Source organism: Oligoflexus sp. (assembly GCF_035712445.1).
Lineage (GTDB): Bacteria > Bdellovibrionota_B > Oligoflexia > Oligoflexales > Oligoflexaceae > Oligoflexus.
In genome coordinates, this window is the sequence record NZ_DASTAT010000132.1 from 1 (window position 1) to 42,776 (window position 42,776).

Consider the following 42,776-nt stretch of genomic DNA (forward strand, 5'->3'; position numbering starts at 1 on the left):
GAAAAAATCAGGCGTTTTGGGGCGTCATGACTGGCAATGAACTTACTGATGTCAAGCTTTCCAAGCTGACCTTTAGCAAATTTGCTCGTGCCACAATCAAGAGTTCACAGAAGCAGGGAGACTATTTTCATTCAATTTGGGAGGACGAAGAGGATCGGCTCAACGTCGTATACATGGATGATGGCCTCTTTCAATTTATAGATGGCACGTGGCAGAGTACGAGACTGTTATCTCCTACTGAAGCCCTGGGTGATATTAAGACATACCGGGATCAATTCGGACATCTGTACACTTTAACCGTTGACGAAGTTTGGTTCCAAAAAAAGCCCGGCGATAGGGCCCGTGTTATCACAAAGACTGTGCCGAGCAATACTTTCAAGGGATTTTTCGAGTCTCTACCTGGTCACGTCTGGTTCTATAAATTCAACACCCAGGAAATTTTCGTGTCTACCTTTGGCCAGGTAACACGCTTCGAACTCGATAGCGATCATCTCGACCCAATTGTTGCCATGTTTTCTGTTCGCGGAGTACCCCATGTTGCGACTGCCAACAAGTTCTTTGGGCTTGTGGATGCCGACTTGGCGACTAAGCGATTTAGACCACAAAGCCCTGAAAATATCGGCCTAAAGGGTTTGGGAGATTCGAACATCATCGCATTTCAACAAGTTACGCCGGAACTTTTCTTAATCGACACGATTTTGGATGGCAAGAGAACGTACTGGTTATGGAACTCTGAAACCCTTGAAATAAGGGATATGGGATTGGGCTCCTTATGGATGCCTACCGCAGTCTATAAGACTGTTTTTTCAGTTTCGAATGAGGAATTTTATGTTGGAGATGACAATGAAATTTATCTGTCGAATAGGCTAAATCTGACGAAGGTGGTAGATGTCAGGGATCTGCGTGAATTTTTCAATTCACTTGAAACAACAATAGTATTCTATTATCGGGACAGAAAAGATCGACTTTGGATTGCTACACGCTACCCGAATGCTCTTTTGCGCTATGACCCTTAAAGAATGGCGGTTGGAACTTGCCAAAATTTTGGAGCTTCCGACCGCCAATTACTACCGGAAGGGACCCCGAAGGTCCCCTTTCGTTCCACTTTACGTCGATCCAAATCCCCGCAATAACTAAGCTAAAAAAATAATCTCAAGTTCAGACTCTATTCTGCCGATCTTGTGTGACGGGACCAGGGATCCACTTTCAATACTTATTCGAAGGTACAAACCATGATCAAGGCCGGATTGATTGCGATAAGCCTTATGCTGATGACGACGGCGTGTGGTGATTCCGAACCAGTGGCCACCAGCTATAAGAAAAGCATGGCTGCTCCCGCTGGTGCCGCTCCCGGAGCCGCAACCCCTGGCGCAGGAACTGGTGATGCCACCGCTTTGAAAGCGCAGGGCACAACCCTCTATAACGCAAAATGCGCTAACTGTCATGGGGCCCTCGCAGACTCCAAGAAAAAAGGGGCAACCTTGGCGCGCATTAAGGCATCGGCTACGATTTCTAGTCATTCCGGAACGGGTTTTCCAACGGCGGACACTGAATTCCAAGCTTTGGAAGCGGCTTTGAAGTGAATTGAAAATCCTTTGAAAAAACTGACCCGTTTTCCGCGAGGAGGACGGGTTTTTATTCAACAGTTACCGGGAAGAGCCAACGCGGGGCGCGGAAGAATTTGCCCCTGCGGTGACGAATGAGTGTGTGGCTACAAGCTTCTATCGGATTGTCTGCCAAAACTCCAGCGTTAATCTTATTATGAAACTTTGAGATTTGGCTGCTAGTAAAGGCCGACTCTCTGATCCTGGATATCGGCCGGGTTTGAGGCTAGTTACCTGAAATTTCAGGATTTATGCTTAGAACACCCACGCCTTTGACTCCTGCCGTGCGTTCGACGGCATTATTCCGCCACTCCATCCCTTCCTGATTATACTGAAGGCTGATGTTTTCGATGCGCCCGGCCGGGTCCTTATCGGTCGAGGTATCCTCGAAGGCGATGGCGAGCGTATTGAGGCGTCCATCGCTGTAGAGCATTTCAGAAGGGACCGGGAACATATCCGGGCTCAGAGGCACCCACATGCCCCGCTGCGGCCGTCCCCAGAAGCCTTTTTGCAGCCAGTTTTCATCACTGAGCCAGCGGCCTATCATCTGGCCATTCAGAAAGATCGTGGCCTTGGCGCCCTGACCTTTCAGATTCAGAACCAAAGGCGCCGCCCATTGCTCGGGCCGGGGCAGCTGGTCCTTGGTGAATTCGGTGCGGTACCACAGGATATCGCCCTTTTCGAGGGCGAGCGAGCGGCCATCGACCTTTTTCCAGGTCTCTGTATTGAATTCAGGACGGGCGTATCCGGCTCGTTCTCCGCCGAGCTGCGTTCCGACTTTCCATTGCGTCAGATCACGATTTCCGATCTGAGCCTTGCCATAAAGTCCTTTGAGTCCATCATAGGGAAGGGCCGGCAGGCGGGCCTGCGTGCCCACGATGGTGCCGCGGCCAAACATGAAGCTGCCATGACCCCAGACCTCGGCGCGGAAGGTGATGGTGTTCATCCCGACCTTCAGATAGGGCGTCAGACCCTGGAACTTGTAGTTGCTGCTCGGGCTTTGATTATCGATCTCCGTGCCGAAGGGATTCAATGTCGCAAGATACTGACCGTTGACGTAAACACCGACGATATCGCTGGCGCTTTCAATATAAAGACGATCAAGTTTTTTCAGGGCCGCGGCATCCTTGATCTCAAAACGTGTACGGTACCAGGTATGACCCGCGAAGATGTCGAGGAACTCCAGAGCCTTCGGTTCGCCTTCGATGGCAAGCCAGGCGCTGTCATCAAAATCATTCTGCGTTTCGGCGCGATCGCTGATGATTCGAGCTTCGGTGAATTCGGGCAGCGAGGGTGGAGTGGACAGCGCGGGCAGGGTAAGCTGCGTGCGGCGCGTGCCTGCATCAAAGGCGGTTTTTTCCGTCAGTCCTTCCAGGGAAACTTTATCCGCGCTGAGCATATCGAGCACAGCAGTGTTCGCACGATACTGGAAACGGAGGCGCTCCCCATCCAGAACTTCAAGATCATCCAGACCCGTGATCATGACATCCGATGCACCTTTTTTAAAGAACCAGATGTGCCCAGCCTCGTCGATCGTTGTGATGTAAACCCGCAGATTCTGTCCGGCGGCATTACGAATCGAAGCGATTTTACCCTGGGTGTGTTCATAGGAAATCGTCAGGCGATCTGAAGTTTTCTCTTCCAGTTGAATGCCTTCGTCCTTGGTCACGAGCTCCAGTCCGCTACCTGTCAACGCCAGCTCGCCCCCGCTTCCCTGGGACCCGTAAACGATCAGCAGCTTTTCATCATTGAAGTCGCGTGCGGTGAGCACTTCGCTGGTGGCATAATGCAGCGTAAAGGCTTCATTCAAAGGATAGTCGTGCAGCATGATAAGGTCATAGGTGCTCTTTTTTTCCTGAGCCAAAGGCACAGTCATGGGGCGGAACCGGGGCAGGTTTTCCCCTTTGAACGTGATGCCGCCTTTTTCCACAGTCTGCACCTTGCCCGACTGATTGACGAGACCGATGAAACTCGTGCCGTTCACTTCGTGCCAGTAATGAACCTGGCCGAGCTTCTGACGTGCTCCGAGGTCCTTGTTCTGGACGACAAGCCTTGAATCGGCATCCTTGAAATTCCCACTGCGCAGCGGTAAACCCGAAGCGCCTAGAAGATTTTCCGTGAGGTTGAAAAAGAAATTGTCGCGGCGGTATTGATAGTAGAGATCCCTTTGAACGCCCGATGCACTCAGGGGGCCATCGTAATCAATGACGTTGCCGAAGTAACCGGCAAGAGGCGCCAGGAAACCGCTGACGTAGCGTTTGGGGTCGCTCAGATCAAAGATGGTGCCGATCCAGTCATTGGGCTTTTCGCCCGGCTCGCCCCAGTGGGGTGCGACATCACCGGCGCGGGCCCCAAGCGTTAGGGAGTTCATGTAGCCCTGCTGAATCATCCCGGCCAGGTTAAAGGTAAAGAGGGAGTCGAGACCGCCCATGATGAGGCGCCTTGATTCCTGGGTGTTGCGATTGAGCTCCATGCTGCCGCTGGAGGAATTTTGATAGATGCCGCCGTGCTGCGCCGGATCGTGCATTTCCTTCAAAAGATCATAGGCGATTTCCTCGGGCTGCCCTTCGTTCGCCCACTCATAGATGTTGGGGAAGGGCATGACATCCGGCACCTCGCCCATGGCGGATATCTTGCCATCGCCGGGGCAGGTGACGAGCGGGATGGTCACACCGCTTTGCCGCACGATATCACGCAGCGCCGTGAAGTATTTTCCCGTTTCCATCGGTTGGGTCAGGGGCCGTTCCAGGCCGCCGTCATAGCTGAAGAGACGATCGGTTTGGAAGGAGCGTTCAAACCAGTTGTACTCGTTTTCAATAACATAGAGCACAATGGGTCCACCCTGATCAGCCATGTAGGGTTTCAGCACTTCATTCAGAGCGTTCAGGTAACGGCTGACCGGTTTGATAAAATCCGGATCATAGGTGCGAAGGTTGGGACGGCCGTCTTCATCATAGGATTTTTTCGTGGCCTTGCGTGTGAGCCAGGCCGGCAAACCTCCGCCATCCATTTCATTGGTGATATAGGGACCGGGCCGAACGGCCACATAAAGACCATAGGATTGCGCGAGTTCCAGAAATCGCCGGAGGTTCGGTTGGTCAAAGTTGAACTCGCCTTCGCGGGCTTCGATCTGGTTCCAGGCAATATAGATATCAAGGGCATTGAAACCCATTTCCTTATACTTCCGCAGGCGATCATTCCAGGTGGATTCCGGCAGGCGGAACCACTGGACGCTGCCTCCGCGCAAGAGGCGGTAGTTCCCGTCGATCTTGAAGCCCTTGGCATCAAGGGCAGCGGTATAGGCCCTTTTACTTTTTAAAGCATCATCCACATCGGTAAGATTGGTCGGTGAACTGGGTGCAGGTCGGGCTGTATCCTTGGGGGAACGCGAGCCTTGACAGGAGACGAGCAGAGCCGCTGCCAGAGCGGCAGGAATGAATTTCATCATGTGTGACTTCCAATCAAAAGAGAACCAACGACGGGTGGCTGGAATGCAAGGACTTTGCCGTCCTGTGCGATTGAAAGCAAGTCGGGACTTGTGGTGCAGAGGTTGTGTGTAAAAAAGGCGTATTTAAAGGGGACTGAGACCGTCCCCCTGCGGTTAGTTTTTATTCCGATCCAGGAAGCGGACAAGACGTTCATGAAATTTTGCACTCTGGGACAGGTTGGGAAAATGTCCGCCATCATCAAGCAGCGCGACTTCAGCATCCGCGAGGTCTCGGCCCCATTCCACAATCTCAGCCCAATTCGCAATACGGTCCTTGCGGCCTGCGATCAAAAGAACCGGGCCATGCGGACGAGCAGCGTCCTCTGCGTCCTTGGCAAAAAATTCTGCGAAGGCTTCCAGATCCAGGCCCACCAGGGCGTTCTCATACTGCTCCTGAAGCGCGGGACTCATGTCCTCCCGCTCGGCCAGGACGTGAGCTTGAAAATCCAGTAAAGACGGCAGCGTGGTCAGCACAGGACTGCAGACCAAAACAAGGTTCGCCATCCTCTCGGGATAATGCTGCGCGAACATGCGCCCGACCCAGCCTCCAAACGATGAACCGACGATGTGGACGCGTTCTTTGATCTGCATGCCATCCAAAAGCTCATGCAGGGCCCGCGCCATACCCGAGAGACTGTGGTCGTTCAGTGTTTCACTGCGACCATGCCCCGGCAGTGTCACCGCGATCACGCGGAAATTCGGAGCCAGCGTATCGACCTGCGAAGCCCATTGGCCGTGCCCCAGACCCAAGGCAGGAAGAAGGAACAGCGGTGCTCCGCGTCCTGATACCATAAGTTCCAGGCGTTTTCCCGAGGCGATTCTGATCAGGATATGAATCTGCAGTTCCGGCTTGATGCGGAGCAGACGGTCGATGTCCTCCCAGGTTTTTAGCTGGAATAACGATTTGAGGGAGGCAGGGTCCGAAGGCAGACGAATATCCAAAACCTCCAGGGATGCATGCGTCCCTGATGTTGATGCAGCGGCGGTACTGCCTTTTCTTTCCTGTTTTAAAAATTCAGCAAGCGATTTGATGTTGGGATGGTCCATCAGGGCCTTGGGCTTCAGATTGAACCCTGCCTGCCGATTCAAATCGCCCAAAAGCTGCAAGCCCGAGATGGAATCGAGCCCCAGCGAGGCGAAGTCGGTATTCTCGTGCAGATGCGCGGCTGAGATTCCCAGCCTTTTTTCCAGCAAAGCCATGAGCAGGGACTGAAACTCATCACCCCTGCCGACGGTTTGAGGCGAAGTTGATGACGCCTTGGTTTCGATGTCGTCGGTAAACCAATAGCGATTGCGGGCAAAGGCATAACCAGGCAAAGGTAATTTTTGGTAAAGACTCGGACCCGGTTCTCCCGTTTCCTGAGTGGGTTGACCGTTCCAGGCTTTAAGCTTGGACAAAAGCTCATCATGGGATTGGGCCGAGAAGGAGCTGCGATGTTCGAATTCCTCGCGACCATGGATAAGATTTGCAGAAAGATCGGCCAGAGGCCACGACCGGGTTCTTGGATCCTCCAGCATGGCAACGAAATCCTGAATCCTTCGCGTCAGAGCTTCCGGGCTCCGACCTGAGAAGGGAAATAGCCAGCGCCTGTCGTGATGAACAGTCTGAAGCTGTGGCGTCGCAAATTCTTCCAGGACAATATGAGCGTTGCTGCCTCCAAATCCAAAGGAACTGACGCCGGCAAGACGCCTGCCCGAGGATTCCCAGGGAGCTGTGCGGTTAGGAAGCTGTAAAAATCCACCGGCAAGGCCCAGGTAGGAGTTCGCATTCTTCAGATGCAAATTGCCCGGCAGAAGCTTATGCTGCAGAGCCATCACAGCCTTGGCAAGACCGGCGGCGCCGGCAGCGGATTCCAAATGTCCGATTTGGGTTTTGACGGCTCCCAGATAACAATGCGCGGGTTCGCCGGTCACGCGGAACGCCTGCTTGATGGCATTCACTTCGATGGGATCGCCGAGACTGGTTCCTGTTCCATGAGTTTCCAAATAATGAAGCGAGCGGGTATCTATGCCCGCTTTACGCCAGGCGTCGACCAGCAGCATGCTCTGGGCTGTGGTATGAGGCGCCGTCAAGGACGTGGCCCGGCCGCCATGATTCACTGCGCTGCTGCGGATGACGGCGTGAATATAATCGCGATCCGCTTCCGCTTTCTTTAAAGGCTTCAGGATAAAAAGACCGATGCCTTCACTTCGCACATAGCCCGATGCACTTTGATCGAAGGTCTTGCAGCGACCTTCCGGGCTCAACATGCCCGCCTCATTCAAGGCGAGGCTAATATCAGGGGCAAGAATCACATTCACACCGCCGGCGATGGCCAGATGGCATTCACCGCGACGCAAAGCTTCGACAGCACGATGAACGGCCACCAGAGCGCTGGAACACGCGGTGTCCACCGTTTCACTTGGACCGTGCAGATTCAGGACAAAAGACAGGCGATTGGCCAGCATCGCACGCGCATTGCCGGTTGTGGCCAGGGGATGCGGGCGCTCCGGCTGCTCCTGCAGGAGCTGCGCATAATCATGAGTGGACGCGCCGATGAACACCGCCGTCGGCGACGATTTTAAATCGGAGGGTCGATAGCCTGAATGCTCCAATGCCAGCCATGCCGCTTCCAGAACCATTCTTTGCTGCGGGTCCATCAAGCGGGCTTCCCCCGGAGTTATACCGAAGAAAGCCGCATCGAAGGCCCGAACATCGCGCATGAATCCACCCCAGCGAAGAGCTTCGCCGGCGTTTAAACTCTGCCAGTCCCAACGCTCTTTGGGAACCTCCGCAATCAGGTCCTGGCCTGCGACCAGAGCTTTCCAAAAGTCTTCCATCGAGTCGGCTCCGGGAAAACGCCCGGCCATCCCGATAATCGCGATCGCTTCATCAGGCGCAAGGGGAGCTTCAGAAGGCTTCATTGGTGAAGGAGCGAGCGGAACCTGAGTCGGATGGCGGCGCCGCGCAAGATTGAAAACCAGATCCTCAAGAGTTCGGCTTTCAAAGAAAACAGTCGGATCATTTTCGATGGAGAACTGCTCGCTGATCTGGGCACTCAGGTAATTGAGCGTCATCGAATCCAGGGCGAGATCGCTGAGACTGGTTCCCAGTTGAAAAGCCTGGCCCTGACTCACGCGGGACAATTCCTTCAGAAGGAACTCGGCAATATCCTGGCCCATGAGCGCATCATCGGTCGGCGGCGTAAGGCTTGGAGGCGTTGCGGATGCTTGGGGGACCGCCTGACCGAGGGCACGGAAGAGGGCTTTGATCTCGTGACTCAGATAGAGTTTTTTGGACTGCAAAACCTGCACTTTTCCGGTATTCGTGCGCGGCAGGCCGCCGTCCTCTATAATCACGAAATCATGCGCTGTAAAACCAAACTCCTTCAGAAGAGCCTGGCGCATGGCTTCCACTTCGCGCTGGAAATCCATGATGAGACCCTTGGGAATTTCGAGGCAGACGATCACTTTTTCCTGGCCATCCACGGGAATGGCAAAGGAAATGATGCGGAGGATATCGAGGTAGGGCACGCTCTTACGAATGGACTGCTCAATATCCACAGGATAGACATTGTGCCCATTGATGATCATGAGTTCTTTCTGACGACCCGTGACATAAAGATAGCCGTCTTCATAAACACCCAGATCCCCTGTTCGCAGGAATGGACCGGGCAGACCTTCCAGCGAAAGCCCGAAACTTTCCCGGGTCTGCACGCTGTCTTTCCAATAGCCCTGCGCCACGCTCGGGCCCTGGACGCAGATTTCACCGACCATTCCCGGAGCGCAGAGTTTTTTCGTCTCAGGGTCTATGATAGCGATCCGGTTTCCACGCAAAGGTTTGCCGACAGGCACCACATTTTTTGCTGCGGGGGACTGCCGGGTGACCTTCTTAAAATGCCCGGCTTGCAGGGCCTGGGCATCGACGTAGACCTCGTCATCCAGATCGGCCATGACACTGACTACGCAGGTGGATTCCGCCAGACCATAAGCCACGGTAAAGGCGCTGAATTGAAAACCATAGGGAGCAAACTTGCGGGCAAAACGCTGCATGGACTCAAGATGCGCAGGCTCCGCCCCATTCCCTGCGATCCGCCAATGATCGAGCCTGAGGCCTTCCATATCCTTTTCGCGAATCAAAAGTGAGCAGGTATCATAGACGGCATTCGGTGCATTGGTCACATGGATCTCAAAATCCGAGATGGCCTGAAACCAGCGCAGGGGCTTTTCGATGAAGGCCAGAGGGCTCATGAGATGAACGCGGGCGGGATGAAAAAGCACCTGGAAGGTGCCGAGCAAACCCGTGTTATGAAAAATGGGAGCCCAGAAAAGATAATTGTAATCCTTGAGCCCGGCGAGTTTTTGATCGTTCGCTTCCGCCGTGCTCTGGGCATTGATCATGAGTTGCCCGTGGGAAACCATCACCCCCTTGGGCGCGCTGGTCGATCCCGAAGAGTACTGTAAATAGAGAAGGTCATCACGGGACAGGTCCGGTCTTTGCCAGTAGCGTTCATTGTCACGGCATTGGTCTATGTTGATGATTTCCAGGCCTTTGACGAGCTTGATCAGCTTCCGCATCATCCATCGTGGAAGGCGGCCACTGGTCATTTTCTGATCCAGTCGTTCGGCGATCATGGTGTTGCTGAGGATGAACCTGGCCTGCGTCGCATCCAGAACGGTGCGGAAGAATTTTTGCTTGGCATCATCAATCGGCGGAGGGACGAGCGTGAACACGGCGCCCGCGAAGATGGATGCATAGATGGAAAGGATATTGTCCTTGGCATTGGTGCCAAAGATCATGACCCGATCGCCTTTTTTGAGGCCTTTGCGCTGAAGAACGGCCGCGATGCTTTTCGCTGCCTGCAAGAGTTCCTGAGCGGTGAGGGATTCCGCAAGCCGCTCCCGCGCCTCATACTGAAGGAAGGTGAAGAGAACGCGGGAGGGATCCTCTGCGACCTTCTGTTCCAGGCATTCCATAAGCGAGAGAGCTGGCTTGAAGCTTGCCGGCTCAGGGGCTCTCCCCTTACGAATCTGCCGCAGCATCCGCATAAGGGTACGGCCTTCGCTCATTTCCAGAAACTGGGTGACACCGCGATCCATCAGCGTTTCCACACATTCCTTCCAGCGCAGCGGGTGGACCAGCTGCAGACTCAGAAGTTCAGGCAAGGCGCTGACCTCGACAGGCGCATGGGTCTCCTGCGCGATGAAGGTGATCCTGGGTTCCTGAAAGGTCTGCGTTTCGAGAAACTTTAAAAAGTGGTGCCGGGCGGCTTCCATCAAAGGCGAATGGAAGGCTCCGCTCACGGGAAGCAGGATGGCTCGTCCCTGCTTTTCTTCAGTGATGAGAGCTTGGAGCGCCTCCAACTCCGAACGCTGTCCGGCGAGAATAATCTGTTCGGGAGAATTATGATTGGCGATGACGATGGATTCAAAGCGGTGTCTGGCCAGACATGCTTGCAGCCTCTCCATCGGGATTCCCAAACAAGCCAGCATGCCCCCGTCCTGGATGGAATCCATGAGGCGGGCGCGCTCCATGACGATGCGCAGACCCTGCTCAAAGGTAATAATTCCCGCTGCAAAAAGTGCCGGATATTCGCCGAGGCTATGGCCTATGACAAACTGCGGAATCGCGCCGCCTTTTTGTAAATAGTGCAGCCAGTGTAAAGCCCCAACGACATAAAGCGCAGGCTGCGTATAGAGCGTCCTGTCCAGCTCCTCGGAGGGGTCTTCCAGACAAAGTGTTTCGAGAGAATAGCCCAGGATAGCGTTGGCCTTTGCAAGCTGGTCAGGAAATTGAAGAAAAAGTTCCCGCGCCATTCCCTTTTTTTGCGAACCCTGTCCAGGAAACATCAACGTGAGCATGCATTCACCCTGCGAGCTTTTCGAAGTTTATTGTCATCTGTGCTTGTTGCGGATCAACATTGCAGGAGCCGTGCCCTGGACGACTCTTACGTCCCGACAGAATCGGTACGCGGTCCCGGATGTTGTGTGTCAAAAGTGCTGTGACGCAGGGCACAGATTTCGCATGGTTCCGAGGGAAAGGAGTGAGGACAGCCGATGTCGAACAGTTCCAATCGAAAATTTGCCGTTGGATTGGCGCGTGCTGCGGCGGGCGCTATCATTTTTTCGCTGCCGATTCTGATGACCATGGAGATGTGGAGCCTCGGATCGTCGATGAATCCCTGGCATCAGGCTCTGCTCGTGGCGATGTGTCTTCCCCTTTTGGTGGGGATGTCGCATGTCATCGGCTTCGAGGAAACCTTCGGCTGGCTTGATGATACGGTGGATGCCTTCGTGGCTTTGGCTGTGGGTTTTATCACCTCGGCCTTTGTCCTTCTTTTGCTGGGTATCATCGGCGATGAATTGCGCTTCGCCGAGGTCCTGCAGAAGGTGGCCATCCAGGCGATTCCTGCCAGCATTGGGGCTCTGCTTTCGCAAAGCCAGTTCGGAGGTCAAGCACAGGACTCAAAAGAAAGAAGCAGCAGCTATGGAGGGGAAATTTTTCTGATGGCCCTGGGCGCGCTCTTTCTCTCGTTCAGCGTGGCGCCGACGGAAGAGGTGATTCTGATCGCGCACCGCATGAATCATTGGCAATCGGTTATCCTCTCGATCTTTTCGCTCGGGATTATGCATGCCTTCGTTTATGCGGCCGACTTCAAAGGCAAAGAGGACATCCCCGAAAATTCCAACCATCTCCGGATCTTTGTGAAATTTACGATCACAGGCTATGCGCTCGTGCTCTTTATTTGTCTTTTCGTCCTTTGGGTCTTTGGCCGAATGGATGGGCTGGCCTCGGCGGAAATTATTTCCGTCTTGAGCGTGCTGGGATTTCCAGCGGCGGTCGGCGCTGCAGCCGCGCGGCTTATTATATGAAGGTTGCTATGGAAAAAAATGAGACGAAACCGAACATCCCTGTTTTGGAATGGGCCTTCTCCACCGTGGGCGTCATCATCGTCGTCGGCATCCTTGCTTTCAACATTGTTCAGGCTCTGAATGACCGGGAAACGCCGCCGGATATTCAGCTGAAAGCTGAGGAGCCCATCCGCACCACCCAGGGCTATCTGCTTCCGATCGAGGCCGTGAACGTTGGGGGTGAAAGCGCAGCGGCCTTGATGATTGCAGGTCAGCTGCGGTCGGCTGAAGGTGAGGTGGAATCGAGCGAGGTCACCTTTGATTATGTCGCGCCGCATTCCAGCAAGAAAGGGGGCCTTTTCTTCGAACACGATCCCAAGGTCTACCAGCTGAAGCTGCGGGTTTTGGGCTATCAGGAGCCTTGAATCCCACGCTGCTCAGCGGCCTTTTGCCGCGCGCCGCGCGAAACCATTGCAGGTCCCGGAAAAATTCATTAAAACCTCAAGCGGTCTTCATCAGGAGAAAACCGCGATGTTCCTTTCTGTTCGACCCGTTCTGGTCCTTGCCCTGCTTCTATTCGGCGCTTTGAGTCGCCCTGTGTCTTTATCCGCTGACGAGGCCAGGCCGGATCCCGCGTTGGAACGGGCTCAGTCCATACGGAGTCAGTACAGCAAATTCGAGTACCGCATCCCCATGCGCGATGGCGTGCGGCTCTTTACAAGCGTCTATGTGCCGGTGAACGCCGGGCCGGCCAAAACCTATCCCATCCTTATGGTCCGCACGCCTTATTCCGTAGCCCCGTATGGACTGGATCGCTATAAATCAAGACTCGGCCCCAGTCAGGATTATGAGAAGGAAGGCTTTATCTTTGTCTTCCAGGATGTTCGCGGCAAACACATGTCCGAGGGGACCTTTGTCAACGTCAGGCCCCATCGCGCGCAAAAACGCAGTAAGGCGGATATCGACGAAAGCACCGACACCTATGACACCATAGCCTGGCTTTTGAAAAACCAGGCTTTTAACAACGGCAAGGTTGGGCAGTGGGGGATCTCCTATCCCGGCTTTTATACCTCGGCCGGAGCCATCGACTCGCATCCGGCCTTGAAGGCTGTCTCACCGCAGGCGCCTATTGCCGACTGGTGGCGCGGCGATGATATGCATCGCAATGGAGCGTTCAATCTGCAGCTGGCCTTCAGCTTTTTTAATGACTTTGGCCGCGAGCGTTCCGAGCTTTATGATGAAGAGGAGCCCTTTAAATTTGATTATGGAACGCCCGATGCTTACCAGTTCTTTCTGGAACTCGGCGCGCTGCCACAGGTCAATGCCAAATACTTTAAGAACGCCAGACCCTTTTGGAACGAAGTCGCAGCCCATCCGAACTACGATGCCTTCTGGCAGGAGCGCAATCTGCTCCCTCATCTGAAAGGCATCAAGGCTGCGGTCATGACGGTGGGTGGCTGGTATGATACCGAAGACCTTTACGGACCGCTGCAAACCTACAAGGCGATTGAAAGCCAAAATCCCGGGATTCGCAATAGCCTCGTCATGGGCCCCTGGACTCACGGCGGCTGGCAGAGAACCAGCGGCGAGCGGGTGGGCGATACGGAATTCGGTTTTAAAACTTCAGAAACCTATCAGAAGATGGAACTCGCATTCTTCAATCATCATCTGAAGGGCGGGCCGGATCCTCGTCTGCCGGAGGTCATGGTCTTCGAAACAGGCGCCAATCGTTGGCGGAATTTTGAGAGCTGGCCGCCGCGTTCCAGCCAGAAGCAGAAGTATTTCCTGCGCGAAGGCCAGCGCCTCGACACCGGCAGCGAAGGCAAGGCTACTGTTCAGTTTGATGAGTATGTCAGCGATCCCGCACGGCCGGTTCCTTACACCACCGAAGTCACCAATCGCTGGAGCAGCTCGTATATGGGCGCGGATCAGCGCTTTGCCGCGCAAAGGCCGGATGTCCTCGTCTATCAGACGGAAGTCCTTAAAAATGATCTGACCGTGGCGGGATCCTTGGATGTGGATCTATGGTTTTCGACGACGGGCAGTGATGCGGATGTGGTCATCAAGCTTATAGATGTCTGGCCTGGAAAGGTGCGTGGCTGGGAAGCCGATCCTGCGAAACCCGAGAGGAGAAATCCGGGAGGGCAGCAGCTTTTGGTTCGCGGCGAACCGATGCGGGCCCGGTTCCGTGACGGCTGGGATAAGCCCAAGCCCATGGTTCCTGGCGAGGTCACTCGCGTTCGCTTCTCGGTGAATGATGTCCTTCATACGTTCCAGCGCGGCCATCGGATCATGATCCAGGTGCAGTCGTCCTGGTTTCCCTTCATAGATCGCAACCCGCAGACGTTCGTGCCGAATATTTTTGAAGCGAAGGACAGCGATTTCATCCGGGCCATGCACCGTATTCACCGTGATGCGGAGCATCCGAGTTCGGTGACGCTGCCGGTGCTGGATCCTTCCTAAGCCGATTTTTGAATCGACATGGTATGGTACAGCCGTATCACAAATTCAAAAGGCACGAATTCAGGGTGCAGCACTTTATCCGAGGTATGAAGCCGGATGGAAGTGCTCCCCTGCTTGGCTTCGATATAGTCCTTCACCGCGTTCATCCCCACACCGCGACCTGAAATATCCGTGACCGATTGAGCCGTGGAGAAACCGGGCTCGAAGATGAGATAGGCGATCTCTTCCAAAGAATTTTTTTGCTGGGCTTTGATCAGGCCCTTGTCCAATGCGATCTGGTGGATTGCCCGCAGGTTCAAGCCGCGTCCGTCGTCACGATAGGTGATATAGAGGCCATCATCCTTCAAATCGAGCTGCACAAAGATGTGGCCTTCCTTGGATTTTCCCGCAGCCAGGCGTTCCGCGGCGGATTCGATGCCATGGTCCATGGAGTTTCTGATGATATGGATGAAGGTATTCCGGATCAGTTCCTGGGCTTCGGAGGAAAGGCAGATGCCTCGATCCTCGATGGTGATCAGAGGGGATTCCTTCTGTAAATCCCGGGCCAGCATCTCGGCATTGGAAAGGACTTCGCGGAACACGGTTTCGGCGCGGACAAAGGTCAGCTCTTCGATGCTTTCTTTGAGCGAGCGGGCCTTTTGCTTCAGCATCGGCACGCCTTCCTCTTCCGTCACGCGCAGGAAATTTCTGATGCGTTCGACAAGGTCATGAGAAAGAGCAAGGCTGTCGCCCACATTGCGCCCGAGTTTGACCTGGTTCAGATCCTGGTACGTATCCATAAGGTCCTGGATCTTTTGACAATCATCGAGCAGGGCATCGCGGTTCCAGTTCGCGATGTTGCTGAGGCTCGCGGCCAGCCTCTGCTCGGCATCATGCATCAATGGGGTCAGGTGGGAGAGCCCCAGGGCCCGCGCCGATCCTTTGATGGTATGCATGTTGATAAAGAGTATTTTCAGGATTTCCTTGTCATAGCGGTGGTTGGTGCGCAGGAGGCGCTTATTATCCGACAGGAACCTTTGGGCTGAGTTGACGAAAATTCCGAACTGCTTGGGTGTAACGTCCAGGATCTCGCCGATGTATTCGAGCTCCTTGGATTTTTCCGCGGCTTCCGCTTCCAGTTTTTTCAAGGCTGTGACGTCCTTGACGGATATCAGCATTTTTTCGACGCGGGCATTCCTGTCGATGACCGGATTCCAATCCAATTGCAGAACGCGGACCTCTTCGCCAAAACGGAAATTCATTTCTGTGGGCAAAAGATGACTGTTGCTATGAAAGTTCAGGTCAGATTCATCCAGGCTGTTTTCGAGCACGGTCTGGACCACGCTGCGGGTCTCTTCTGTCGCCTGCGCGTGTTTGAAGAGCAGGTCCAGGACGCTGCTGGAGGCCACCTTATCGGTGTGGAAGAGGGTTTTTACAGATTCCGAATGGGTTTCCGTGATCGTGAGGCCGTGACGCCCGACGATCATGATCCCTATCTGAATATGCTTCAGAATCGACTTGATTTCGCGGGTTTGTTCTTCGACCATGCGTTCCAGGTTGTTATTCAGGTGCACGACGGCTTCGTGTTCCTTATGCAGGTCGACGTTCAGTTTTTCAATCCTTGCAAAGGCCGACTTCTCGGTAAGGCGCACCTTATCCGCCAGGGCAAGAGAGAGCAGAACGACTTCGATGACGGATCCGATCAGTACGCTCCATTCCGACCAGAACGAGGCGGGAATGATGCCAGAGGCCATGGCCATGCGGATGACGTTGCCTATGATAAGGGCCAGCCAGGCGAGTGTGAAGAAGTAGGCTGGTCTATAGCGTTTGAGCGAGCAGACAATACCACAGGTCAGGGTGATGACCGAAGCCATGGTCGCCCCCAGGACCGAGGTCTTGGCACCCAGGTTATAGGAATGGAGCAGGCATGCATCCGAGACGAGGCATAGGACTATTCCCAGATAGCAAAGGCGTTCGAGCCAGGGGTGGCGGCCGCGCAGCGAGAGGAAAACCAGAGGGAAAAGACAGGCTAAAATCGCCGAAAGATTGGCCGTGAAGATATAGCCTCGATTCATGGCCCCGGTGTAGTCATCGAGCCCATGAACGATGAGGCCGGAATAGGCTATGGACTGAATAACCATCGCCAGGATGAAGGCAAAGTAGACCAGATAGGGAAGCTTGCGGAGCTGCAGCCAGATGAAAAAGTTGTAGAACGCCATGACAGTGAGAATGCAGAGACAGGAAAAGAGAAAGACGTATTCTTTGGTCCTTGTCTCATAAAAGGTCTGTTCATTGAAGAGGGTGACATTGTATATGGCTGATCCCTGGGTTTGGATGCGCATCAAAAGCCAGGATTCGCCGGGGAGAAGTTGAGCCTGAAAGCTTGGAATGCGATTGAACTGGCGCTTTTTATCAAAGGGGATCTGATCGCCCATCCGTGCGTGTTCGATGGTGCCAGTCGCGGGATGAATCAACCAGAAGTCAATCGCATCTGTGATGGCATAAGCTTCCGTGAGAATCACATCCAGGGTCTGGTTACTGGTGTTCAGAAGGGGAACCCGGGCCCATACGGCAGCGGTTGTGAAGCCGAAGTTCGCGGAACGCCTGGACGTCGGCGCGAATTGCTTAAGAAAATCAGTGTCTTGTATGTGATCGGCGCTGTAGCGGTTCTCTTTGTCTTCCAAAAACCAGAGGGACCTATCCAACTCCACCGTACGCAGATCAGCGCTGACCTTGACCGGCATCTGCCGTGCCTCGGCCACGGAGAGGCTGGACCAGAGACTTAGAAGAACGAGCAAGGTGATACGAAGCACTGAACACCTCAAAGTAGTGGACTCAGTGTCCTGTCGGTTTGAATGGCTCTTGCACCAAGCCTAAATATTCTATTCATATGCAAAGGTAAGTCGGGAGTCCGCAGCATGGGTAAAGAGACACATGTCCAAGGATTTTACAGGACTCAAGACGCAGGTCTTTATATTCGCAAGAATTCAACTCCATCGCAGTTTGGATGCGTCCTTGCTAAATCCAAACGTGAAGGCGTCGCTTTTCACGCCCTCGTCTCGAACATCCTGTTGTTAAGGAAAGGTCCCTTATGAAGTTCCCTCTTGGTCTGCTGCTCCTGCTCTCCCTACTGCCCGCTGCCTGCCAAAACCATGAGAATTCCCGTACAAAAGGCATTGGCACGAATCTCGAGAATCAGCCTCTTGTCATCGTTAAACGATATAAGGCCAACCCTCAGTTCGACCGTTCAATCCAGTTCATTTCGGATATGAAAGCCAGCATATACCTGGCCGATGTGGAGAAGTTGGATGGCAACGTGGAAACAATCATCTATGCGGCCACTGCCGACGAAGCCAGGTATCTGGAATCGAAAGACGTCATTCCCTATCATGCCAGCTTCAGCGCTTCAAAAGATGACTATGCAATGTGCATGTTCCAGGAAACGGATAGCTGCGACATCACCTGGGAAGACGACGCCTTCCTTGTGGCCAATAAGAAAGACGGCACGCAAAGAAAGCTCAAGCCCATCGTCAATCACAAGCGCACGCGTCTGACATTGAACCGTGAAGATGACCGGACGCTCGTGATTACCTTCGCAGACAAGCAAGTCCCTATCAATCAAGCCGCTGCGGACGAGGAAGAATACGGCGCCAGTGCCGTAATTGCGAAGCACAATGCCACTTTGGAATTCAACTCCTTTTCCAAGGGTAAAGACGCCAGCGGCATGGTCACGGTCAAGGAGCTTTGCGAGATAGGCCAGGCGAGTATTTGGAGCCAGGGTGAGAATCTCCTGGGTACCGACGCTTTCCCTGATGATGTTGTCGTCAAAGACTGTTCGCAGGAAGGCAGGATCATCCTGAAATTCGCGGCGGACAAGGAGCTGTTCCTGCTCGATGAATTAAACGTGACCGGATATTTGGCCAAATAAAAACGGGAGCCGATCAAGGCTCCCGATAAACAAGGGCCAGGCGCGTTTGATCCTGGCTTTATGCTGTCACAGCGGCGACAATGTCCTCGACGGCATCCAAAATTCCTGCAACGTCTGCATTGATCGCAGCCGCCACCAGATCCTGAATGGCCTTGGCCAATCCACCCGCATCCACCAAACCAAAGGAAGGACGACCGAGCAGAGCCTGATTCAAAAGCTGGCTCGAAAGACCGGAGATGGCTTTTTGATCGCCGGCCTTGGAGGCTTCAATCAGCTGCATGGTGGTCGCGGACAGGCCCTGGGCCTGCTCGGCACTCAACTTGGGATTCTGCGCGTAGACCGCGTCCACCTCGGGTTTCAATGCAACCATATCCATGGGTTCGGATACAGGCGCGACCGGGGCTGGTGGGGTCGTGACCACGGTTTCAGGCTGAGGGGCTTTCTCGGGTTCGGATCGGGATTCCGGTTCCGGTGTTCTTTGCGACTGCGGCTTGGGTGCTGCTTCGCAACCGATGAAGGTGAGGGCAAGACAGAGAATGGCTCGACGCATGAGCGTTCCTTTCCATACGTTGTTCGATGGGCTCCATCTTTACCTTATTCAAAAGCAAGGCCAGTCAGCTTCTGCACGGATTTCCGGGATTTAGCCGGGAACACTGCGGCAAGTCCTGCGCATAACGAAAATGAGTTGGATGCTATTTAATTTGTAAATTAGCGGAAATATGAGTGAAAATTGGCAAGTGCCAGGAAAATTCTTGCCGGAATGCGGGACCGACGGAAGCAGGGAGGGAAAAACGGAATCAGCGTCACGTTTTAGAAAAAAAAACAGGCTGGGCGTAAACCCAGCCTCTTGCATCAGGAACGATCAGTTCTTTTCGACGACCGGAACGGGTTGACCGTTACAGTTCGCGCTCAGAAGGATTTCAAGGTTCTGACGCGACGATCCCCAAGGAAGCTGAATCGTAGCGACCAAAGCCTTCGGTTCGCCACTGGGCAGCGTCGCAGGATTATCGCGGAGCAGAACGTTATCCCGACGACTCACGACGCGACCATTGGCGAGCTGGTTGGCCGTGACGCGGAAGATACAGCCCTGCAGAGCGCCCTTGCTTTCATTCACAAGGTTCATCTTGATGCGAGCACTTGCGCCGAGCCAGTCGATGTTCATGCTTTCGATGAAGCCGCTGGTCAACCAGGTGATCTCGGCCTTTTGTGGAGCAGGCTGAGGCGCTGGCTGCGGTGCAGGCGCTGGCGTGGGCTTCGGCGTAGGAGCCGGTGTTGGATTCGGAGCTGGCGTCGGCGTAGGAGCCGGAACACCTGGCTCATTCATGCCGTTACACTTCGGTGAACGCTTGGCCAGACCATGACGGGCAAAGGCATCGGTAATCAGACAGAAGTTTTTCCCCGAAGCCGGATCGCCGCCGTTCGCATCCAAAGCCAAAGTCGCTTCGTAGGAATCTTCATACTGCGTGGTCGTATAAAGACTCTTCAGGAACAACTTCTTGGCCATGGCGCGACCTTCCGCACCATAACGCTTCTCGAAGTTCTGGATCACATGGTACCAGGTGGAACCGATCACCAGACCTTCGGTGTGAACTTCCTTATCCCTGGGTGGATAGGAATAATTGGAATCGAGGTAACGGATCGAGCCACTTCCTGAACGGCCTTTCTGAAAGCCAGGAGCCATATCGGGAGACTGGGTGATGAAGGTCGAAATGATGTCACCGATACCTTCGGAATACGCACCATCCGTAATGCCACCGATGTTGGCATCCAGGCCGTGACCCCACTCGTGATACACAACGTCGGCGATTTCCCCGGTGTTGGCACACTGCGAGCTGGCGCTCATGAAGTTCAGGCTACGGCCATCCCAGTAAGCGTTACAGGTCTCGCTCAGGTTCACGTTAGCGGTCACCTTGCTGCTGAACCATTTGGGATTCACAACGTCCTTGGCCCAGTTCTGCACCTTCTGCAGATGATAGAACACATTGCGTTCCGCCAGAGTCGAGTTGCTGTTATTGAAAAGTATGTTGCCGGTTCCCGAGGCACGGGCTTGTTTCCCTTGCGCATTCACGATCTTGAAATTGGCGGAATCAAGAGCCGAGACGGCATCGGTTCCGCTGAGGGAAATCTGGCCCATGGCATCGGCGAAGCCACTGGCGGCTGAGGTTTGCACCATGACAAAGGGCAGAGCGGCATCGACCAGAGGTCCACCGGGTGCTCTTTGATTCACGCTGGCCAGGACCTTGCCTTCATAACTGAAACGCAGGGGCTGCCATTCCAAAACTTCATTGTCCGTCACGCTTCGAATCATCCCATAGGGTTCGCCTTCCGGCGTTGCGGCGGTGAAGTAAAGACCATGTTTGAATTCATATTTGCCATTCGCACCAACGCGGGGGTAAAGAACCTTGCCCAGACTGCCTTCATCGACAGTGGATGTGGCCCCGAGCACAGCGGCAGTCGTGACGGCCGCCAGCTCCTTGGCATCAAGCTCGGCGGGCTCTTCCAGCTTCTCCTGATCCACGCCGAAGGTTCGCGATAAAACCTGAACGAGTTGACCCTGGCTGAAGCGGAATCCCACATGCCCGCCCATCAGCTTATAACCACCTACATCGTAGTCAAAGCCGAGGAGGAGGGACTCATCATCCACATAGAACTGTTCCAGGTTGAGTTTCAGATTTTCAATCTGAAAGCCGAACTTGCCCGGCTGTTCTTTGACGAACTCTTTCACAAGATCAGCCAGCTGACCTGCGAATTTCGCCTGGTCCGCCTCGCTGTTGCCCGCAAGACGCTTCAGGTCGGTGGCGTCTTTCACGCCCGGGAGTTTTTCCAGGAGATTCAGGGGCAGTCGGCCCGAAAGAAGCAGCGGCGTGCCGCTGATCGGATCGACGGAAACGCTGGCATTGGCGCCGTTCTCGTCCTGCACACCCGAGATGGATATGGTGTCCGAACTTACGGCCTCGGTTTTCACGGGTTCCAGGAATTTTTCTTCGCTGGCCGTGGAGCGGATCAGATTTTGGCCTTTGGCCGGGATTTTGAGACCCTCAGTGGACGGATTCAAAGTCCTTTTGGAGGACGCTGCGGGACCACCGCAGGCTTGGATAAAGGCCAGAAGGAGAGGGGCCACGAGAACAGAAGTGGAGTGTCGCATTTTCATCAGCTACCTCATCAGCATGGAAAATAAAGAGCAGGAGCAGGATCATCGCCTGGCTAATTCGTACTAGCCATGGGACAGCTCTAACAGCTGGGTCAGGACCTGATCGAAATGCTGTTGCGATGCCGGCAAAAATTGCCTCTGTTTGATCAAAAAAAGGAGCCGATGGAAAGCAACGGAGACGTTCATGTTTAAAGTTTGGACATACGGGAAACTCAAGTTGCTGGGGGCGCTGCTGGCCTTCTGGCCTTTTTTCGCATTTGCGAACATCAATGATCCCGAGCATGTCCTCGGCCCCTATTCGCGCGCGGAACGCCGACTGGAAAAGATTCTGGAACCTATGCCCGGCAAGGGCCTACTGGAAAAGATCGAAGCCTATGAACGGGGACGAAAACCTGATTCGGACACGGACTATATCCTTAGGCGTTTGAAGCTCAGACAATACGATGATCGTGGTCAGACCCAGGATGCGATGAACATCTGTACCGGGATCAAGGCCGATGATTATGAGATGGTGGCGCTCTGCACTTACATGAATCCCAACAAATTCGTGGAAAGCGCTATTCAGCAAACAGAGAAGATCTGGGAGCAGAGTCAAAGAGAATTGCCCGGCACCGTGGTGCCGACCCGGGTCGCCATTATTCTTTTGAACATGACTTTCGATGCCACAGACATAAGCCGGGCGCGTGAATTTTACCAGCAGGCCCTGGCTACGCTGCCTCGGGACGCGCTACGGAGTCGGCTCGATCTGAACTGGACGGTGGCGAATGTCTATTCATTCTCGCTCAATAGCGAGGCCATGCAGCGGGAAAGCATGAAGCTCTATGATGCCTTGGAACAGGCTTACCAGGAGGATCCTGAATCACTCTATATTGCTGAGTACATGGCCTTTAACAAGGGTCTGAACCATATCTTTCTATTTCAGGATTACAAGGCCGCCCTTCAGGAATTCTCGAAACTGCCCCGCACCAGCCGACCCTGGCTCGACGCCCAGGTTTATTCGGCCCTGGCCTATTTTCACCTGAAAGAAAACGCCAAGGCCAGGTCAGCTTTGGCGAACATTCAGCTGGAAAAACATCTCGATCTGCAAAGGCTCCCGAGTCTGGCCTGCTATCAGGCGATCGTAAGGTTTGGGCTCAAGGAAAGCACGGATCTGTCGGACTGCTTTTCCATGTTGGAAAAAGGCAGTGGGCCCGACACCAGTATTCAACTGACCCGCGAACTGATGGATCTTGATCTTCCTGTGGACGCCCGTCTGCGCGTTCTGCAGGCGTTCTGGCGAATCTATCTGCAGCAGCTGGAACCCAAGATCCGGCAGATCATGGAAAACAACAGCAATGCGATTGAATTGGCTCGGGTTCGTACCGAGAATCTGGTGAAGGACTATGATATTAAAAATTTCAATCTGCTGAAAATCATCGCCGGCGGATTGATTTTCGGTTTGCTGCTCGCGGCCTTCATGCTTTGGAATCTCCGCAGTAAAAACAGGAGCATCGAAAAACTCCAGACCTATATCCAGCAGGCTGTGCTGGCCCGATTCCTGCCGCCGGTCATCGTCGCGGAGATCGTCCAGGGACGCTCGCGCCTGGAAGCCGAACCCAAGGATGAACTCATCACCCTCATGTTCTGCGATATCGTGGGTTTCACAGCTCTGTCCGGGGATTTAGACCGGCCGCAGACTGTGGCGCTGCTGAATGACTTCATGCATATCGTCACGGAAGTGGTCTATAAGCATGGCGGCACCATTGATAAATTCATCGGGGATGCCGCCATGGTGATCTTCGGAGCCCCAACGCCTTTGGATGCGAAAATTCAAGCGGAACGCGCAGTGGCCTGTGCCCAGGATCTTCTGGTCGCCATGTCACGCGTCCATCACTTCAAATTAAGAATCGGAATTCATCAGGGCATGGCTACTGTGGGAATCTTTGGGAGTGAACGACGTTCGGATTTTACGGCCATTGGTTCCACGGTGAATATCGCCTCGCGCATCGAGGGGCGCGCTCAGCCCCAGGAAATCCTGATGAGTGAAGCCGTGGCGCATCATCTGCCGGAATCGGCCGTGATGGACTGCGGTTTCTATGAGTTGCGCGGGATCATGCACCCGGTTCGTCTCTATCGCTCCCGAACCCTTGCGGCTTTGAACGAAGCCTCCTGAAATGAAGAACGGGTGGTGCCGTAACACCACCCGTCTTGATATTCAGAACTTATTCAGCAGGGAGTTCGGGAAGCTCTGGTTCGAAATCACCAGGTTGTACTTCCGAGAATTCGATGTCTGCTGGCTGTTCGCTTTTTGCATAACCCGTATCCGAGAAGCACTTCGACATGCCTGACATGCTGGCAGCAGCTTGATCCATCATGCCTTCATTACAGGCGTCATGCTTGGCGTTTGTTGCGCTATCGGTCGCGGGTTTGATAGTCTTGGACCAGTCGGCCGTTGCACAATCAAAGCCCGATGGAGCCGTTGGCGAGAAGGCCGCGGCCAATACACCTGGCACATCCGTGCTCTTCAGGTGCAGCGTGCCGCCTTCGGCAAATTTGGTTGCAGTACAGTCGGTCAGATAGCTATTGGCATCGACGCAGGCCTGGGTGGCGAACTGCCGACCGTTGCCTTCGTAGTTATAGAGCACGTTGCCGTTGATGGCATCAAATACGCCGATACCCGCGTTTTTGAAGGAGAAGGGGTCGCCCACGCCGAAGTCCATCGTTCCGGATTCCGAGATCGAAACTTTGGAGAATCCAGAGTCGTTGGCACCGATTTCAAACTTCTGAGCAAAAGAGAAGCCGCTGAATCCAAACTTCACTTCGAGCTTCATCGCGCTCGCATCTGCTTCGGTATAGTTCGAGTCGAAACCGATGGCACCTTTAAAGGTTCCCATGGTATCGTCACCCGAAGAGATATGAATCGTACCCTTGCTGACCTTCACCGATTTTCCATCTTTGGTGATGGTCTTCGAACCTGTGATTTTGAAGGCTTGAGACAGTTTCATGTCCGTTGTCGTTTCGCCTTCGCAGATATAGACAGCGATATTGTTGCCGTCTGAATCATCGGTGTAGATACCAATTTTCGGAATGGTAAAGCTTGGTGGAGTGGTCGTATCACCAGTCTTATCACCAGTCGTGCTAGGATCTATTGTATTGGGATCGATCGTATTGGGATCGACTGTATTGGGATCAAACGTATCACCGGGTCCTCCTTGCAGAGCCGGGCCGGCTGCCATGTCCCCGACATCGAGGATGACAGGAGTATTCCAGGGAATGTTTTTCCCTTCAGCTTCAATGTGGCAAAGTGTGCTGGAGATCATTTTGATCTGGGTAACCAGCTGCTTGGCGCTTTCGCGCATCAGGCATGCTTCCATTGACTTCTTCTGGTCTTCGGCGAGGCGAAGGCTTGTGCCTTCTGACAGCGCGGGAGGGAGGTTGATGTTCAACGCTCCGGTCAGACCCAGTTCATCCACGCTGGCAGCCTGTACAGTACCAGAGGGCGTTCTGGTGGTGCCTGTGTTGTTGGCTGCAGCGTCCGACTTACTCGAAGACTTACCGCAAGCAACTAATCCGGCGAAAGTAAGAATTGCGGGGACCATCTTGTTTGCATTCATTGACAATTCCTTCGTTATTACGAATTACGCACATATCCTCGGTGCCCCGCAATTCCGCTTGAGCGTAATCGTATAACTCACGAAGACTAGAAATCAATTACTTCAGCATTGGCTATCCGGCCGGACGAGGGCCCACAGAACCCTCGTGCATTTGCGAACCCCTGAGCCCTGCCAGCCACCGATTCTTTTCCATGGTCATACCTGGTTCCAGCGCTGCAATGACTTCCGGGCGCAAACGCTCCGGGGCGATGATGCGATGCAGGGATCCTACCTGCAGTGCCCGTTGTACGCTGTGCTCGTGGTCGAATTCCTCCGCTATCTGTCCGACCATCAGGGCGCGTACCTGTCCAAGCTTGACTTCAAGCTGCTTATAAAGGTCTTTCTTCAGGGTCGCATCCGCCTTTTTCAAAGCGTCCTGGAGCGCGACGATATCCGGATGCTGCTGGGCCCTGAGTTCCACTTCCCCGGCGAAGACCACACCCGCAGCCGGGGCTCCACCAATGACGGAGGCATAGGTGCCTTCCAGAGCCAGAATCTGGAGATTATCGTTCAGAGTCTTCGAGAAGACCACATAGGCGCCTCCGTGAAAGCGGGACACCACGCAGAAGACGATAGGTCCTGAAAAATTCACCACAGCGCGCCCGATCTCGGCTCCGAATTCGAGTTGGCAAAGGCGCATCGACTCCGGTGAACCGTCAAATCCCGAAAGGTTGGCGAGAACGACCAGAGGCCGGACGCCACTCGCGGCGTTGATGGCCCGCGCGATTTTTTTCGAGGCGAGTGGGAACAGTGTTCCACCCGTCCACTGTTCAGGTCCATCCGCATGCACGGCTCCCTTTCGATGCATGGGTTTCGATTCAATGCCGAGCAGACAGACGGGATGGCCGCCGAGATGCGCATCCCATACCACCGCGTTTTCAGCGTCGAGCATATCCGCCCAGCGTTCCAGGGGAGCATGGTCCTGGTCGATGGTCGCCCGCATGATTTGCCTTATTTCAAAGGGTTTTTTGCGTCCCGGATTATCAAGGGGCGCGAACACCTGACCCACCACCGCAAACTCACCTCCATGCGGATAGGTGCAGACATCACGATCGATCGGATCATGAGTCACGGCGGGTCTTGGGAAGCGTTCACCCGGCGCCACGTAGCTGTGTTCATAATGCTGCAGAAGTATCGTGCAGGCTTCGGCCGCATCCTGCGCGAAATACTGGGCCTGGCCGTTGATGCCCATGATCCTTGAATACCCACCAATCCCAAGATCATCCTCGGCTGAGACACCGCCTGAATAATCCAGGGCCCTTTTCCCTGTCAGGACCATTGCGCTTTGAGGCAGCATGATCAGGACGCCCTTCGTATGCATCAGCATGGTGGCTTCCGCGTTCCAGTAGGGCTGCGCTCCGACATTGATCCCCATGACGACGATGTTGATCTCGCCCCCGTGCTGGGTGAAGTCTATGATTTTTCGCAGCGCTGCAGCGATCCAGTCCATGTTTTCCGTGCCGCTGTCCATCGCGATCTTCGCCCCGGACGAGATGGCGAACCATTCCACAGGAGCGTTCCGCGCTTGCGCAAGATCAAGGGCTGCGATGATGCGCCGACATTCGGGTTCGGAAAGATTGCCCAGCCCGCGCGAGGGATCACCGAGCAGAATCACCCGCTGCATGCCTTCAGGATAGCGTTCTGTATCATGCCGGATGGTCCCAACGACGATATTGCTGCGATTCTCTCCCCAGGGTCGATTCACCGGCTGGAGCATTCCATCCACAAGATCATATTCCTGAAAACAACCCCTGGGAAAATTCGATTGCGCGTCTTCTTCACGGCAGTACATGCGGATCAATTCATAGGGATAGATCAAGGATCGTTGTCGCAGCTTTATCACCTTTTGCTGGTATTCGGTCAGAGCCTCGACCGTTTGCTCACTGGGAGCGAGGTCGTGTATCGTCAAATCCATGCCGCTGGGTTTTTTGAATTCCAGCAGTCGATCGTGAACCCGGCCGGTTGCTGGATCTTTGACAGGTCCTCGCCACAGCAGCTTTTCCAGACCCAGATGTTCCGAGCCGCGCGCCAGGGATCGGGCGATCTGATAAAGCTCCTGACGGCCCAGATCCAGGACGGGCCAGACACGCAGCTCAATCACATTCCAGTGGAGTCGGTTGCGTGGTCTTTGCATCTGCACGGAACGAATGCTGGCAAAGCAATCGCTCACAAGGTGTTCAAGATGGGGCAGGCTCATGACGCGGCCATCGGCATCACGGATGGCGTGAAGCTCCCGCACCTCGGCCATGGCCACCAAACGTTCGTCCTTGGGATTCTGCCGGGCCACCGCGCGGAAGAGGAAGATCGAAGGGGCGGACGGCAGGCGTTCGAGATTGAAATTGCGCCAGCGTTCCAGCTGCAGGCGATCGGCAAAACTGGGATGAAAATTTTGAAAGAAGGTGGACTCATGCAATCGTCCCTCATCATCCCGCTGCAGGGTAAGGAAGCTGCAGGTTTCCGCAGCAGGGCCCCGACCATGAAGAGTCACGCGCCGCAGATTGTCTGGCCAGATCGTATCCTGCAGGTCGGCCTGGATATCGGCAACGCTCACGCCGTCACCCAGGAAGAGTTCAATCGTGTGCATGCTTCCATGCGCGTTGCGTTCCAAAAGCAGCAAAAGATTATCCTTCAGTCCTTGCCTGCCCCGAGGTTCGATATAAAAGGCTGTCAATAGCCCAGGTTTATGATCGATTTGCAGCTGGCATGACAGAGACGGAGGGACCGTTGATGCTCCTTCATGCCAGGCTTCGGTTTGATGCTGACAGTAGTAGCGGCTCAATAAGAGTCCCAGCAGCTGGACTTTTTGCGCCGCAGTCCCTTGGCAGAGACGCTGCATCAGCATCGGACCCAGAGGATAGGGGACATCAATCAATGCCTGCCAGATATCGCGGCGATGAGGCTCTCGTTCCAATTGGGTCAAAAGCTGCTCGGCCTGGGCCAGGCTACGGGTTTTCGTTCGTTCAAAGAGCGCTTTTTCAAAGCGGGCATATTTCAAATGAAGACAAAGTTCGTAAAGATCCTGAAAACGATTCTGAGCGATAGACTGCAGATCCTGGAGGCACTTGAGTTCACGAGTGGCGGCCGGGCCCGTCGGCACGGGAAGGTTTCGTAGGAATTCCAGCAGAGCGTTGACTATCTGAAGCTGGGCGGGCTCAGCACACTTGCTTTGATAGAGCCAGTACAAGGCATCGCGCTGCGCGCCGTCTTTTGTTCCGTCTTCACGGTAAAGCCGCAGCGCCCGCTCCAAATCCACCAGGAATGCGGCGGGCAGAGCCACGGTTTTTTCCGGCGTGCGGAGGTAGGTGATCAGGTGGTCTTCGCTTGCAAAATGATCCAGTTCATCATCGGGCAAAGGATGAGGATGTTTGCGGAAGAGGCGTTTAATCGCGATGAAGCTAGTCAAAAGCTCATGGATCTCCGCCTGTGCCTCGGCAATATCGAGAGTCGCGAGATACTGCTGATAGCTCCGCAATTCCAAGGGGAGGGCATCAGGATCAACATCATAACCGAGCAGCACAGCTTTCAGATAAAAACCGTGGAGGCCATGCATCGACTCACTCGCATGCTGCAGCCAAGGCTGGAATGCGGCATCGGCTTCGCCCTGCGCGAGGGGCAGAGGCGATGGCGTCGTCTGCAATTGAAGCAGGGAACTGCCGCGCAGAGCGGGGGTGTTGGTCACCACAAAGACCTGCTGCACGCGCCCATCGCAAGGTGCAGTCACAGCGAGTTCCATTTTCATGGCTTCCAGAGTCAAAAGGCTGTCGCCCTTTTTCACCTGATCGCCGACCTTCACGTGAATGCTTTGTATCACGCCGGGACCGGGTGCACGCACAGTTTCGATATGCGGACGCCTGACGGTTTCATGCACACCTTCGATTTCGATTCCGAAACTTTCGCCGTCCGCATGCACGAGTATGGGAAGCAAGGGCCCGTTCACAAACTGCAGGCTGCGTTCCCACGGACTGTCCATATGGTAACGCAGCATCAGCGCGTAGCCTTGCAGTCGAAGCTGATAAAGATCCGGGCCGAGCCTCGCTATTTTGAGCGGCACAGTTTGCTGACCTATGCTCAGATGCAAGAACGGGGCGGATTCGGTACGCAGGGATGGGCGACCGCGGGCTGCGTTTTTATGGAAGCTGGACTGTTCCGCCTCGATGTGCTCGCGATAGAGCTCAAGCCCCGCCACCACATAAAATAGTTCCTGCGGGGGATCGCGCAGCCCACGAGCCTGACCATGGGCGAGCCTGACCCGTTTCAAAGAATGTTCCTTGATCAGGGCTCCTCATTCCAAAAGGATTTTGCTTTCCTTAAGGGCCTCGGTGACCCGCTCCAGAGTGTCCGTGCGATGAGAACCGCGGCAGAGCATGGTGCCGAGGGAGGCGCCCGCGGCGACGTCATCACCTTCGCGCACCCAGGATTCGACTTGCACGCCAGCGGCGAGCATAGGACGAAATACGTTTAAACGTAGAGTTTTCCGGCCCGGATCACGAGCTGCGACAGGCAGCGAGAGGGCCATGAAATGACTTCGCGTTTGATCCCAGTCGTGATCCAGCGTGCCACCAGCGGCAAGGTAGAGTCGGGTTTTACCGATATCCATGCCCAGGGCCTCTTCCAGAAGGAGCTCATGCTCGGCAAGGCAGGACTGCCTATCGTAAAGCCAGGCCTTGTCTGTCTCCGGTTCATAAAGAAAACGAACCGAGCTGCAGAGGGCAGGGCCCTCGGCGTTTAGCAACTGGCGGCTCCAGCTTTGCAGCTGTTCCCTAAGTCCAGTGGAAAGATCCGGAGGAGGCATCTCTTCCCAAAGCGTCTGCCCGGCTTCTTCCACGAGTTCCAGTATATTCAAAGCCTGCACATGACCCTCGGCATCGCGCAGGACAGGAACAGTCAGAATTCGTGCATCGCTTGTGAGAGCCTCAATATAAAAATCGCTGCGCAAGGATTCGCGAGCTGCGATACGGCCTACCATTTCCCAGGCCGCGGGCCAATCCTGGGCCTCGGCGACAGTCCAGGTTTCCGCGGCTGCATGCGCATGAGCCGCTACGATTTTCAGCGGGAATCCCAGGCTTTCGGCCTGAAGGGCCGCCCGCGCGCGATCGTGTATCGACAATTCCTGCCAGGGCAGCAGGGGAATATCCAGTTGAGCGGCCCTATGTTTCAGAGCCAGGGCGTTGTCATCAAGCGGCTGACACCCGAGCATCGTGATTCGCAAAGACGCACAGATTTCACTGAAAGGACCTCGCTGCGCGGCATAGGAGGCATCGAGCCACAGCATGTCGACCTGATGAAGCTCCAGCTGCTCATAGAGAAAATTCCAGGATGCGGGCACCGCTGTCGAATCCCAGGGGATAAGCACATCCGCGTTACGAGCGAAGCGCTGGGCATCAAGCTCCCTATCGTAAAATGCGAGACTTCGCACCTGACATTGATAATCACGATTGAAGGCGCGGAGGCTTTGCAGACAGCGCCAGAGCTGAGCACCCTCGGCGAGTATTGCAAGATTGCGTGGGCACTTCTGTGGATCGAGACCCTTCCGCTTCATGTTTGCTCTCCCTCATGCCTATTTCTACGAAACGAAAGCTTGCAGAATGTGTTCCAGTTTCTGGAAGGCTTGGTTCTGCTGCTTTCAAGCTTCTCCCTCAGGTCGCGCTTGCTTATATGCCGCTCAACGCTCGAAATAGAGCAGCTGGGAAATTTTATGAGGGGGTTCCCCGAGGTTTCCGGTATCAAGGTTGGTGCGTTCAAAAATAGCAGAAGTCTGAATGGGCCCTGGCATCGAAGGAGAGTGTGGACCCGGTTCGCAGCCATAAGGATCAAACCGGGTAACTGAACGCGATCAGGGCAGCGTCATCTGCCAGCCCATCGCAACGTCATAGGACTTATCTGAAGGCACAATCATAAAACCAAAGCGTGAACGATTGCGGCGATTGTTCAGAGCTTCATCGTCGTCATCGTCATCGCGGTCACGATCCCGATCGCGATCGCGGGCTTCGTCATCATCCCGGTCCCTATCCTTGTCCCGCTTCTTTTTACGCAGAGCATCCAGCTTCCGCATATCCAAAGGATCATAGAGAGCTTCATAGACGCTCAGACCATAAAGCCCCACGAAGGCGAAGAGGAAATACTTCTGTTCCTTCTGCGCATCCTTCACTGATTTTTCATTGGCGTTCAAAAAATTCACCACGAAAGGATTCTGAGCGGCCTGGGCGGGCGTCAGGTTCCGGGTGGCGTCGGTAGCGGCGGCGTTGCCGGCATCCACTTTTTTCATGCGATCATAGTATAAAGCCAAAGAGCCGACCTGTCCGACGGCGAAGGCTGAGCCGATTCCGCGGTAACCTTCGGTAAACTGGGGAATGCCCAGGGGAAGGAGGTACCAGTACTTATAACGCTGGCCCTTGGCGCGGCGCTTGTCCATCTTGCCAAAGGCGCGGTCAACCGCGTTATTATCCGAATCCCGGGACGCCACGAGGTGACCGTCCTGAAGGATATTGTCACTGGTCAGGTCGGAAGCATCGACTGCATTCAGGTCAAACTGAGGGCGGATCTTTTCCTCCAGGGTACCCGCCTCGGCCATCGCTTTTGCAGAAAAAAGCAGCGTTGTGCTGAAAAATAGTCCTGTGATCTTTAGGAAATTCCGTCGCATATCTGTCCCCCCAAGAAAGGCGAATCGAAGCACTATCGGCATTCCGCCCTGAAATCTTGAATGGAAAATAATCTTACTCGGGCGTAACGAATGGAGAATTTGCAAAGGCGAAGTTCGATTCTGATCCGGCGTAAGAATCGAGGGGGGCCGGAACGAGGCTTTGGAATCTTACATGGAAAAACGTTCCAAAATCACGGCGCTCAGTGCCGGGTATGACAGAGGTTTTTTCGTTAAAAGAGCTTATCTCAAGCGCCTCATGCGATTGAGCGATAAGATCCGTAGCAATAGAGTTCCCCTGTAGCATCGGTCCATTCCTCCATCAGCCCTGGTTCAGAGCTTTGGCAGAGACGTACTTAGCGGCAGTCTCTTATTTAAGGTAAGGAGTCCGGGCATGCAGCAGTATCGAGATAAAAGGGTCGCCGTCGTCGCGAGCACGAAAGAGGAAGGGGATATCCTCTTCCATATCCTGCGTTCATTTGGAATCGAACAGATCCGGGTGATGCTGGACAGCCGGGAGGTTTTGAACCTGGACCCCCAGGAGACTTTCCACCTCTTCGTCCTCCGGCATGAAACCACAGGTCTATCCGGCATCAGTCTGATGCAGCGCATACGCGCCAGCGGGCATTATGGAACGGAGAACTATCTGATCCTGGTGGATTCCATTAGTGAAGCGATGAAGCCTGTCTTTGAGGAATTCGATGTCCGCTATGTCCTTCCCAAACCCTTCACGGCCGATCGGATTGCCAGTCGCCTGGAATCCCTTCTGCGGGCCGAGTCGGAATTGAATCCCTTCGAGATCACGATGCGCAGTGCGCGCGGAGCCTATTATTCCGGGCTTTTGACGATGGCTCGGGAACTCTGCCTCAGCCTTTTCCGAACCCATGGCTATCAGGAGCGGATCCTCACGCTCCTGGGCGAAATCGCTTTGAAGGAAAAGAAGACCAGCGAGGCGCGGAAGTTCTTCACCGCCGCTTTGAAAGTGAATCCAGGATTTTTGCCGGCGACCCATCGCATGGCCGTCTCGCATATGTATGACAGGAACTTTAAAGAGGCGGCGTCGATGCTCGATGAGCTTTTGCCGCGCAATCCCCTTAACCTTCAGCTGCTGGCGGATTCCGGCCAGGCCAGCTATGAGGTCGGCAATCACGATAAGGCCCGGCTCACCATGCTGCACCTGAAGCAGCTGGATGAAAAGGATCGCCTGGCTGCGGATGTGCTCGCCAAGGTTGCGATGGCCGAGGGCCGCGTGCTCGATGCCTGCCGTCATCTGCGCAAGAGTCATAGTGATGCTGAACTCGTGCAGTTTCTGAATAATGAAGGTGTACGTCTGTCCAAAGAAAAGGATCTGGATGGGGCCATTCGCATGTATGAACAGTGCCTGGGTGAGGTGCATGAAAGCGAGTTCGCCCATGCGATCTACTATAACCTGGGACTTGCTCATGCCAAGCGCCGGGAACACGGACCTGCGGCTCAGTATTTTCAGATGGCCCTGGCCCGGAAGCCGGATTTCGTGAAGGCCCAGCAGGCCCTGGCGCGACTGGAGCCGATCGGCGCGTGATCGTGAAGGCTCAGTAGGCCGTCGTGCGACTGGAGCCAATTAGTATCTGTCATTTCAAAGTCGAGGGGCCTTGTGGGCCCCTTTTTTACACCCAAAAGCCAAGGGTTTAAAGAAGGATTCTGCACACGACAAAAGTCACCTTCACCAAAATGTATGGCATTATTGCTCTATTGTTACAGCATCGTACATGATTCAGTCAATTATCGCCTATGCCTTCCGATAAGGAATTATAAGATTTGCTGCACACAAGCAATAGAGGGAAGCCCCGCAATGCGATTTGGACGTTACATCGTAGGATTGCCCAGCCAGGACAACGATACCTTGCATCGTTCCCAAAACACCGAGGCGCCCCCATCGCAGGATAATGAGCAGGATGTCAACGGCTCCGAACAAAAGGATGCTGATGCCATAGTATGATCCCAGACTCTCTTTTCCCAATCCTGGGAAGGCCTAAGCTTGCATGGTGGAGGGGGCTGACATGAGTCAGTCCCTTCGGTTTTTTGGGGGCAATGCGTCGTGAATCGCATCCGCGAGGCAGCGGCCCAGACGCTCGATCTTATCCCCGGATAAAGGCACGTCATCCAATTGATAATCAGTGAAATCTTCGGCCCAGCTCGACAGAAGATGCTTCGGCACGTCGAGGGAAATCGAGGGCACGCTGCGAATGTGCTGACCGCTCAGGAACGCGGACGATGCGCAGTAGGGAACATTTTCCAGCTGCGGATAGTCGGCGTCATTCAGCGCGTTTTGAATGGAGGCCACAAGGCGAGGATCCGCCCAGCGCTGACCGTGATCGTCGGCTGTGATGAGGTCGATGCTGCGCCGGTATTTGTGATCGCGCGCTTCGATGAATTGCGTCACGTAATCTTCCAAACGCTGGAAGGAAACGGGCAGGATATAACGGCTGCCGTTGCCATCCACGGGACAGAAGCTCGCCATCGAATGCACGTCGATCAGATAAGCCGCGTGGCCCGCTCTCATTTCCTCATAAAGCGCCGTCACGCGATCGAGCGTCTTTTGATGAATGGCCAGAAAACTTTCCTTCAGCTCGACGAAAAGCGCGGTCGGCAGACAGGATCGCAGGCAGTGATCCATCAGCCGGCCCCCGTCAATGATGGCGCGGGGATAGTTCACACAGACGACCTGGCTCGATACGTCATAACGTCGAGCAAGGTTATGAGCGATGGCATGAGCCAGCTCATCCGCACCGACATCGCGTTCTATCGCTAAATATGTTTCGAAAAGCGGCCACACTGCTTGAAGTCGCGCATCGGCGGCTATCATCGGAAACGCCTCCAGGAAATCCTTGGCGTCTGCACCATGCGGTGATATCAAAAGCACCCGAGACGGACCGCCTGCCTCGTAGGTGGTTTCTTTCAAACTTTGGTAGGTCATAGGGTCTGGGTTTCTCCCCGGTCGATGGCTTGCATCTTAACATGAGTCCGCGGACCATGCTATGGTGATCGCTGGATTATAACGGAAGGAGGACGCGGGTGGAACTCATCAATCATTGCCGTCGTGAGGTCTTTAAAAGACTCTGGAAACATTACACGCAGCTCGTGCCGGATGTGGCGAAGCTGAACCAGGCGTTCCAGGCTCGCGGTGAAGAGTGGACCGAAGATCACGTGGCTTATCGCACCTTGCCCGGTGAATTCACCGGCGCTCATATCCTGCAGGGTGTGTTCGAAGTCCTCGGCTACACGCGCAAAGATGATTATTTCTTTGACGCGAAGCAGCTGAAAGCGTTCTGGCTCTGTCCACCGGATGTGACCGGGCACACGCGCGACGCTTCGCCCAAGATCTTCGTTTCGGAATTGATCCCGACCAAATTCTCCTCGGACTTTCAGGAAGTCATTCGCCGCCTGACGTCGCAGGTGACCGCTTCCCCTTTGCGCCGCATCCAGCAGCTGCGTGATCAGGTGAAAGCCGGCAAGCAGGACGCCGCTGATGCATTGATCAAGGAATGCGTAACGCTGCTCACGACCTTCCCTTCATGGAATCGGCCGAGCCTTCGCGATTATGAAGTCCTGAAGAAAGAGAGCGAGTACGCGTCGTGGACCATGCTCTATGGGCATCAGATCAATCACTTCACCGTCAGCGTTCATCTTCTGAAATCCTTCAAGGGGATAAAAGAACTCGCCGACTTTTTGGAGAAGGATGTGAAGGTGCCGATGAACAAGGTGGGCGGTGTCGTGAAGGGCACGCCTGATCTTCTTCTGGAGCAGATTTCGACGATGGCCGTGGATATGGAGTACGAATTCCAGGAAGGCCTGGAGAAGGTGCCTTACGGCTTTGTGGAATTCGCGTATCGCTATCCCCTGGCTGGTAAGAAAACGGATGGCCAATGGCAGTCGTACTATCAGGGTTTTGTGACTTCGAACGCCGATAAGATTTTTGAATCGACCTTCAAATGAAACAAAAAGGCCTCGGTTTTTGATGACCGAGGCCTTACCATTGCGACCCAAGCTTGTTTCCAGCTTGAATGTTCCAACGAATCCTACTTCACATCCTTGCAGCAGCGAAAGCTCAGATGATAGTTCGCGTGACTATCAGGGTGACGCAAACGTGTGCCGTGCCAGTACGGGGCGCGCCAACGGCAGTGATCCGGATGTGCCTGGTATTTATCCCAGATAAACCAGCTGCCCTTCATTTCCGTGTAACCGAGTTCCTTGCTGCCTTTGCTCGCCATCTCTTCGGCCTTGGTCGGCAGATTCATGTGCTCCGCGGCGTTGCCATGCAGATCGAAGACTTCCAGCGCGCTCTTGCAATCCGGGAAGGAGCCGACGGGATAGGTGTTCGAACCGCAGCGCTGCCAGTCGCCACCGTTGCAGCCGTCGTCCTTGATGGAGTTCATGCCGCAGATCCCTTTTTTACGTTCCTTGCCATAGGAATAGACAGCGTTCTTATCCGCCACGCGATTATGCGCGAGGCGGCGCTGCCTTATTTTGTTTTCAGGTGATGCGTCCTTGAAGGTATCAAAGGCGTAATCCGGCTCCTCCAAAGCGCCGGCGCAGGCCCCTTCCCACTCATGCGCATCACAGATACGTTTGCCGATGGACGTGCAGATGTCGGCGGCTTCCACCGCGCGGGTCCAGACGACTGGATATTCACAGGGCACATTCGGGAATTCAAACTGGTCGATGCACACTTTCGCAGCTTCCGCTTTCTCCTTGGCGGGATTATAAAGGGGAGCCATGTAAGGTGCACCGCAGATTTTTTCAAACTGCGGGTTTTCGAAAGTGACGCCAGCTTTCTTCGCTTTGTCGAGGCACTGCTCGGTGGTCATCGGGTGATGGGTGACTTTCGGATTGCCCTGGCCGATATAAGCCGAACGGCTGTGGAATTTCTCCAGGACCTTTTTATAGTCCTGAATCAAAGTCTCACGCTCCACCGCAAACGTGGGAGTTGCCCATAAAGCGATCAGAGCCAGGCACGTGGAAAGGGACCGCAGGATCATATCTGTCTCCTTGGACGAACAGCGAGAGCTGAAACACTGACATCCATCATAACCAATTCGCGGCATGCAGGTCCAGTTGGCTTGGATGATCGGGTGAGGGCTTGCATCGCACGTCGTTTTCGATGTACCTAAAGGATGGACACGGGGATGTGCATCCCTTCCATGACCTTTCATCGCATTGAGGAGCCTCTATGAAACTTTTTGCTGCCCTGCTTCTTGCAGGAACCCTTGCCGCTCAGCCTTTGGCTGCGCAGAGCGGTGGCCGGGCCAAGCAGGCGATCGTCCACGCGGGAATTGATGAGGGTGGCCTTGCGCTCGGTGGAGACTTTTTGGTCAACGACACCGCCACGGAAAGTTACGGCGGCTATCTGCGGATCTTTTCCAAGGACGAGGACAAAGGGGCTCCCGCGATCTTTGCGATCGGCGCATCGGGTCGTGGTCATGTGAAGGTTGGTATTTTTGAATACTACCTGTCGCCCGGGTTCGGACTGATTCATCACAGTCTGGATGAATCGGAGGTCCTCTTCGGGCCGACCTTGACCTATGGTTTGACTGCGGATCTGGATCAGTACATCGGCCTTGGCGTCGAGAACACGAAACTTTATAGCTGGATCGGCGAATACAAGGGCCTGATCAAGGACACGTTCCTGGCTCATGTGCGCTTCCGCCTGTGAGATTTTTTTATGCACTTCGGTCGCGTTCAGGATGATCGCGCTTTGGATCTGGCCCTGCCGGATCCCCGGCCGCGCACACAGGGATTTTTAAAGCTCGATCACAAGGGCCGTGGCCTCATACGCTGCGGGGCTCCGGTGTGGGTTTGCAAGGAATGGACAGGTACTGTCTATCCCGAGGGCGCGCGTCCTTCCGAATATCTCTCCGCTTATGCTCAGCATTATGATTGCGTGGAATATAACGGCTCTTTTTATCACCTGCCCGCTGCGCATCAGGTCGCGGGCTGGGTGGCCCAGGTGCCGGAGGGTTTTTCCTTCTGCCCGAAGGTGCCGCAGGATCTTTCGCATAAGATGCATCAGTCGCTTGATGTGGAGCTGATGCAAAGGTTCAAGACGGTGTGCAGCTGGTTCGAGGATCACCTGGGACTCATATTCATGCAGCTGCCCGACTGGTTTGCGCCTGCGCATTTTCCTGCTTTGGTGGGCTTCATTGAGCATTGGGATAACGCGTTTCCCCTGGCGATCGAGTTCCGGCATCCAGATTGGTTCAAGGATCATATGCTTTTGGATCCTGTCATCAATCTTCTTTTCAAAAGCAAAATAGCCACAGTCATCACCGACAGTCCTGGGCGGCGCGATGTGGTGCATATGGCTTTAACGCAGCCGAAGGTCATGGTGCGGTTTCTGGGTTGCTTCCCCTCGCGGAAGGACGATCAGCGCGTGCGGGCCTGGATGGATAGGCTGACGGAATGGGCCGAGGCCGGGATGGATGAGCTGTATTTCTTCGCTCATCAGGAAAGGCACGGAGCGATTCCGCAGACGGTGGATTTCGCGCTGCGGTATCTTTATGAGAAGCGGGTTTTACATTAATCGTCGTCCTCGGCGGGCGCTTTTTCGCAGGCCGTTCGCAGGATATTCCAGGATTGAAGGCTCAGGGCTTCTTTGCCTTCCGGCTGGGGGTAGCTCTCCCGGAGGCTGGCTACGCGTTTCGATGTTTCCGGGTGGGTCGAGAAAATATCGAGCACCGGCTTTAAAAAGCGCAGAATAGCGTGAGTCTCTTCCTTGTCGTCCTCTCGCATCGTGATCGCATCCAGCGCCGAGGCCAGGGCCTTCGGGCTGTAGCCTGTTGCCACGAGACGCTCGGCACCGAAATGATCCGCCTCCTCTTCCATTTCGCGTGATAGGGCCATTTCCCCGGCCTGTTTCATCAGCGAGGGATCGACGACAAAGGCTCCGGAAAAATCACCGACCAGAACACCCCAGGCAAAGCCGGACAGCGACGCGCGAATGAATTCACTCAGATTATGTCTGAGTTCCACATGACCCAATTCATGACCGAGAATGGCCAGCAGTTCCTCGGAACTATGAATGCGCCGCAGAAGTCCTGTTGTGACCGCGATCTTGCGGCCGGGAAGGGCAAAGGCATTCGCCATGTCCCAGTCGAGGAGCATAAAGTCGATGGGGGCCGCGTTTGCATCCTGCGGGCGAATCTTCTGTCCGAGTTCAGCCAGAATTTCGTTCGCCTGCATATCATGGCAGCCATGTTTTTCAAAAAAAGTTTCGGGAAGGAGCGAGGCGAACAGCTGGCGCTCCCTTTCCGGGCTGATGCTGCTGGCGATGCCTCGTGATAAAGGCCGCATGCCCATGATCAAGAGCGTGACGAGGACGATGACCGAGGCCAGAAGGCCGGCGATCACCGCATTTTTTCGTGAACCGCGAACCTTGTCGAGCGCGTCCAGACCTGGAAGGTTGGCAAGATCCGCGCCGGATACAAGAAGGGTCGCATCGGTTTTTCTATGCGTATAGAGTACAGCGTTGGGCTGTTTCTCCCAGTGAAGTTCGGCCATCGTCCATGTAAGGGACGGCGCATTCACCCGCTGAATGATCCACTGCCCTTGGATAAAGGACGCCTGGACTGATTCTTCGACTGGGCTTTGGCCGTCGCAAAAAATAGCGGAAAAAACCTGCTGCATGATCAGACTCCCAGCGACATGTCCACGCCCCAAAGATCACTCATGGTTTCCCCACCTGCCGAGGCAAGGTCCTTGTTTTGACGAACAGCGGAGAAATCAAACTGGCCCAACACAGCGTAACGCTGCAGAAGGCGCTGACGAGCCCAGACCGCAACCCAAGGGTAGGCGAGGCCGAGAGTCAAAGTGGTCAGAATCAGAGGCACAAAGATCATGGAGATGATATCGATGCCGGTGAGCTGCGCGCGCACAACGGTCTGATCACCGATGCGGGTATGGTTGGCATCGAAGTTCATGCGCCTGGCCAGGGCAAACGGAGTATAAAGATAGCAGGTCACGACCATCAGCAGCGCGTTTTCAATCGCGAGCCAATAGGAATCGCTGAGGCGCGCGGTATAGCTGAAGGGAACGTTGCCCCAGCGGGTGGCGTTGGTCAGATTTTTTCTAAGGTTATAAAGCAGCACCGGCAGGTAAAGACCGAGCGTCAGAGAAACGAAAATAAGGTCCAGGGCGTAGCGCTTGAAGAAAGCATTCCGCTGGCTTCGATCTATGGAAAAATATATCGAGCGGTAACGTGTGCGCGAGAGGCGATAGGCTTTACCACCCCAGATGACCAAAGGCAGAAGGCCGTAGAAGAGGAGTGTGAAAATACCGGACAGCACGGCGCCCAGAACCGGCGATTCCGCCGTGATACGGCTGCCATAGATAATGCCGGCATAGATGACTCCGTAAACCAGAAGGCCTTTGAAATAGCCGATGGCGATTTCCTTGCCGTTGCCGGTGAAGGAAAACGCGTGAGATCCGAGTTTCGTATGATTCATCAGAAAGCGCAGGCGTTCCGCGCGGGCCCAGGGGTAATAGAGGCCAAGGGTCACAAGGGTGAGCAGGGTGGTTTTCAAAAGGATCAGAAGATAGTCCAACGCCTGGCCGTTGAAACCCAGCGTGAGATCGACGGGACTTGACTGACTTTGCGGGGCGTTTTCCTGTATTTCTGTCATTTTGGCAACCTTAGCATTGAATAGAGGGGTTGATACGCCTGGGGGAGACGAGTTTGGGCGGTGTTTATTGCAGCTGGATTGATGGAGCGTCCTCAGAAAGTGACTTCGAGGCCCAGGAGTGAAGGGGGCGGGATTTTTGGGGTGAACGGAAGGGGGAAACGGACGGCTTCCGCTTCGGACCTCAGGGCGTGAATAATGAATATGATTATGTTTCGCAAGTGATATTATGGAGCTTCGCGGTGAAGTAAGTTTAACGCCTTCGCAAAGGGAAAGGACCTCAGCTCGATGCGATACTCCTGCCTTCTCGTCTTCATGCTTTCGTTCGAGGCTTTCGCTGCGCCGCATCCTGCCGAAGTTCCGGTTGTGAATCCGCCCATACTCAGGAGCGTCGACTATAGGCAGGACGCAAGGTTTCAGGTGACGGCCGGGCTTGGCAGTCTGATACCTTATTTGGGCTTTTCTCTGAACCTCGGCTACTTTCAGGAGCCGGATCGTCTTTACACTCTGTCTTATACGACAGGAGTGGATATGAAGGACTTTCTATTAAACCTTTTCCTCGGGCATGATGATGAGGTCCACGCTCGGCTGCTGACGGCCGGTTTTAAGCAGTTTTTTGCCAATAGCTTTTACGCGGAAGGCAGTGGTTTCATGCGCCGGCTCACGCAGGTCGCCACCAACGAACTTTCCTATTCGTCCCGTGAAGGCGTTGCCGACTTCACCATGGATAGCCTTGGTGTCACGCTCGCATTCGGCAACCAATGGCAGTGGCCGACCTTCACCATTGGCTGTGATTGGGTCGGGATGATGGTGCCTCTGGTTCACGGATCTTTGCGCGCGGATGAAGCGCCAGGTGTGGATCCTCAGCTTGTGGCTGAGGAAGGGGATGACTTTAAGACTTTGGTCAAGGAATCGCGGCTGACTCTGCTGCGCTTTTATTTGGGTTATACGTTTTGATGGTTGGCGCCTGCCTTAAACATAGCCCTTGGTCGCCAAACGCTTCCCTGACAGCGCATAAGCCTCATGACTCATATCCGGTGTGCCGTTCGCATCATTCCACCGATTATAAAAATTAAAAAGCGCACACACATTGATCGCATCATAGATGGCTTCATCCGACCAGCCGGCGGCTTTGAGTTCGTCGATGTCGGCCTGGTCGGTGCGGTGAGCTTCCTTCGTGATCTTGCGGACGAAGTGGAGGAGGACTTTTTCGGCTTCGGTCAGTGGCGCGGTTTCGGGGTTGGTGCAGGCGGCGCGGACCTGGTCCTCGTTACCAAGGAGTTCTGTGGCCACAGCCACGTGGGAGCCGGTGCAGAAGGCGCAGCGGTTGGTGGCGCTGGTCACGGCGGCGATGAGTTCGCGCTGGCCGATGGTCAGGGGCGAGGGGCCGCGCATGATGGCTTCGGTGAAGGCGGAGAGAAGCTGAGTCATCTCGGGTTTGTAGGCAAAGAGATGCCAGATGCCGGAGACGGGGAGCCCGGCGGCCAGATTTTTGGTGATCATTTCCCCGTAGCGTCCCTGTCTCGCGGCTGCGACTTCCTTCAGAAACATCAGTGCTCCTTTGCATGGGATGACACTTCCATCTTACCCGGCAGACCGGGATTTTGCATCCTGCGAAGGAGCCTGATTTTCAATTCAGCACAAAGGCATCGGAAACGCCCTGATAAGGCGTGATGCGGCCCGTCCAGCCGGATTTTTCATCACCCTGATGACGAATACGGTAGGTGCCCGGTTCAGCGCCTTCCGTATGCCAGGTGATGGTGACCTTCGAGTTGGCAATGCCGCTGCGTTCCCAACGGTAGGTCGTGTCGGGATCAAAATCGTAGCGAACCGGCAGGTAAACATCACCGACCAGTTTTTCCACGATCAGAAAGCTATCCTGCGTGCGGTAATTATTATTGGGATGCGCACCCCAGAACTGAACGCTGACTGTGTCCCCGCGAGTATAGGCGGCCAAAGGCTGGGTGATCACCGAACCATATTTTTTATTCAAAGGCTTATCATCCAGGAAGACCTTGGCGGTCAGGTCCACGGATTTGCCGGTGATATCCTCCGGGGTGGGACCGGCGGGAACCTCGGCATTCTGAACGATGGCGCGCGACAGCTTCACGAATTCCTGCTGAAACGCAGCCTGCTCATGCGGCCCGAACAGAGTCGCAGCCCCTTCGTACCACTGCTTCGCATACTCCTCGCGCGTGGCGAGATAGGAAGCATAAGAGTTGGCGAGACTGCTGATCACACCATAGCGCACACCCAGCGGCGCGAGTTCATTCACCACGGCCTTACGGAAACGACGGCCGGACATGGTGGTGACTTCAGCCGGAACCGCGATCAAGGCCACGCTCCCGATCTTGATGATCTGCAGCGGCATGATCTGTGGCGTCATGGTCGGGCCCTTGATATTCACATG

General features: G+C 54.6%; 28 protein-coding genes. 13 read left to right on the plus strand and 15 right to left on the minus strand.

Features of this window, described 5'->3' with window-relative positions:
* Nucleotides 1-1,016, plus strand: a 1,016-nt coding sequence (locus tag VFO10_RS27825) for a hypothetical protein (protein ID WP_325145289.1), incomplete at its 5' end; no start/stop codon positions are given.
* Between the two features lie 216 nt (nucleotides 1,017-1,232).
* Nucleotides 1,233-1,583 (plus strand): hypothetical protein, encoded by a 351-nt coding sequence (locus VFO10_RS27830; protein WP_325145290.1) that lies wholly within the window; start codon nucleotides 1,233-1,235, stop codon nucleotides 1,581-1,583.
* A gap of 247 nt (nucleotides 1,584-1,830) precedes the next feature.
* On the opposite strand, the gene VFO10_RS27835 is transcribed toward VFO10_RS27830, so the two are convergent.
* Nucleotides 1,831-5,052 (minus strand): beta-galactosidase, encoded by a 3,222-nt coding sequence (locus VFO10_RS27835; protein WP_325145291.1) that lies wholly within the window; start codon nucleotides 5,050-5,052, stop codon nucleotides 1,831-1,833.
* A 153-nt stretch (nucleotides 5,053-5,205) separates the two neighbouring features.
* The gene (gene fabD, locus VFO10_RS27840; RefSeq protein WP_325145292.1) at nucleotides 5,206-10,932 is read right to left on the minus strand and encodes an ACP S-malonyltransferase; all 5,727 of its coding nucleotides are present in this window, start codon (nucleotides 10,930-10,932) and stop codon (nucleotides 5,206-5,208) included.
* A 195-nt stretch (nucleotides 10,933-11,127) separates the two neighbouring features.
* On the opposite strand from fabD, the gene VFO10_RS27845 reads away from it, so the two are divergent.
* From VFO10_RS27845 to VFO10_RS27855, 3 genes are all read left to right on the plus strand, one after another.
* Nucleotides 11,128-11,943 carry a TIGR02587 family membrane protein gene (locus tag VFO10_RS27845; protein WP_325145293.1) on the plus strand — a complete coding sequence of 272 codons (816 nt, stop codon included), beginning with the start codon at nucleotides 11,128-11,130 and terminating at the stop codon, nucleotides 11,941-11,943.
* 8 nt (nucleotides 11,944-11,951) lie between these two features.
* Entirely contained in the window at nucleotides 11,952-12,347 is a 396-nt protein-coding gene (locus VFO10_RS27850) for a TIGR02588 family protein (RefSeq protein ID WP_325145294.1), read from the plus strand.
* A 106-nt stretch (nucleotides 12,348-12,453) separates the two neighbouring features.
* Nucleotides 12,454-14,385 (plus strand): CocE/NonD family hydrolase, encoded by a 1,932-nt coding sequence (locus tag VFO10_RS27855; protein WP_325145295.1) that lies wholly within the window; start codon nucleotides 12,454-12,456, stop codon nucleotides 14,383-14,385.
* On the opposite strand, the gene VFO10_RS27860 is transcribed toward VFO10_RS27855, so the two are convergent.
* Nucleotides 14,382-17,177, minus strand: a complete 2,796-nt coding sequence (locus tag VFO10_RS27860; RefSeq protein WP_325145296.1) for a 7TM diverse intracellular signaling domain-containing protein — start codon at nucleotides 17,175-17,177, stop codon at nucleotides 14,382-14,384. The two genes, VFO10_RS27855 and VFO10_RS27860, sit on opposite strands and share 4 nt — an antisense overlap.
* 278 nt (nucleotides 17,178-17,455) lie before the next feature.
* Between VFO10_RS27860 and VFO10_RS27865 the strand changes: the two genes are divergently transcribed.
* Complete coding sequence (locus tag VFO10_RS27865; protein ID WP_325145297.1) at nucleotides 17,456-18,292, plus strand: hypothetical protein; 837 nt, start codon at nucleotides 17,456-17,458, stop codon at nucleotides 18,290-18,292.
* A gap of 58 nt (nucleotides 18,293-18,350) precedes the next feature.
* Here the strand turns inward: VFO10_RS27865 and VFO10_RS27870 are convergent, their stop codons facing one another.
* A complete protein-coding gene (locus tag VFO10_RS27870; RefSeq protein ID WP_325145298.1) occupies nucleotides 18,351-18,842 on the minus strand; it encodes a hypothetical protein in 492 nt (163 codons plus the stop codon).
* Between the two features lie 312 nt (nucleotides 18,843-19,154).
* A complete protein-coding gene (locus VFO10_RS27875) occupies nucleotides 19,155-21,443 on the minus strand; it encodes a hypothetical protein (RefSeq protein WP_325145299.1) in 2,289 nt (762 codons plus the stop codon).
* Between the two features lie 184 nt (nucleotides 21,444-21,627).
* Between VFO10_RS27875 and VFO10_RS27880 the strand changes: the two genes are divergently transcribed.
* Complete coding sequence (locus VFO10_RS27880) at nucleotides 21,628-23,595, plus strand: adenylate/guanylate cyclase domain-containing protein (protein WP_325145300.1); 1,968 nt, start codon at nucleotides 21,628-21,630, stop codon at nucleotides 23,593-23,595.
* Nucleotides 23,596-23,644: 49 nt separating this feature from the next.
* Here VFO10_RS27880 and VFO10_RS27885 read toward each other — a convergent pair whose 3' ends face one another.
* From VFO10_RS27885 to VFO10_RS27900, 4 genes are all read right to left on the minus strand, one after another.
* Nucleotides 23,645-25,036, minus strand: coding sequence for a hypothetical protein (locus VFO10_RS27885; RefSeq protein ID WP_325145301.1), 1,392 nt, complete (start codon nucleotides 25,034-25,036; stop codon nucleotides 23,645-23,647).
* A gap of 112 nt (nucleotides 25,037-25,148) precedes the next feature.
* Complete coding sequence (locus VFO10_RS27890; RefSeq protein WP_325145302.1) at nucleotides 25,149-29,333, minus strand: carboxyl transferase domain-containing protein; 4,185 nt, start codon at nucleotides 29,331-29,333, stop codon at nucleotides 25,149-25,151.
* Nucleotides 29,334-29,357: 24 nt separating this feature from the next.
* Entirely contained in the window at nucleotides 29,358-30,614 is a 1,257-nt protein-coding gene (locus tag VFO10_RS27895; protein WP_325145303.1) for a hypothetical protein, read from the minus strand.
* Between the two features lie 294 nt (nucleotides 30,615-30,908).
* Nucleotides 30,909-31,715 (minus strand): hypothetical protein, encoded by an 807-nt coding sequence (locus VFO10_RS27900; protein ID WP_325145304.1) that lies wholly within the window; start codon nucleotides 31,713-31,715, stop codon nucleotides 30,909-30,911.
* Nucleotides 31,716-32,106: 391 nt separating this feature from the next.
* On the opposite strand from VFO10_RS27900, the gene VFO10_RS27905 reads away from it, so the two are divergent.
* The gene (locus VFO10_RS27905) at nucleotides 32,107-33,273 is read left to right on the plus strand and encodes a tetratricopeptide repeat protein (protein WP_325145305.1); all 1,167 of its coding nucleotides are present in this window, start codon (nucleotides 32,107-32,109) and stop codon (nucleotides 33,271-33,273) included.
* Nucleotides 33,274-33,543: 270 nt separating this feature from the next.
* On the plus strand, nucleotides 33,544-33,690 hold the full coding sequence (locus tag VFO10_RS27910) for a hypothetical protein (RefSeq protein ID WP_325145306.1): 147 nt from the start codon (nucleotides 33,544-33,546) through the stop codon (nucleotides 33,688-33,690).
* Between the two features lie 66 nt (nucleotides 33,691-33,756).
* Here the strand turns inward: VFO10_RS27910 and VFO10_RS27915 are convergent, their stop codons facing one another.
* On the minus strand, nucleotides 33,757-34,668 hold the full coding sequence (locus tag VFO10_RS27915) for a hypothetical protein (RefSeq protein WP_325145307.1): 912 nt from the start codon (nucleotides 34,666-34,668) through the stop codon (nucleotides 33,757-33,759).
* 98 nt (nucleotides 34,669-34,766) lie between these two features.
* On the opposite strand from VFO10_RS27915, the gene VFO10_RS27920 reads away from it, so the two are divergent.
* The gene (locus tag VFO10_RS27920; protein ID WP_325145308.1) at nucleotides 34,767-35,687 is read left to right on the plus strand and encodes a DUF1338 domain-containing protein; all 921 of its coding nucleotides are present in this window, start codon (nucleotides 34,767-34,769) and stop codon (nucleotides 35,685-35,687) included.
* A gap of 83 nt (nucleotides 35,688-35,770) precedes the next feature.
* Here the strand turns inward: VFO10_RS27920 and VFO10_RS27925 are convergent, their stop codons facing one another.
* Nucleotides 35,771-36,730, minus strand: coding sequence for a hypothetical protein (locus VFO10_RS27925; protein ID WP_325145309.1), 960 nt, complete (start codon nucleotides 36,728-36,730; stop codon nucleotides 35,771-35,773).
* Between the two features lie 191 nt (nucleotides 36,731-36,921).
* On the opposite strand from VFO10_RS27925, the gene VFO10_RS27930 reads away from it, so the two are divergent.
* Entirely contained in the window at nucleotides 36,922-37,404 is a 483-nt protein-coding gene (locus tag VFO10_RS27930; protein WP_325145310.1) for a hypothetical protein, read from the plus strand.
* A 9-nt stretch (nucleotides 37,405-37,413) separates the two neighbouring features.
* Nucleotides 37,414-38,271 carry a DUF72 domain-containing protein gene (locus VFO10_RS27935; RefSeq protein ID WP_325145311.1) on the plus strand — a complete coding sequence of 286 codons (858 nt, stop codon included), beginning with the start codon at nucleotides 37,414-37,416 and terminating at the stop codon, nucleotides 38,269-38,271.
* On the opposite strand, the gene VFO10_RS27940 is transcribed toward VFO10_RS27935, so the two are convergent.
* Both VFO10_RS27940 and VFO10_RS27945 read right to left on the minus strand, forming a co-directional pair.
* A complete protein-coding gene (locus VFO10_RS27940) occupies nucleotides 38,268-39,374 on the minus strand; it encodes a M48 family metallopeptidase (RefSeq protein ID WP_325145312.1) in 1,107 nt (368 codons plus the stop codon). The genes VFO10_RS27935 and VFO10_RS27940 overlap by 4 nt on opposite strands.
* A gap of 2 nt (nucleotides 39,375-39,376) precedes the next feature.
* Nucleotides 39,377-40,369, minus strand: a complete 993-nt coding sequence (locus tag VFO10_RS27945) for a DUF898 family protein (RefSeq protein WP_325145313.1) — start codon at nucleotides 40,367-40,369, stop codon at nucleotides 39,377-39,379.
* A 285-nt stretch (nucleotides 40,370-40,654) separates the two neighbouring features.
* Here VFO10_RS27945 and VFO10_RS27950 point away from each other — a divergent pair, with 285 nt between their 5' ends.
* A complete protein-coding gene (locus VFO10_RS27950) occupies nucleotides 40,655-41,323 on the plus strand; it encodes a hypothetical protein (RefSeq protein WP_325145314.1) in 669 nt (222 codons plus the stop codon).
* Between the two features lie 15 nt (nucleotides 41,324-41,338).
* On the opposite strand, the gene VFO10_RS27955 is transcribed toward VFO10_RS27950, so the two are convergent.
* Nucleotides 41,339-41,917, minus strand: a complete 579-nt coding sequence (locus tag VFO10_RS27955) for a peroxidase-related enzyme (protein ID WP_325145315.1) — start codon at nucleotides 41,915-41,917, stop codon at nucleotides 41,339-41,341.
* A gap of 79 nt (nucleotides 41,918-41,996) precedes the next feature.
* Nucleotides 41,997-42,776 (minus strand): neutral/alkaline non-lysosomal ceramidase C-terminal domain-containing protein (locus VFO10_RS27960; RefSeq protein WP_325145316.1); only part of this gene is annotated, 780 nt, incomplete at its 5' end.

What these genes read in the sequence shown, in the direction of transcription:
- VFO10_RS27935 (WP_325145311.1), top strand. Translation starts at nt 37,414, where the DNA reads ATGCACTTCGGTCGCGTTCAGGATGATCGCGCTTTGGATCTGGCCCTG.
- VFO10_RS27915 (WP_325145307.1), bottom strand. Translation starts at nt 34,668, where the DNA reads ATGACCTACCAAAGTTTGAAAGAAACCACCTACGAGGCAGGCGGTCCG.
- VFO10_RS27880 (WP_325145300.1), top strand. Translation starts at nt 21,628, where the DNA reads ATGTTTAAAGTTTGGACATACGGGAAACTCAAGTTGCTGGGGGCGCTG.
- VFO10_RS27910 (WP_325145306.1), top strand. Translation starts at nt 33,544, where the DNA reads ATGCGATTTGGACGTTACATCGTAGGATTGCCCAGCCAGGACAACGAT.
- VFO10_RS27855 (WP_325145295.1), top strand. Translation starts at nt 12,454, where the DNA reads ATGTTCCTTTCTGTTCGACCCGTTCTGGTCCTTGCCCTGCTTCTATTC.
- VFO10_RS27940 (WP_325145312.1), bottom strand. Translation starts at nt 39,374, where the DNA reads ATGCAGCAGGTTTTTTCCGCTATTTTTTGCGACGGCCAAAGCCCAGTC.
- VFO10_RS27870 (WP_325145298.1), bottom strand. Translation starts at nt 18,842, where the DNA reads ATGCGTCGAGCCATTCTCTGTCTTGCCCTCACCTTCATCGGTTGCGAA.
- VFO10_RS27850 (WP_325145294.1), top strand. Translation starts at nt 11,952, where the DNA reads ATGGAAAAAAATGAGACGAAACCGAACATCCCTGTTTTGGAATGGGCC.
- fabD (WP_325145292.1), bottom strand. Translation starts at nt 10,932, where the DNA reads ATGCTCACGTTGATGTTTCCTGGACAGGGTTCGCAAAAAAAGGGAATG.
- VFO10_RS27885 (WP_325145301.1), bottom strand. Translation starts at nt 25,036, where the DNA reads ATGAATGCAAACAAGATGGTCCCCGCAATTCTTACTTTCGCCGGATTA.
- VFO10_RS27830 (WP_325145290.1), top strand. Translation starts at nt 1,233, where the DNA reads ATGATCAAGGCCGGATTGATTGCGATAAGCCTTATGCTGATGACGACG.
- VFO10_RS27925 (WP_325145309.1), bottom strand. Translation starts at nt 36,730, where the DNA reads ATGATCCTGCGGTCCCTTTCCACGTGCCTGGCTCTGATCGCTTTATGG.
- VFO10_RS27845 (WP_325145293.1), top strand. Translation starts at nt 11,128, where the DNA reads ATGTCGAACAGTTCCAATCGAAAATTTGCCGTTGGATTGGCGCGTGCT.
- VFO10_RS27930 (WP_325145310.1), top strand. Translation starts at nt 36,922, where the DNA reads ATGAAACTTTTTGCTGCCCTGCTTCTTGCAGGAACCCTTGCCGCTCAG.
- VFO10_RS27955 (WP_325145315.1), bottom strand. Translation starts at nt 41,917, where the DNA reads ATGTTTCTGAAGGAAGTCGCAGCCGCGAGACAGGGACGCTACGGGGAA.
- VFO10_RS27865 (WP_325145297.1), top strand. Translation starts at nt 17,456, where the DNA reads ATGAAGTTCCCTCTTGGTCTGCTGCTCCTGCTCTCCCTACTGCCCGCT.
- VFO10_RS27900 (WP_325145304.1), bottom strand. Translation starts at nt 31,715, where the DNA reads ATGCGACGGAATTTCCTAAAGATCACAGGACTATTTTTCAGCACAACG.
- VFO10_RS27895 (WP_325145303.1), bottom strand. Translation starts at nt 30,614, where the DNA reads ATGAAGCGGAAGGGTCTCGATCCACAGAAGTGCCCACGCAATCTTGCA.
- VFO10_RS27905 (WP_325145305.1), top strand. Translation starts at nt 32,107, where the DNA reads ATGCAGCAGTATCGAGATAAAAGGGTCGCCGTCGTCGCGAGCACGAAA.
- VFO10_RS27950 (WP_325145314.1), top strand. Translation starts at nt 40,655, where the DNA reads ATGCGATACTCCTGCCTTCTCGTCTTCATGCTTTCGTTCGAGGCTTTC.
- VFO10_RS27875 (WP_325145299.1), bottom strand. Translation starts at nt 21,443, where the DNA reads ATGAAAATGCGACACTCCACTTCTGTTCTCGTGGCCCCTCTCCTTCTG.
- VFO10_RS27945 (WP_325145313.1), bottom strand. Translation starts at nt 40,369, where the DNA reads ATGACAGAAATACAGGAAAACGCCCCGCAAAGTCAGTCAAGTCCCGTC.
- VFO10_RS27835 (WP_325145291.1), bottom strand. Translation starts at nt 5,052, where the DNA reads ATGATGAAATTCATTCCTGCCGCTCTGGCAGCGGCTCTGCTCGTCTCC.